Genomic DNA, 56,167 nt, shown 5'->3' with positions numbered 1-56,167 from the left:
CAGCGCAGCAGCCCGGCCATGACGCTTGCGCGCGTGACGTCACGCGCTTCTGCCGCGCCGTCATGAACAATGGTGATGGCGCCGTGCTCGCCTGCCTGAAGCAGCACCGCACCCGGCTGAGCAAAGGCTGCGACAAGGTGCTGACGGATCACGGGCAGTGATCGTCATTCCGGGGCGCGGCGTCAGGCGCGAGCCCGGAATCCATTTCTCCAAATGTATCCCGCTCGATGGATTCCGGGCTCTTGCTTCCGCCTTCGCACTCCGAGCTAAGGCGGACAAGTCGCGCGACCCGGACTGACAGTCCTTACGTACTGCTCCCCGCAGCGGTTGCGACCACCGGCAGCACCTCCGCGCTCGCGCGGTCCGGCGTGTCGTCCTTCCATCGCACCGAACCGAACGGGCGCTCCAGCATGCGCCGGATCCGGACCGGCTCGGGACCGATGTGGAAACCGATCGCCTGCTGATGCAGCGCGCGCTCGGACTGGGTGGAGCGATTGCGCTGACGCAGGTAATCGAACCAGGTCGGACAATGATAGCGCTCGGTCCACAGCTCGGGATCGGCGATGTCGCGGGCGATCGACCAGCCATAGGCGCCGTTGCGCTGGCGCGACAGCTGCACGTCCTGCATCACGTTGTGGAAGGCACGCGCGTTCTCCTGCGCCACGCGATATTCGATCTCGACCACAAGGGGCCCGCTGCGCCCCGTCAGCGACAGCTTCACTTCCGGATCGGCCAGCATGTCCGCATCCTCGTTGCGGGCGCCGACGCGCGGCATCGTGAGCCAGATGCCGAGCAACGGCGAGATCAGCATCAGGCCGGCCGCGGTCAGCAACGCGATCTCGACGCCGGCATAGTCGGTGAGATGACCCCAGCCCCAGGCGCCGATCGCGATGCCGCCGGCGATCGCGGCCTGGAACGCCGCGAGCGAGCGGCCCGCGACCCAGCGCGGCGCCGAGAGCTGCACGCCGATGTTGAACAGCGCGATCGCGGCCATCCAGACCGCGCCGCCCAGCACCAGCGCTGCCGCCGTCAGCGCCGGCTCCGTGCTCAGGGCGAGGGCCGCCATCGCGAAAGCCATCGAGATGGTGCAGGCGCGGATCGCGGCCTCGCCGCTCATGCGCTTGCGCAATTCGTGAATGTTGAGCGCCCCGATCACCGCGCCCATGCCGAAGGCGCCCAGCATGATGCCATACATTTGCGCGCCGCCGCGCAGAAGGTCGCGCGCGACCAGCGGCATCAGCGCCATCACCGCACCGCCGATCAGGCCCATCACCAGCGTGCGCAACAGCACGATCTTGATCGGTGGCGAATTGGTGATGTAGCGGAAGCCCGAGACCATGGCGCGGTTGAGCTTCTCCCGCGGCAGGCGCGAGGGCTCGGTGCTGCGCCGCCAGAGCAGCAGCACCACCAGCAGTGGCAGATATAGGATTGCGTTGCAGGCGAACGCGGCCACCGCTCCGAGCGCAGCGACGATGACGCCGCCCACCGCGGGTCCGAAGCTGCGGGCAATGTTGTAGCTGATGCCGTTCAGCGCTACCGCGGATGCCAATGCCTCGGGCGGAACCTGTTCGCTGACCGAGGACTGCCAGGCCGGTCCGAACAGCGCATTGCCGCTTCCGACCACGAAGCAGAAGGCGAGCAGGGCTTCCGGAGTGATGAGCTCGAGCCAGGCCAAAATCGTCAGCGCCGTTGCGCCGATCAGCGCGATCGATAGCGAGATTATGCTGACGATGCGGCGGTCATACATGTCGGCGATGGCGCCGGCCGGCATCGAAATCAGCATGATCGGGAGCATCAATGCGGTCTGCACCAGCGCAACCTGGTCGGCCGACGCGGCCATCTGCGTCATCGCCCAGGCCGCGCCCACGCCCTGGATCAGGAGGCCGAGATTGGAGAGCAGGCTGGCGAGCCAGATGCGCCGGAACACCGTGTACCGCAGGGGCGCAGTGATGCCGTCTGCGGCGATTTTCTGGCGGTTCGTCTGCTCGGTCATATCCCCTTCCAAACGGTATGGCAGAAAAGGTCCCGGGCGATTCCGGCAAGTTCAGTGATGCCCGTGAAAGTCCTTCGCTGTCCAGTGGTTAGGCCGCTATAAGCGGTGCAAAGAGCGGGTTGCCGGGGAGGAACAGATGAAGCTGTCGCGACGGACGATCCTGCAGGGCGTTGGCAGCTTGCCTTTTGCGGTTGCGAGCTGGCGGACTGGTGTGCTGGCCCAGACCGCACCCGCGGCGACGCCGGACGCGGAGGTGCCGCCGATCCTGTTCGTCCATGGCAACGGCGATTACGACGCGCTCTGGATGACGACGCTTTGGCGGATGGAATCGAACGGTATCGCGCGCGAGCGCATGATGGTAATCAATTTCAGCGATCCGCTTGCGCGTAGTGACGACAAGGTCGAGCAGGCGAACCGCTCCTCGACCGAGGACCAGCGCCGCGAGCTTGCCGCTGCCATCACTGAACTGAAGCGCAGGACGAGCGCGTCTCGCGTGGCGCTGGTCGGCAGCTCGCGCGGCGGCTATGCCATCCGTAACGTCGTCAAGAATGGCGGTGCCGGCGAGGTCAGCCACGCCGTGCTGTGCGGCACGCCCAATCACGGCGTGTTCGCGACCGACGACCAGCCCAACAACGAATTCAACGGCCGCGGCACGTTCCTGCGAAGCCTGAACGAGGGCGCGAGCGAGGTGACGCCCGGCGTTGCCTTCCTCACCTTGCGCAGCGACGGCCTGGACAAATATGCGCAGCCTGACGGCCGCTTCATTGGCAAGCCCGGCACCCCGACCAATGTCACCGCCGAGGGACCGGAGCTGAATGGCGCCACCAATCTCGTGCTCGGCGCGCTCGACCATCGCGAGGTGGCTTTTCACCCGCGCGCGTTCCGGGAAATCTACAAGTTCATCGCCGGCCGCGAACCCACGCGCATCGCGATTGTGCCGGAGGCCAGCGTGAAGCTGAGTGGCCTCGTCTCTGGCACGCCCGGCGGCGTGCCGACCAACCGTCCCCTTGCGGGCGCGACCGTCGACATCTTCCGTGTCGATGCTGATACCGGGGAGCGCAAGGGTGGGGCGGTGCACAGCTCAAAAACAGGTGCCGACGGGCGCTGGGGACCGGCGCAGGTCGATCCAACCTGGTCGCTCGAATTCGTCCTGATGTCGCCTGGCGCGACGACGACGCACATCTACCGCTCGCCGTTTCCGCGCTCGTCCGAAGTCGTGCATCTGCGGCCTGCGCGCCCGCTCGGCGCGGCGGACAAGGACGCAGGGGCGGTGGTCATCATGTCGCGGCCGCGCGGCTATTTCGGCCTGCCGCGAGACGTGGTGCTGTTCGACGGCAAGGAGCCGGCCGACGTCAAGCCGGGCGTACCCACCGATGCGACAGCAACCCTGCGGCTTCCGGCCGGCGAGATCGGGCGTAACATCGTGGCCCAATTCGGCGAAGAACGGGTCGTGGCCCGCGCCTGGCCTGCCGCCGAGAACAGGATTGCGATTGCCGAAATGACCTATTAGCTGTTGGGGTGCGTCAGATCCGCGGGAGAGAGCCATGAATATCGCAAGCATGCGTCGGCCCATCATCCCTCCGGCCCCGCCGCGGGCACCCGACGACATGTCGTTCTTCGCGCGTCTCGCCGTCGTCAGGCAGAACATGATCGCGACCTGGGGACAGCGAGCCTATGAGGAGGACGTCATCCCGGGCCGCTTCTTCTTCCGGAACAGCTTCATCCTGAACCAGCCGGATGCGATCCGTCATGTCCTGCTCAGCAACTACGAGAACTACACGCGCACGCCGGCCGGCATTCGCATGCTGCGTCCCGTGCTCGGCGATGGCCTCCTGATCGCGGAAGGTCATTCCTGGACCTTTCAGCGCCGCACCCTCGCGCCGGCTTTCACGCCGCGCGCCACCGCGAATCTCGTTCCGCACATGACGGCGGTGCTCGACGAGACCATCGCAAAACTGGATGCCCGAACGGGTGAAGACATCGATTTGCGGGAGGTCATGCAGCGCATGACGCTCGAGATCGCCGGGCGCACGATGTTCTCGTTCGGCATGGACCGGCATGGCGCGACGCTGCGCAACTTCATCATGGAATATGCCGCGCGGTTGGGACGGCCGTATTTTCTCGACATGCTGCTGCCGGTCTCCTGGCCGAGCCCGATGGATTTTGCCCGCGCCCGTTTCCGCAAGCGCTGGACGGAATTCGTCGCGATGCTGATTGCGGAGCGGCGTGCAACCGGCAAGAAGGAAGGCGCGCCGCCGCGCGACCTGTTCGATCTCATGGACGAGGCGCGCGATCCCGAAACCGGCAAGGGCTTCTCGGACGAGCAGCTCGTGGACGAGGTCGCGACCATGATCCTCGCCGGTCACGAGACCACGGCGACGGCACTGTTCTGGGCTCTCTATCTGCTCGCACTGGATCCTGACACGCAGGAGGAGGTGGCGTCCGAGACCCGCGATGAACACCTCGACAGCATGGCCGACATCGATCGGCAGAAATTCACCCGGGCCGTGATCGACGAGACGATGCGGCTCTATCCCCCGGCTTTCCTTGTCGCGCGTGCTGCGCGCGACAAGGACAATGCGGCCGGCGTCGAGATCGGCAAGGGCGACATCATCATGATCGCGCCCTGGCTGCTGCACCGGCACGAGAAGCTGTGGGACCAGCCCAACGCGTTCATTCCGAAACGCTTCATGTCGAAGGAGGCCCCCGACCGTTTCGCTTATCTCCCGTTCGGCGCGGGTCCGCGCGTCTGCATCGGTGCGCCGTTTGCCCAGGCCGAATCCGTGCTGGCGCTGGCGCGGCTGATCGGCGCATTCCGTGTCGAGCTTGCGGACACGGCCAGTCCGGTGATGCCGCTGGGCGTCGTGACGACCCAGCCAGATCATTCACCCATGTTCCGCATCACGCGGCGGTGACAGGCGCTCGTCTGGCCGTTGGCGTGATCCACCCGAGATAGAGCCTCGCCATGAGCGACATCCAGGCCCAATTTTCCGTTCTGAAGCAGACCGCCGACGCGAAGGTCGCCGATGCGATCGCGCATCTCATCGAGGATGGGGAGGATCACGAGCTCAACCGCGTCAACGTCCTCGATTTTTCCAGACAGCACGGCCTTGACGAGGAACGCGTGATCTCGGCGTTCCTGCACTCGGCGCGGCTCGGCCTCTTCGACCTCGGCTGGAACGTGCTGTGCCCGGGCTGCGGCGGCGTGCTGGGCGCGCACTCGACGCTGAAGGCGCTCAAGCCGGACGATTATCACTGCGCGCTCTGCGCCTGCGGCTACAAGGCCTCCGTCGACGACCAGGTCGAGGTCTCCTTCACCGTGAACCCGCGCGTCCGGCGTATCGCGGCGCATGACCCTGACACGCTTCCGGTCTGGGAATATTTCAAGCAGGTGTTCTGGAGTTCCGGCGTCGACTTCAACAAGGACTCCTTTGCGACGCTGGCGAACGAGGTGACGCTCGACACGATGGAACTGCCGGCGGGCGAGAAGGCGACCATGTCGCTGCAGCTTCCGAACGACTTCGTCATCATCTTCGAGCCGGTGACGCACGCCGCTCATTTCATCGACGTTCAGGGCGAGCCGACCAGGGATCGCCAGCAGCTCGCTATCATGTACAACAAGGTCCAGGCCCCGACGGGCACGACGACCATGCGGCCGGGCCCGTTGCGTCTGTCGCTGGAGAACCAGGCGGGCGTGCGCGTGCTGCCGTCGGTGTTCATCGCAGCCGAGGCGCTTCATCATCTGATCGGCAAGCGCAAGCCGTTCCTCACCGCCAAGCGCATGCTGTCGAACCAGACTTTTCGGGATGTCTTCAAGGCCGACAATCTCAGTCTCGACCAGAGGCTCCAGATCACCTCCCTGACCTTCCTGTTCACCGATCTCAAGGGCTCGACCGCGCTCTACGAGCGCGTCGGCGATCTCGCCGCCTTCGATCTCGTGCGTGCGCATTTCCATGCGCTGCTCGAGATCATCTCCTCCGAGAAGGGTGCGGTGGTGAAGACGATCGGCGATGCCGTGATGGCGACCTTCGTCCGTCCCGAGCATGCGATCGTCGCGGGCCTTCGGATGCGCGCGGCCATGGACGAGCTCAACAGGAAGCGCGGCACCACTGACCTCATCGTGAAGATTGGTATCCATGAAGGTCCTTGCCTTGCGGTGATGCTCAACGAGCGGCAGGACTATTTCGGTCAGACCGTCAACATCGCGGCCCGTGTGCAGAGCCTGTCGACCGCGCAGGAGATTCACATCACCGGTCCGGTGCTCGATGCGCCGGCGGTTGCCGAGGTGCTCGAGCAGCGCGAGATCAAGCCGATCCAAAAGCAGGCTGCGCTGCGCGGCATCGCCGACAAGATGGTGGTCTATGAGATCCCGTGAGGATCGAATCGCCATTCGGGGTTCGGGCTTTGGCGCCCCGGAACGACAGTGCCCAGATTGCCGAAACGTAATGCAGCGCGCGGAACTGACGCACGTTGCGCCGGTTGAGTTTCCCGCTCATATAATGCTGGTCACACGCCGCGCTCCTCGCGGCGGCATCCATCTCGGTAGGGTCTCATGCTCGACGGCTTGCGCCAATTCATCGCCGATATCGTCGGTCCCCAGGACCATGCCCGCGCATTCGGCGACAGCGATTATCGGCTGGCAGCCACCGCACTGCTGATTCACGTGGTCTCGCTGGACGGCCGGCCAACAGCAGCCGAGCAGCGCAAGCTGCACGGCCTGATCGAAAACCATTTCGGGCTGGACCGCGGCACGGCTGATCGGCTGATCGCGGATGCGACGGAGGTCGAGGGCGATGCGGTGGACCTCTATCGCTTCACCAGCGTCATCATGCGCTCGCTCGACGAAGAGGGTCGCAAGCGCATCGTGCAGATGATGTGGGAGCTGGTCTATGCCGACGGTCAGGTTTCCGAGTTCGAGGACAATGTGGTCTGGCGTGCTTCCGACCTGCTCGGGATTTCCCAGCGGGACCGGATCGAGCTGAAGCACGCGGTCGCGGAGCGTGCCGGCGGCCAGGTCAAGAATGGCGCCGTCGGCGGTTGACGGCTTTGGGCGCGACCAATCGCGGCCTGCGCGGATACATGACGAAACTTTAATCTGTTCGCCGCCCACGCCGCATTTTCCTGCAAATCAACGGTTTTCGGCGCTGCCTTTCGTTCTGCTCAGCCAGCCATGTTGACAGTGCCGCTTGCCTGTTGCGCACGGCCTATGCTCTCGTTCCGGCATTGCGGGGCCAGGAACTTGAATTCAAGAGACTTCGATCGTGGTTGAGCGGGTGACGCTGATTACTGGTGCCTCGGCGGGCATCGGGACGGAGTTGGCGCGTGTGTTTGCCGCCAATGGACATCGCCTCGCCTTGACCGCCAGACGCGCGGATCGGCTCGAGGCCCTGGCGGGCGAGATCGCTGCCAAGGGCGGCAAGAAGCCGATCGTGATCGCCTGCGATCTCGAGGAACGAAATGCCGGCGAGACGATCGCGTCAGCGCTTGCTGCCGAAGGCGTAGAGCTCGACCATCTCGTCAACAATGCCGGGTTCGGTGTCTTCGGCGATGCCATCGAGCAGGATCGCGCGGAACAGCTCGGCATCGTCGATGTCAATGTCCGGGCGCTCACGGATCTGTCGCTGCGCTTTGCCGACCAGCTCATCAGGAACAAGGGCGGCCTTCTCAATGTCGGCTCGGTCGCCGGCTTCCTGCCCGGCCCCGGCATGGCCGTCTACTATGCATCCAAAGCTTACGTGATCTCCTTCACCGAGGCGCTGCGGGCGGAGCTCGCCCCCCACGGCGTCCGCGTCACCGTGCTTTGCCCGGGCCCGGTCCCCACCGAATTCCAGGCCCGCGCCGGCGTCGGCTCCCAACACGATACCGCCCTCCTCAAGGTTTCGGCCGCCGATGTCGCGCAGGAGGCGTATCGTGGCCTCATGACCAACAAGCGGGCAGTGCTGCCGGGCCTCGGCATCAAGATTGTGCCGCTCGCACTGCGTTTCTTCCCGCGCGGCTTCATCCTGGCTGCCACCAGCCGGTTCCAGAGGCGCAGGCGATAGAGGATGGCAAAGCTCCCGTGTTGGCCCGGGGTTTGCTTATCGGATCTGTGTGCGCGAACTCACACGATCTTAACCATCGCTTAGCTATGCTGATGGTCTGAACCGATAGCACTCGCAAAGGCCATGTCGTTCCGGACGGACAGGTTTGTTGGCGCAGAGGTGGTCGCTTTCCCACGGAGAGCGCCGAGCGCCGCCGCCTCTGAAAGCCGGCTTCCGGTCCTGATCGTCCTGCATCAGGAATGCTCGACACCGGGCCGAGTCGGCAACGCGCTGCGCGCGCTCGGCCATGGCCTCGACATCCGCCGCCCCCGCTTCGGCGATGTCCTGCCCGAAACGCTGGAGCAGCATGCCGGCGCAGTGATCTTCGGCGGTCCTATGAGCGCCAATGATTCCGACGACTACATTCGTCGTGAGATCGACTGGATCGAAATTCCGCTCCGCGAGCAGCGGCCGTTCCTGGGCATCTGCCTGGGTGCGCAGATGCTGGCGATGCAGCTCGGGGCGCGCGTCGCGCCGCATGCGGATGCGCTGAGCCAGATCGGCTATTACCCGATCAGGCCGACCGCCGCGGGCCATGCGCTCTGCCCGCATTGGCCGGATCAGGTCTATCACTGGCATCGGGAGGGATTTGAGCTGCCGGTCGGCGCTGAGCTGCTCGCGGAAGGCGATGATTTCCCGGTGCAGGCGTTCCGCGCCGGCCATGCTTTCGGCGTGCAGTTTCACCCCGACGTGACTTACGCGATGATGTGTCGCTGGACCACGCGCGGCTATGACGGCTTCAGCGCGCCAGGTGCGCGGCAGCGCCACCACCACTTCGCGGATCGCGCCGTCTACGATGCCGCTGAACGCGCCTGGCTCGATCACTTCATCGACGGCTGGCTGGCGCGCCGGCCGGTGCTGGCGCAAGCCGCCGAGTGATCGCGCCTTCACGCAAGTCCTTGCCTCTGCCCTGGATATGCTAGGCTCGCTGCAAACGAGCGCGCACCAATGCGTGCCGGCAAGCAAGGGAGAGCGCCGTGGCCTACGAACACATTCTCTATGAAGTGAGCGACAAGATCGCGACCATCACGCTCAACCGCCCGGACCGCATGAATGCGTGGACGCCGGTCATGGAGCGGGACGTGCGTCACGCGATGGAAGCGTCAAATGCGGATGACAACGTCCGCGTCATCGTGATCACCGGCGCGGGCCGCGCCTTCTGCGCCGGTGCCGACATGGACGCGCTGAAAGGTCTCGACCCCGACGACGTCAGGCGCGCCTCTAGTCTGCCGCCCTTCGACATGAACCGCCGGCCGGATTGGCAGACCCGCTACGGCTATTACCCTTCGATCAGGAAGCCTGTGATCGCCATGCTCAACGGCGCGACGGCCGGCATCGGACTGGTGCATGCACTCTATTGCGACCTGCGCTTTGCTGCCGACAACACCGTGTTCACGACGGCCTTCGCGCGGCGCGGCCTGATTGCCGAGCACGGCATTAGCTGGATGCTGCCGCGTATCGTCGGCCATGCCAATGCGCTGGACCTGCTGCTCTCGGCGAGGCGCGTGTCGAGCGCGGAGGCGTTGCGGATCGGGTTGGTCAACCGGCTCTGTCCGCCCGAGAAGCTGCGTGAGGAGACTTACGCCTATGCGCGCGATCTCGCCGATATGGTCTCGCCGAGCGCCATGGCCGTGATCAAGCGGCAGCTCTACGAGGTGCCGTTCCAGACGCTGGCGGAGGCGACGATCGAGGCCAACAGGGAGATGATGGTGGCGCTGGGCGGCAGTGATTTCCGGGAGGGCGTAGCAAGCTTCATGGAGAAGCGCCCGCCGCGGTTTACGGGGAAGTAGAGGTGGAAATCTAAGTCCGTCTTCGCCGCCCCATGGGCTTCGCCGGACACCGCGCTTCACCGTTCGGGCTCTTGCGCGGCTGCGCCACGCGCAGCCCGAAGGGCGAAGCGTGGTGGAGCCAGGCGGGATCGAACCGCCGACCTCGTCATTGCGAACGACGCGCTCTCCCAGCTGAGCTATGGCCCCTTTGCTGGCCGCTCTGGTGAACGCGGCCGACAACCGGGCGCCATTTAAGTCGCCGCCAAGGTCAAGTCAAGGACGGGCGTAACCCGGTTTTAGCCATCCCGGTGCCCGAACTTCCCTTGTTTGGGCCGGGGGGAACCGATATCTAGCAACAGGCGTCAATCCCGACCGCAGCCAGAGTGTTCAAAGCCAGAGTCTTCAAAAGCCATGCGTGCCGTTCTCGACATCGTCATCATCGTGCTCGATCTCTACGTCTGGCTGCTGATCGCCTCGGCGATCCTGTCCTGGCTGATCGCTTTCAACGTCGTCAACACCCGCAACCAGTTCGTCTCGGCGGTGGCGGAGTTCCTCTACCGCATTACCGAGCCGCTGCTCGCGCCGATTCGCAATTTCCTGCCGAGCCTCGGCGGCCTCGACATCTCGCCGATCATCCTGATCCTGATCATCATGTTTATCGAGCGGGTGATCCTGTACTACGTCTATCCCAACGTGATCTGAGCAGGCTGGAGCGCCTTGGTTGCGAGAGAAGCCCCTAGGGAACCCTGGCGCTACTCCGCCGCTGGAATCAGCATCGCGCTCCGGGTGACACCGCGTGGCGGCCGCGACGACATCGACGGGATCGAGCAGCTCGCGGACGGCCGCAGTGTGCTCAAGGCGCGGGTACGCGCCATCGCCGACGGCGGCGAGGCCAACAAGGCCGTTCTGGTGCTGCTGGCGAAATCGCTTGGCGTGCCCAAGGCCAGTGTGAAGCTGCTGTCAGGGGCCACCTCGCGGCTGAAGCAGATCGCGGTCGACGGCGATCCGGTGCGGCTCGGAGAAGCCCTGCGTCAGCTCGCCTCGGCCAAATCGAACGACTGAGGAAACTGACATGACCGCCAAGATCATCGATGGAAAAATCATTGCCGCGGAATTGCGTGCACGGGTCGCTGACGAGGTCGCCCGCGTCAGGCGCGAGCACAATCTGATTCCCGGCCTTGCGGTGGTCCTGGTCGGCAACGACCCGGCCAGTGAGGTCTATGTCCGCTCGAAACACACCCAGACGCAGGCAGCGGGCATGGCCTCGTTCGAGCACAAGCTGCCGGCCGATGTCTCGCAAGCAGATCTGCTGGCGCTGGTCGAAAAGCTCAATCGCGATCCGTCCGTGCACGGGATTCTGGTGCAATTGCCGCTGCCGAAGGGGCTGAATACCGAAGCCGTCATCAATGCCATCGATCCCGCCAAGGATGTCGACGGGCTGCATCCGAACAATGCCGGCCGACTCGCCGGGGGCTTCGAGGCGCTGTCACCCTGCACGCCGCTCGGCTGCATCATCCTGACCAGAAGCGTGCACGCTTCGCTTGAGGGCATGAATGCCATCGTCATCGGCCGCTCCAACCTGGTCGGCCGACCGCTGGTGCAATTGCTGTTGAACGAGAACGCCACGGTGACGATCGCGCATTCGCGCTCGCGCGACCTGCCGGGGCTCGTGAGGAAGGCCGACCTCGTCTATGCCGCGGTCGGTCGGCCCGAGATGGTGCGCGGCGACTGGCTGAAGCCCGGTGCGACCGTGATCGACGTCGGCATCAACCGCATCCCCAGGGACGACGGCAAGACACGTCTTGTCGGCGACGTCGCCTATCAGGAAGCGCTTGGCGTTGCCGGTGCCATCACGCCGGTGCCGGGCGGCGTCGGCCAGATGACGGTGGCGTGCTTGCTGGTGAATACGCTGCGCGCGGCCTGCGCGATCGCAGGGCTGCCGAAGCCGGCGGTGTAATTGAGCGTCATTCCGGGCGGCTCGAAGAGCCGAACCCGGTATCTCGGGACCCGGGTACGCGTTGACGCGTGCCCGGCATGGCGGCAGGGCTGACGGTAGGGCTTCAGCCCTTCTTCTTCTTCTCGCGATCCATGCCTTCGAGAATCAGCTTGTGCGCATCTTCCGGGCCGCCCCAGCGCAGGATCTTCACCCACTTGCCCTTTTCGAGATCCTTGTAGTGCTCGAAGAAGTGCTGGATCTGCTGCAGCGTGATGTCCGGCAGGTCGGAATAGCTCTTCACCTTGTCGTAGCGCTGCGTCAGCTTCGACGACGGCACCGCCAGAATCTTCTCGTCGCCACCGGCCTCGTCTTCCATGAACAGCACGCCGACCGGGCGCACGCTCATGACGGCGCCGGGGATGATGGCGCGGGTGTTGATGATCAGCACGTCGCAGGGGTCGCCGTCGTCTGACAGCGTGTGCGGGATGAAGCCGTAGTTACCGGGGTAACGCATCGGCGTGTAGAGGAAGCGATCGACCACCAGCGTGCCGGCCTCCTTGTCCATCTCGTACTTGATCGGTTCGCCGCCCACGGGGACTTCGATGATGACATTGACGTCATGGGGGACGTTTTTCCCGATCGAGACCGCATCGATACGCATTCAAGGCTCCGTTGTTGCCGAGGTGAAATCGCGCCCGGCAGCGATTTTGGCGCTGTCATACGCGGGCTTGGCCCGCTGATCCATCGCGTTCTGGTGAAATAATGAATCCGGCGATCACCGGCGCGAAAGGCAACGGTATCGACGGACGGGAAACGCTGCCGGGAAGAACTTCAGCAGCTCAATTGGTCCAAGCGAAGGCAACCTTGTCGAGCGCCTTGGGCCCGAACCGCTCCGACGAGCGCGCCACCATACGGCCGCCCAGTGCCCGGTAGAACTCTGTCGCCGGATCGTTGTCCGAGAGTGCCCACACCACCATGCTCTTCAGCCCGCTCTGCATGAGGTCGCGGCGAGCGGCGGCGAACAGCCGGCGGCCGAAGCCGAGGCCCTGGAATTCGGGACGCAGATACAGCTCGTAGATCTCGCCGTCGAAATGCAGGCTGCGGGCACGGTTGCGGCCGTAATTGGCATAACCCGCGATCTTGTCGCCGAACACGAGCACGCTGACGCGGCTGCCCTTGCGGATTGCGCTGTCCCACCACTGCGGACCGCGGCGGTTGATCAGCTTCTCCAGTTCGGCACCGGGGATGATGCCCTGATAGGCCGAACGCCAGGCTTCGTCATGGGTCGATGCCACCGCAGTTGCATCTGCAGCTTTCGCGGGCCGGACCTCGATCAGGGTTGTGCTCATGGACGCGATCAAACCAAGTCGCCGCGCCGGCGGCAAGACCTATCGTTAATTATCGGTTAACCTGTGGACTTTCTGCATCAGTATTGTGGCCATGTTGTACCGAAAGAGGACAAGCCGCCATTTCAAACGGCAACCGCCGGGCGTGGACCGGTGCAAAACTACTTTACGGCAGCGAATGATTGGCAATGGCAACGCAGAAAGTCCGCCGATAATGATTCGTTCCTATTGGTCCGGCAGCCGCTGTTCGCGTGCGTTCCCAACAAGTCATGCGACTCCATAACACCATCGCGCTCCTGCCTCTGCTGGCTTTGCTGACTGCGGCACCCCTGTGCGCCCAGGCCACGTTCGGTCCATCGGGCGAGGAGGACGGACCGTTTCGCCGGCAACATTGGCTTGTGCCCTCGCCGGATCCGGGCCTTGCCGCGAAAGCCCTCCTGTTTCGTCCGCCGGGGGCGGGCCCGTTCCGGCTCGCGGTGATCGCACACGCCTCGACGCAGAACGCACTGCGTCGAGCGCAAATGCCGCCGCCGGAATACCGCGCGCTCGCCGCCTATCTCGTCGCGCGCGGCTTTGCCGTGCTGGTGCCGGAGCGGCCCGGCCATGGTGCCACCGGAGGTCGCTATGTCGAGGATCAGGGCGGCTGTGACGAGGCCGACTATGCGCGCTCGGGCCGCGCAACGGCCGAGGCAATTTCGCTCGCTGCGGACTATTTGCGAACGCAGGATTTCATCGGCAAGGACGCCGCGATCGTAATCGGCCATTCCGCCGGCGGCTGGGGTGCGCTGGCGCTCGCCAAGGCCGATCCGAAGGTGATATCCGCGATTGCGGTGTTTGCACCGGGGCGTGGCGGCCATGCCAATGATGAGCCGAACCGGGTCTGCGCGCCGGATACGCTCCTCGGCGCCGCGGCGGAGTTCGGCACGGCGGCGCGCATTCCGGTTACATGGCTCGTCGCAAGCAATGACAGCTATTTCGCGCCACCATTCTCGCAGAAGCTCGCCGATGCGTTTCGCGCACGTGGCGGCAAGGCCGACCTGCGCGTCCTGCCGGCCGTCGGCAGCGAGGGCCACTGGATGATCGAAACCGAAGCCGGGGTCAAAGCCGCAAGCAGCGAACTCGCACGGGCACTGAACCCACCCAAGCCTGCGGCGACCAAGAAGCGATGACGCCGTATTTCCTGCTCAAGTTTTTCCATGTGCTGGGCGCCATCGTCATCCTCGGCACAGGAACCGGCATCGCCTTCTTCATGCTGATGGCACATCGCACGGCCGACGTGGCGTTCATCGCCCGCACCGCCTCGGTGGTCGTGATCGCGGATGCGATCTTTACGCTGTCGGCCGTGATCCTGCAGCCGCTGACGGGGGGCCTGTTGATGATGCTCTCGGCAACGTCGGTGACCGAACGCTGGCTGCTCGCATCGCTCGCGCTCTATGCCTTTGCGGGTCTGTTCTGGATCCCGGTTGTCTTCATGCAGATCGAGATGCGCGATCTCGCCGGCAGGGCCGCCGCTCAGCGCAGTGCACTCCCGGAGCGCTATTTCGTCCTGTTCCGCCGGTGGTTTGCGTTCGGCTTCCCTGGCTTTGGGGCAACAATGTTGATCCTCTGGCTGATGATCGCAAAACCGTTCTGAGAGAATTGATGAGTGGGCGAACCATCCTGGTGCTCGGCGCCTCCGGCCTGATCGGCCGCTTCGTCACCGACGATCTGCGCTCACGTGGTTTTCGCGTTGTCGGCGTGGCACGCCGCCTGTCCTCGGCGCAGAGGATGAGCGCGCTGGACGTCGAGCTTCCGATACTCTCGCTGGATACTGCCTCGCTGACGCGTCTCCTCAACGAGCATGCGGTGAGCGTCGTCGTGAACTGCCTCGGCGTGCTACAGGATGGCCCTGGCAGCAACACGAGCACGGTGCATCGCGACTTCGTCGCGCAGCTGCTGAAGGCGGTCGGCAATAGTGGCCGTCTAATCCGGCTGGTGCACATATCCATCCCCGGCTCTGCGGAGGCGGATCGCACCGCCTTCGCCACGACCAAGCGCGAGGCCGAGCACCTGATCGCAAGCAGCGGCATTCCCCATGCCATCCTGCGACCCGGCTTCGTGGTTGCGCCCTCAGCCTACGGCGGCAGCGCCATGCTCCGCGCGCTTGCTGCCTTCCCGATCGATTTGCCGGCGAGGGAAATGGCAACGACATTCCAACCGGTCGCGATCGAGGATATTTCCGCGACCATCGCCTGGCTCGCAGCACGCGACATCGACAATGCGTCACTGAAGGCGGTGAGCTGGGACCTGATGCAGGCCGAACCGGTTTCCATGTCCGGTGTCATCAAGCCCTTCCGTGTCGCTTTTGGCACCGAAGGATGGCCTCGCATCGCGATGCCGACTTTCATCCTCGACCTGGGCGCCAAACTCGGCGATCTCGCCAATTATCTCGGCTGGATGCCGCCGATGCACTCGACGGCCATCGCCGAACTCCGTCGCGGGGTGACGGGCGACCCCTCCGCATGGATCGCTGCGACGGGCATCGCGCCGAAGAGGCTGGCCGATGCAGTCGGGCGCCACCCCGCCACCATCCAGGACAAATGGTTTGCGCGCCTGTTTCTGATCAAGGCACTAATCTTTGCCAGCTTGGTCGCCTTCTGGCTCGTCTCCGGCTTCATCGCACTGTTCGTGTCCTATCCGGCCGCCGCCGGCATTCTGAGCGCGCACAACTTCCCGCCCGCGCTGGTCGATCCCATCACGATCGGCACCAGCCTGATGGACATGAGCATCGGCATCCTGATCGCATTTCGTCGCACTGCTGCTGTTGGGTTGGTTGCGGGCATCGTCGCCTCGTTCGGCTATATGGTGGGGGCGGCGATCCTGACGCCGGACCTCTGGATCGAGCCGCTCGGCGCGCTGGTGAAGACGGGACCGGCCATCGTGCTGATGTTCGTCGCGCTCATGATGCTGGACAACCGCTGATGCCAAGTTGGCCCGACGATGACGTGATCCTGTTCGACGGCGTCTGCATCTTCTGCTCGCGCTGGGTCCGGTTTGTTGCGAACCGCGACATAGCCAAGAGGTTCCGGTTCACGCCGATCCAGTCGGATTATGGAGCCCGGCTGGCGCGCACGTTCGGCATCGACCCCCATGATCCCGATACCAACGCGGTGGTCCATGGCGGTGAGGTCTTGTTGAAGTCCGACGCGGCGCTGACCGTGCTGTCGCTCTTGCCCGGATGGGATTGGGTGCGCGCGCTGTTCGCGATACCGAAGCCGTTGCGGGACGCCGTCTACGGCCTCGTCGCGCGCAACCGCTATCGCATCTTCGGCAGGTACGAGGCCTGCTTTGTGCCAGACTCGGATTTGCGGGCAAGGGTGATTGAGTAGCCCGTCATTGCGAGCGTAGCTCACCCAAAGCCGCCAGCACCTCCTTCGCCGCCCGCTCGCCGCTGTCCCTCGCGCCATGGGCTGTCGAGAAGAAGTTCGGTGATGTGGCCTCGCCGGCAAAGAACAACCGGCCATCGACCGGCGCGGCCAGCACGGCGCGGTCACCGGCATGTCCGGGCAGCGCGTGCGAATAGGAACCGCGGGCGAACGGATCGTGCGCCCAGCGCGACTCGCGCAGCGGCCTCAGCTTGCGCCTGATGTCGTTGCCGAGGAAGGCGGCGATTTCGTCGATGCTCTGGGCGGCGAAGGCGCCGTCGCCTGCATCTTCCAGCTCGCGCGCGAACCGGCCGCCGAAAAAGCCGTCGATGCAGGGCTGGCCGAAGGGACGGATATGGTACGTGCCCATCGCGGTGCGCATGGTGGCGCCACGCAGGTTTCCCTCGATTGGAAAGGCTTCGGCGCCATCGAGCGCCAGCGTCACCTTGTCGTCGACGCCGAGTGGCAGGCCGCGCGCGGCATCGAGCTTGACGGGCAGGGCCGGGGAAAAGCGGATGGCCTCGTCCGCGATCAGATTGGTCGGAACGGTGATGATCACAGCTCCGGCCTCGAGCGTGCCGCGCGACGTCTCCAGCCGAATGCGCTTTCCGGAATGGTCGACCAGCGTGACGTTGCAGTTCAGTGCGACCGGGCAAGGCGCGCCATAGGCGGCGATCAGCGTCCCGTAACCGGCGCGCACGCGCCAATTGAAGTAGGTGTCCTCGTAGGCCTCCATGTCGAGGAGCGAGACCTGGTCGAGCTCGCACCCGTTCACGTAGGTCGAGATCGCGTCGATCATCGGATTCCAGCGATTGCCCGGCTCGAGATAGCCGGCGGCGGGCGCATCCTCGCCTTGCTCCGCCGCTTCCCATATCCGCTCGTAGAATTCGTCGATCGCACGCACGAATTCCTTGCGTTCGGATTCCGGAAACGCATCGCCAAAGGCGCGGTCGCCCCAGGGCGGAAGGTCAGTGTTGATCTCGAAATTGAGCTGCTTGGCGATCGTAACGAAGGAGTTCTTGTCGGCCGAATGCAGCCAGCCGCAGCCGACATCGAACGTCACCTCGGGCGAGGCCTGTACCGTCCATGCACGGCCGCCGAGCCGGTCGCGCGCTTCGAGCACGATGGCGGAAAGTCCTGAGTCCTTCAGCGCATGCGCCGCACCAAGCCCGGCCGCGCCGGCTCCGATGACCGCGATGTCGACGAAGGAGGGAAGGGAGCTCATGGTCCGGCTCTAACACGTTCCCCGCGGGTGCTAAAGCCGTCCACGCAATCGTGTTCCTATCCGGTCCAGGACGCAGTGCGCAGGGCGGGAAAAGCGGAGCGTGCGCCTCTCCCGTCCACGAAAGTGGTTGGCAAGAGCGCCTTTGCCCACCACCGCAGTCCCGCGGAGAGCGGCGGCTTACGCCACCGCTTCCTTGGCCTTTTCCGCGCGCTTGCGCTCGTTCGGGTCGAGGTGCTTCTTGCGCAGGCGGATCGACTTCGGCGTGACTTCGACGAGCTCGTCGTCCTCGATATAGGCCAGCGCCTTTTCCAGCGTCATGCGGATCGGCGGGGTCAGGCGGACGGCTTCGTCCTTCGAGGTCGTGCGGATGTTGGTGAGCTGCTTGCCCTTGAGCACGTTGATCTCGAGATCGTTGTCGCGGGTATGCTCGCCGACGATCATGCCGCGATAGACCTTCCAGCCCGGCTCGATCATCATCGGGCCGCGGTCCTCCAGCTTGAACATGGCGTAGGCCACCGCTTCGCCCTGGTCATTGGAGATCAGCACGCCGTTGCGGCGGCCCTGGATTTCGCCCTTGTACGGCGCATAGCCGTGGAACAGGCGGTTCATGATCGCGGTGCCGCGGGTGTCGGTGAGCAGTTCGCCCTGGTAGCCGATCAGGCCGCGGGTGGGCGCGTAGAACACGAGGCGCTGGCGGTTGCCGCCGGAGGGGCGCATCTCGATCAACTCGGCCTTGCGCTCGCTCATCTTCTGCACGACGACGCCGGAATGCTCCTCGTCGACGTCGATCACGACTTCCTCGATCGGCTCCATGGTGGCGCCGGTCGCCTCGTCCTTCTGGAACACGACGCGCGGGCGCGACACCGAGAGCTCGAAGCCTTCGCGCCGCATGGTCTCGATCAGGATCGCGAGCTGCAATTCGCCGCGGCCCGACACTTCCATCGCATCCTTGTCGGCGGATTCGACCACGCGCAGCGCGACATTGCCCTCGGCCTCGCGGAGCAGGCGGTCGCGGATCATGCGGCTCGTCACCTTGTCGCCTTCGGTGCCGGCGAGCGGCGAGTTGTTGACGATGAACGACATCGAGACGGTCGGCGGATCGATCGGCTGCGCCGGCAGCGGCACCTCGACGGTCGGATCGCAGAAGGTGTCGGCGACGGTGCCCTTGGTGAGACCCGCGATCGCGACAATGTCGCCGGCCTCAGCCTCATCGAGCGGCGTGCGCTCGAGGCCGCGGAAGGCCAGGATCTTGGTGATACGGCCCTGTTCGACCAGCTTGCCGTCGGCGTTGAGCACCTTGACCTGCTGGTTCGGCTTGAGCACGCCGGACGAGATCCGGCCGGTGATGATGCGGCCGAGATAGGGGTTGGCTTCGAGGATGGTCCCGATCATCCGGAACGGCCCCTCTTCGACCTTCGGAGGCGCGACGTGGCGCAGGATCAGGTCGAACAGCGGCTCCATGCCCTTGTCTTTCGGGCCCTCGGGGCTCTCGGCCATCCAGCCCTGCTTGGCCGACCCGTAGAGGATCGGGAAGTCGAGCTGCTCCTCGCTGGCGTCGAGCGCCGCGAACAGGTCGAACACCTCGTTGATGACTTCGGTCGGCCGCGCGTCGGGGCGGTCGACCTTGTTGATGACGACGATCGGCTTGAGGCCGACCTTGAGCGCCTTGGAGACCACGAATTTGGTCTGCGGCAGCGGGCCTTCGGCAGCGTCGACCAGCACCAGGGCGCCGTCCACCATGTTGAGGATGCGCTCGACCTCACCGCCGAAATCGGCGTGGCCGGGGGTATCGACGATATTGACCCGGGTATCCTTCCACTGCACCGAGGCTGCCTTGGCCAGGATGGTGATGCCCCGCTCGCGCTCCAGATCATTGGAGTCCATGGCGCGCTCGGTCACCTTCTGGTTCTCGCGGAACGTGCCGGATTGCTGCAGGAGACGGTCGACCAGGGTCGTCTTGCCGTGGTCGACGTGGGCGATGATGGCGACGTTACGAAGATTCATGAGTGAGCTTCTTTGCGGTCGAACAATGGGTTAAGCGCGATCTCGCCGGTCGGACCGGGACCTCTTCTCGAACAACGCTGGAAGACTGGAAACGGGGCGCTTTGCGCCCAAAAAGGAAGCCCGGCCATCAGACCGGGCGCCCTGCGCGTTGCGGCGCAATATAGGCAAAAACGGCCAAAAAACAATGTGTTCTTTGCCCGTTGGTTGATTGAATTTTGTCCGGGGATCTCCGGGACTTACGGCCCGGTCGTGGGATGGGCGGGGGCCTTTCGCCCCTTGATGGCCGCCCAGACCAGCGCGACTCCGCCGATACCGATGACCAGCCCCAGGAAGACGAGCGGAGCGATGTCGGCGGCGATCCGGCCGTCCTCGACCACGGACATTCCGCCGAACAGCAGCGCGCAGAGACCCGGCAGCAGCATGAAGATCCCGAAGATCGCCATCAGCGCGGTCAGGCAGCCGCTGCGCCTATGCGGTTGGACAGGAGGCGGCGGTGGCGGTGGTGCCGATGGAATCGTGTCGCTGCTGCTCATGCCTGCAAGACTCCCTCGCTCGCCTGCGCAGCCAGCGCGGCGCGGATGCCCTCGATCTTTCCATCACGGTAGAACAGATTGTAGGTGTCGAACGGAATGATCGCCCCCTGCTCCGTCACGAAATGGATGCAGCTCCGTTTGACGTTGCCGACGCAGAAATTGAAGCGATCGAGAAACTGCACGATGGTGACTCGGAAGACGTTTTCGTAAGAGAGCCCTTCCGGCACCTCGAAGCTTGGCAGGCAGCACAAGAGTTCGCAGACCCGCTCGCTCGTGTTGAGCGGGCCCGACGACAGCGAGAACAGGTCGACGAACTTCTCGCGCAGCGCCGGATATTTCTCCGGGCTGATGGTGTTGGGCATCACGGCGACCAGTTGCTCCTGCGGAATCAGCGAGGTCAGCGGCATGACCTTCTCGCCGTTGCGCAGCCCGTAGCCGATCGAGATGCTTTCGGGGTTGCAGGGCAGCGGGATCATGTCCTTGTCGCCGAACACGCCGGTCTGGATCACGCCCTTGCGGATATCCGACAGCATGATGCGGTCCGAATGCTGATCGAAACTCTCGTTGCGGCCGGCGTCCTGCACCGGCTGCAGGGTGACGCCGCGCACGCATCTCCAGGTGAGGGCATGGCGAATGATGTCGCCGACCTCGTCATCATTGACGCCGCGCTTGATGGTGGCGACGAGCGTGGTCGACACACCAAAATGCTCGAGGTTCTCCAGCGCCTGCTGTCGGATCCTTCGCAAATCCGCGCCGCGCAGATGGATCAGGGCATCGCGCCGAAGCGAATCGAACTGGAGATAGATCTCCAGCCCGCGCCTGTTCTCGGCGAGCCGCGCCACGAAATCCTTTTCGCGAGCGATGCGCAGGCCGTTGGTGTTGATCATGACGTGGCGGATCGGGCGGGCGCGCACGGCGTCCAGGATCTCGAAGAAATCGGGGTGCAGCGTCGGCTCGCCGCCGGAAATCTGCACCAGATCAGGCTCGCCTTCGCTCGCGACCAGCGCGTCCAGCATCTTCTCGACCGTCGCAAGCGGGGTGAATTTCGTTCGCGCTGGAGCAGAATCGGCGAAGCAGACCGGGCAGGTGAGATTGCAGTGCTCGGTGATCTCGATCAGCGCCAGGCAGGAATGCTGCTCGTGATCAGGGCAGAGGCCGCAATCATGGGGGCAGCCGAACTCCGTGCGCTGCTGGAATTGCAGCGGCCGGTCGCCCGGCTTGATGAAATCCTTGCACAGGCGCCAATAAGCCGCATCCGTCGACACCAGAGTCGACTGCACGCCATGCGCCCTGCAGCGCTTTTCGTACCAGACCTCGTTGCCGAGGATCTGGATCTTGGTCGGCACCAGCTTCAGGCAGGTCTCGCAGAGGGATTGGGTCTGGCCCCAGAAGATGTAGGGACGCGATTTACGCAGCGGCGCGTTCATGCACGGGTCTCGCTTTGGGCGCCGTCGCCAGCATGAAGGCGGCGTAGAGCAGGATGAACAGCGACAGCAGATGAAACAGGGTGAGGGGGCCGATCAGCGTGCCGTAGGGCTTGAGAAATTCCCACAGGAAGCGTTGCGCTCCGTAATAGGCGAGCACCAGGTAGAAACCATTTGTGACCGTGAACGTGTCCCGCTTCAAGATCGCCAGCACATAGGCAAGCGCGAATGCGGCCATGGCCGCGCTCTCGTAGAGCTGCACGGGATGGCGGAGAACGCCGTCGCCGAAATCATGGCCGAATGGCAACGTCGTCGGCGTGCCGTAGGTGAAGTCCTCGAGGCCTGCGAAGTAGCAGCCTAGACGACCGATCGCGATACCGAGTGCCAGGGGCAGCGCAAATCGGGCTCCGGTTCGGACCGCGATCCCTGCGAACCATTTGTAGAGCTCGATGGCCACGATGCCGCCGGCCAGCGCGCCCTCGACCGAGCGCGCAATGCCGCTCTGACCGGACAACCAGAGATTGGCGGAGCCGAACAGATAGGCGCCGAGGCCGGCGCCGAACACCAGCGCGGCGATGTAGGGCAGCTCGAAGGATTGCGCCGGAAACCGTAAGCCTTGTCGCGTCAGCCAGTAGACAGCCGCCGCGGCCGCCAGCCACGCGGCAATGTCGAAGAGAATGTGAAGCAAAGCCCCGCCCATGCGGGTGCTTCATAGCACAGTTGCGCTGAGAGAGCGCGCCGCGCAGACCGGCCGTTACCCGGCCTCCCGCTCCTCGGTCGGGTAGACGCCGCGCAGCACCTCTTCGAAGTGCATTTTTACGGCCTCGTTGCAGAGGCAGGCGCGAAGCTTCAGGCCGTCGCGGTTGCGAACCAGGATCGAGCCGCGCCTGGTGTCGAGGATTCGTTCAGCCTTGAACGACTGAAGCACGCGGCTGGCGTAGCTGCGGCCGACGCCGAGCAGCGTAGCGAGCTGTTCGTGGGTCAGCGGCACGCTGGTTTCGTCGCCGGTCCGCTCCATCGCGGCCAGAATCCATTTGGCGGTCCGCTGCTCTATCGAATGGATCGCGTTGCAGGCGGTCGACTGGAAGATCTGGGCCAGCATGCAATCGGCATAGCGGGCGAAGATGTTGCGCAGCGAGGACGAGCGAACCTTGGCCGCTTCCAGCTTGCCAACGTGAATGCGGGCAAACGGCCCGCCGAACTTCACGCAGATCCGGGTATAGGCCGGCAGGAATCCCTCGCTGACGATCCCGCCTACCGCGCCTTCGCGGCCGACCAGAATGGTTTCGACGTCGCGGCCGTCCTCGTTGGGCACGAGGAACGTCGCGAGCGACGGCCCGCAGGGAAAGTGGACGACCTGGACGTCATCGCCCGGATTGTAGATCAACTGGCCCGCTGCGGCGTCCTCCACTATCACGTGCGGCGCCAGCAGGGCGTAGTCCGCCGGGCTCAAGCGCCGCAGCAGATTGTTGGCCGGCCGGCTCTCGACCTCGGTGACCTTGCCGGTACGCGCATCCATCGTGAACTCCCCTGCTTCCCTCCCAACATACCGAGTTCCATCCGCCCACTGTGTGCACAAGTGGACAGACGGTAGAACGATCATGTGGTGAGTTTCGTTCCGGGAACCCTCCGCGCTGTAAGCAGGCATCGCGTCGCGGCAGTCCTGATCCTAGAACCCAACACAAGAAGCGATCATGGCAACCGCACCTTCCAATGGCTCAGGCAGGCCGGCCGATGTTCTGATCGTGGAGGACGATCCGATCATCGCCATCGATTTCGAGGACCGTCTTCTCGGCTTCGGGGTCAGCGGCGTGCGGACCGTCGGTTCGGTGACGCAGGCGCTGGACGCCATCGCGAAGCGTACGCCGGATTTCGCGCTCCTTGACGTGGAGCTGATCCGCGAGACGAGCTTTGCGGTCGCCCAGCGGCTGATGACGTTGAAGGTTCCGTTCATTTTCGTCACCGGCTACGGTGCCGAGGCGCGAATTCCGCCCGATCTGGCGGGCCGGCCGCGGTTGCAGAAGCCGTGTTCGAGCGAGGCGCTGGAAGCGGCGATTCAGGCAGGCGCCGCCGACTAACGATCAGCTCTGCTTCGGATCGAGCGTGGTTGACCAAAGCGCAACGTCAGCGCGGTCGCGCAGGGTCACCGTCATCTGGCCCGAGGCGCCGTCGATCTTGACGTGTCCGAAGAACTGCATGCCGGCCGACGGCGGCAGGTTCTGGCTGTCTTTGCCCGGCGCCTTGACGAAGCGCACCTCCGGGCCAAAGGTGTTGTCGAGTGTGTTCGGACCGAACGTGCCGGCATGTAGCGGGCCTGAGACGAATTCCCAGAACGGGTCGAAATCCTGGAACTGCGCCCGGTTGGGGTCGTAAAAATGCGCGGCCGCATAATGCACGTCCGCGGTCAGCCACACCGTGTTGCTGATCGGTGCAAGTTTGATGAAACGCAGGATCTCGGCGATCTCGAACTCGCGGCCCCGCACCGGGCCGTCGCCCTGCGCGATGGCCTCCGAGCCGCCCTTCGGCGTGTCCCTAACGATCAGGCCGATCGGCATGTCGGAGGCGATCACCTTCCATGTCGCGCGCGAATTGAGGAGGGCGCGCTTGAGCCAGGCGATCTGGTCCGGTCCGAGGAAATGGCTGGCGGGACCGTAAGCGGTTTCGAGATTGGCGCCGTTAGGGCCGCGATAGCTGCGCTCGTCCAGCATGAACACGTCGAGATGCGGACCGTAGGAGATCTGGCGATAGACCCGGCCGGGCTCAGTGATGCTCTCGCGCATCGGGTACATCTCGTGGAAGGCGCGCGCGCCGCGCGCGGCGAGCAGCGAGATGTCGCGCAGCTTGTAGGCGGCCGGCAGCTCCTTCGAGAGCGACCAGTTATTGGTGACCTCGTGGTCGTCCCACTGGACGAAGATCGGCACCTCGGCATTGAAGGCGCGGAGGTTGTCGTCGGCGAGATTGTATTTGTGCGCGGCGCGAAACTCGTCGAGCGTCTCGGCGACCTTGGCCTTCTCGGGGATCGTCAGGTTCTTCCAGATCTTGCCGTCGGCAAGCTTCACCTCGGACTGGATCGGACCGTCGGCATAGATGGTATCGCCGGAATGCAGGAAGAAGTCAGGCCGGTGCTGGCGCATCGTCGAGAAGGTGACCATGCCGCCGTCATCCGGGTTGATGCCCCAACCCTGGCCGGCGACGTCGCCGCCCCAGACGAAGCTGACGTCGCGGCGGTCGGCCGGCGCGGTGCGGAAGCGGCCGGTTACCGGCGCGCCCTCGACAGCGCTGTGCGAGAGATCCCGGAAGCGGACGCGGTAGAAGATGTCCTGGCCGGCGGGGAGATTTTTAACCAGCATCTTTGCGGTGAAGTCGCTCTCGGGCAGCGCCGCGATCGGCGGCAGCGCACGGGCATCCCTGAACGTATCCGTCGTCGCCACCTCGACCAGCATCTGCGCGGGTCGATCGGTGCGCGCCCACACCATGCCGCCGTCGGCCGTGACGTCACCAGACTGTACGCCGTGAGTGACCGCTGGCCGATCGGCTGCGCGCGAAAGATATGGCATTGCAATCGTGCCGAGCGCACCGGCGCTGGTGGCGAGAAAGCGGCGGCGCGAGAATTTGATGTTCATGGACGGGTTCGCTGCTTGCTGCCGGCGCGCATCTTGCGCCGTCAGTCCGGGATGATCCGAAGGGCTGGACCTTGGGTGCGCAATTGCGCACCGGGGAGTATCGAGATTCCGGGTTCGATGCTGATGCATCGCCCCGGATGGTAACGAACGCTATATTGAGACAATGTGACGCGGCAATTGCGCGCGCAAGCGCTCACGCGTTGCCGGCGGCCCGGAATTGCGCGCCTGCGCGTTGCAGGTTCTGAGGCAGGCTCATCAGCACCGTCTTGCGGTCCGCGACGGCGGCGTGAAACTGGTCGAGCGCGATGTTGAAGGCGGTGAGCGCTGCTTCCTCGATCGCGCCGTGGTCGAAGCAGCGCAGCGTATCGCGCAGGATGTCGTCCGCTTCGGTCTGCATCTGGTCGAGCTCTTCGGTCGTGTCGCATTTGCGTGCCGCAGCGATCATGTCGAGCAGACGTTCGCGCTGGTGGTTGCTGTTGTCGCGCTCGTCCTTCTTGAGATAGCCGGCGAACCAGGCGCCGATCGAGCCCATGGCGGACAGCGCCATCAGGCTCCACCAGATGTAATCGCTGTACTTGTCGAGGAAGGTCTTCTCCTCGCCATCGACGAAGGCCGCAGCGCCGGGATGCACGGGGATCACCGCATCCTTGTCGGTGTCGGGCGTCTCGATCTTTGCCGCCAGCGGGAACTCGGTCACAAGTTGCTGGCGCACGGCGAAGAGCTGGCGCGTGAATGCCGCAATGGTGCTTTCGGGCACGCCTCTGCGCGCCACGATGTGATGTGAAAAGCTGATGGTCTTGACCTCGTCGTCCGGGCGAGCGGGAGAGCCGCCATAGGCGCCTGCGGGAATCTCGGACGCTTCGTAGACCGGATGGTTTTGCGCGATCGCGTCTGCCGAATCGATGGCGAGGAAGGTAGGGGCGCCGAAATCCCTGGTGGAGGCGGCGATCGCATCCGCCGTAATCTTGCTGTTGACGGGGCCGGCGGCGAGATAGACGTCGGCCTTTTGTGCCTTGATCGCCTCGGCCGCTTCGTTCGCCGGGAATTGAACGATCTCGACCTTGGCGGGATCGACGCCGTATTGCTGGAGGATCACCCTGAGCAAATTGACGTTGGCCTGGGTGCGACCCACCACGCCGACGCGATGACCGGCGAGCTGGGCGATCTTGGTGATCTTCGGACCCCGCTTCTTGCCTTTGCCGGGCACGGACCACAGCACCACGACGTTCTTGCGCAGGGTCGCGACCGCTTGCGCGTTCTTGGGAACGTCGACGTCGCCGCGCACGATAGCGAGATCGACCTTGCCTTCCTTGAGCGCGTCCGCGCTGGCGGTCGCGCCGTCGGTCTGGAAAGGTCGCAGCCGCACCTGGCCCTTGCTCTGCGTAAAGGCCTGCGTCAGCGTCTGAACCACCTTGACGTCGTCGCTGTTGGCGGGCCCCACCGCGATCTTCAGCGTCACCGGGCGCATTGCGAAGTAATAGGCGCCGGCAAGGGCGCCGATGATCGCAAGCACGAGCGCCAGAGACACGAGCGCAGTCTTCCGCACCGCGGATCGCGGCGAAGGCGGAGGGGGCGCTTCGGCCAGGTTCAGTCCCCCGGTCATCGATCTCCCAAACAGGCGCTTCAGGCTCAGTTTCATCTTGGCCGGCGGTCTACGACCGCAATTGTAGCAAATTTCTTGTCCGGCGGGGTTACATCTCCGTCATGGTTAGCGGATGGGGCCAATTCCGTATGAACCCGGGCGTCGGGACGGTGTTAGGGTAAAGTTCCCCTGAACGATGGAGGCGATCATGGCAGAGCGGTTGACGGCTGACGCGCGCAAGCAGGCGCTGGGCGGAATCCCGGGCTGGACCGACGTCCAAGGCCGCGACGCCATTGGGAAGACCTTTGTCTTCAAGGATTTCAACCAGGCTTTCGGCTTCATGACCCGCGCGGCGCTGGTCGCCGAGAAGATGGATCACCATCCCGAATGGCGCAACGTCTACAAGACCGTCGAGGTGGTGCTGTCGACCCATGATGCCGGCGGCGTCACGACGCTCGACATTGAGCTGGCCAAGGCGATGAACGCCATCGCGACCTGACATGGGCTGACGTCTTGCGGCGTCCGGCCTCATCCCCATCTTGTGATCATGGATGTGATGCGGCGGTCCGCCGCCGCGGGCTGAACGGGGAGTTTCGAGATGGCTGCCGAGCACAGCGTCGGCTTCGAGCCGGCCGATCGGCTCGCGGAAGATCGCGAAAGCGTGCGCCGCCGCTTCTGGCGCAAGCTGAAGCGCGTCGCCGCGCAACTGCCGTTCGCGGAAGATCTGCTTGCCGCCTATTACTGCGCGTTCGACCGGCAGACGCCGCGGCACGTCCAGGCCTCCCTGCTCGGCGCCATTGCCTACTTCGTCCTGCCGTTCGACTTCGTCGCTGACGTGATGCCGATGCTCGGCTTCGCGGATGACGCTGCCGTGCTCGCGGCCGCCATCCGCATGGTTGCCGGCCACATCACGAACGAGCACCGCGACGCTGCGCGCGCTGCGCTGAAGCGTGGGGTGGAGGAGGCGGCCGGCACAGCAGAAGTCGCGTAGCCTGCGCGACTTCAACCGCCTGCATCAGTTCACGGATGCAGGATCACTTTGCCCATCGCCTGGCGCCCCGCCAGCACCTTCAGCGCGTCGGCCGTCTGCGCCAGCGGGAAGGTGCGGTCGACATGCGATGAGATCTTTCCTTCCGCGGTCCACTTCACGAGCTTTTCCAGGTTGGCGCGGTTCTTCTCCGGATTCTGCCGGGTCCAGGCGCCCCAGAACACGCCGCGGATGTCGCAGCCTTTCAGCAGCGCGAGGTTCAGCGGCATCTTCGGAATGTCGCCCGCGGCGAAGCCGATCACGAGAAAGCGGCCCTCCCAGGCGATCGAGCGCAGCGCCTGCTCGGCATAGGCACCACCAACCGGATCGAAGATGATGTCGACGCCCTTGCCGCCGGTGAGCTTGCGCAGGCCCTCCTTCAGATCTTCCTTGGCGTAGTTCAGCGTCAGCTCGGCGCCGTGCGCCTTCGCGAATTCGAGCTTCTCGTCCGAGGAGGCGCAAGCGATCACCTTCAGGCCCATCAGCTTGCCGAGCTCGCAGGCGGCAAGGCCCGTGCCACCGGCGGCGCCCAGCACCGCGAGCGTCTCGCCGGGCTTGGGGCTGGCGCGATCTTCCAGCGCATGCAGCGCGGTGCCGTAGATGATGATGATGCCGGCCGCGCGGTCGTAATCGAGATTGTCCGGAATCTTCACGATCGATGCCGCCGGCAATGCGATCTTCTCGCGCGCGCCGTTGTGGCCGCAAGATGCGACCACGCGATCACCGACTTTCAGATCGGTCACGCCCGCGCCGATGCTCTCGATCACGCCCGCGACTTCCGCAGCCGGCGAGAACGGGAACGGCGGCTTGATCTGGTATTTGCCCTGGATCATCAGGAGGTCGAAGAAGTTCAATGCCGCGGCCTTGATCGCGATCACGGCTTCGCCCGGACCTGCCACCGGATCCGGCACCTCCGTCAGCACGAGATCGTCAGGCTGGCAGTATTGCGAGCAGAGGATGGCTTTCATGGCGGCACCTTCTTGAGAAGTAAGTCCTGGGCGTTTCGAGTGAATTATAGTTGGTCCGTTTCTGCCGGATTTGGCGCGCCCCGACAATCCGGTTTCTTTGCCAAAGCGATGCGCCGGCCTATCCTCGCGTCGTTGCGAGCGCAGCGAAGCATCCAGGCTATTTCCGCGGCGCGGACTCCGGACTGCTTGGCTGCAACAGCAATGACGAAATCCGCGGAGAAGGGATTCAAACGATGTTTGAAACGGGCCTGCTGAAGAACAAGCGCATCCTCGTCACCGGCGGCGGTTCGGGCCTTGGTGCCGCGATGGGTCGTCGCTTCCTCGCGCTGGGCGCCGAACTCGTGATCTGCGGCCGCAAGCTCGACCGGCTCGAGGCGACTGCGAGCGAGATGCGCGCGCAGATCGGCGGCAAGGTGAAGACGATCGCCTGCGATATCCGCGATGGTGCCGCGGTCGACGACATGATGGATCAGATCTGGCGCGAGGCGCCGCTCGACATCCTCGTCAACAATGCTGCCGCGACCTTCATTGCGCAGACCGAGCACCTCTCCTTCCGTGCCGCGGACGCCGTCCTGGCGCCGACGCTGCATGGCGCGATGTATTGCACCCTCGCTGCGGGGAGGCGCTGGATCGAGGCCAGGCGTGGCGGTGTCGTGCTGTCGATCCTCTCGACGTCGACCATCACCGGCCGTGCGTTCACCGTGCCGTCGGCCATGGCGAAGTCGGCAGTGCTGGCGATGACCAAGAGCCTTGCGGTGGAGTGGGGGCCGAAGGGCATCCGCACCGTTGCGATCGCGCCGGGTCCGTTTCCGACCGCGGGGGCTACCGGGCAGCTCCGTCCCGAAGGCCGCGACGACAGCTGGACGGCGCGCAACCCGCTGGGCCGCACTGGGGAGCACAGCGAGCTTGGCGATCTCGCCAGCTTCCTGGTCTCCGACCGCGCCGCCTACATCAACGGCGAGATGGTCGTGATCGACGGTGGCGCGCATTTGCGCAGTTCCGGCGCCGAGGATTTGCTCGGCTGGACCGAGGTGCAGTGGACCGAGCAACGCGCCGCGCGATCCAAGGCCTAGCTGCTGCTGGTACCGCTAACTGCCTTCCCAAATTGAGCTTTCCCGGTTATCCCTGCCCGGGGACAAAGCGCTGCCGGGCCATCTTCCAGTCACAATATTGAGGGAACCACTCCAGCATGTGGCGGGTGCTGATTTTAGCTTTGATGACTGTCGTCATGGCCGGGGGAATCGCCGATTCCGCGCGGGCGCAGACGGCGCCCAAGTCTGCTCCAAGAGAGACGGCACCGAAGTCGGCTGCGCCGTCCAATACGACCGCCAAGGCGGCCGCAAAGCCCGAGAGCAAACCGGGCGGGCCACCCGCGGGCGTTGCGGGTGGTGCTGAGCCGACCTTGATCGGGCAGTTCGGCACCTGGGGCGCCTATTCGGCGACGCCCAACGGCAAGAAGGTCTGCTTCGCGCTGGCCAAGCCCTCGTCGTCGAAGACCAATCCGCCGAATCGGCCGCGCGATCCGGCCTACGCCTTCGTCTCGACCCGGCCGGCGGAGAAGGTGAACAACGAAGTCTCGGTCATGATCGGCTACGCGCTGAAGCCGGGCTCCGAATCGACGGTCGAGGTCGGCGGCGCATCCTATGCCATGTACACGCAGGGCGACGGTCTCTGGATCAAGAACGCGGCCGAGGAGGAGCGGATGGTCGAAGCCATGCGCAAATCCGCCGATCTCGTGGTCAAAGGCGTCTCGGCCAAGGGCACGGAGACGACCGACACTTTCTCGCTGAAGGGCCTTTCCCAGGCGCTCGACAAGATCGCGCAGGACTGTCGGCGTTAAGGCTGCGGGCGATAGCACGGTCGCAATCGGCGGGTTCGGTTGCTATATAAGGCCGGTTCCAGATTTTCGCCGTCATGGCCTGGCTTGACCGGGCCGTCCACGCGTTACCGCAATAGAGGAAAGACGTGGATGCCCGGGTCAACCCCGGGCATGACGAGTTCAGACAGCAGTGATCCTAGGCGCTTTGATGCAAACCTCGACCGAGCCGCGCAACGCTATCCTGGTGGAGAAGACTCCGCTCGAAACCTATGTGCCGCCGGCCAAGCCGTCGCTGATCGGCCTGTCGCGCACCGAGCTTGCCGATCGTCTCGGCGAGATCGGCGTCGCACCGGCGCAGCGCAAGATGCGCGTGCAGCAGCTCTGGCACTGGATCTATTTCCGCGGCGCCCAGAGTTTTGAGGAGATGACCTCGATTTCGAAGGGGATCCGCGCCGATCTCGCCCAGCATTTCACCGTCGATCGGCCCGAGGTCGTGGCCGAGCAGATCTCCAACGACGGCACCCGCAAATGGCTGCTGCGCTTGCCGAGCGGCGATTCCGTTCAGAAGGCGCATGAGGTCGAGTGCGTCTACATCCCCGAGACCGACCGCGGCACGCTCTGCGTCTCCTCGCAGGTCGGCTGCACGCTGAACTGTTCCTTCTGCCACACCGGCACGCAGCGCCTGGTGCGCAATCTCACCGCCGGCGAGATCGTCGGACAGGTGATGGTGGCGCGCGATCGCCTCAACGATTGGGCCGATCGCGAGGACGGCACGCGCCGCGTCACCAACATCGTGATGATGGGCATGGGCGAGCCGCTCTACAATTTCGACGCGGTGCGCGATGCGCTGCTCATCGTCGGGGACAACGAGGGCATCGGCATCTCCCGCCGCCGAATCACGCTCTCGACCTCGGGCGTGGTGCCGAACATCGTGCGTGCCGGCGAGGAGATCGGCGTGATGCTGGCGATCTCGCTGCATGCCGTGCGCGACGAGCTGCGCAACGAGCTGGTGCCGCTCAACCGCAAATATCCGATCAAGGAATTGCTGCAGGCCTGCCGCGACTATCCCGGCGCCTCGAACGCCCGCCGCATCACCTTCGAATATGTGATGCTCAAGGGCGTCAACGATTCGCTCGACGATGCCAAGCTGCTGGTGAGGATGCTCAAGGGCATTCCGGCCAAGATCAACCTGATCCCGTTCAATCCCTGGCCCGGCACCGCCTATGAATGCTCCGACTGGGACCAGATCGAGAAGTTCTCCGAATACATCTTCAACGCCGGCTATTCCTCGCCGGTGCGCACCCCGCGCGGCCGCGACATCCTCGCCGCCTGCGGCCAGCTCAAGTCGGAGACCGAGAAGCTCAGCGCGCGCGAGCGCCAGGCGCTGCGAGCCATGGCGATGACGGATTGATGATGGCAATGCCATCAACGTTCGTCATGGCCGGGCTTGACCCGGCCATCCACGTCGGGCCGCGATTGGAAAAGTCGTGGATGCCCGGGTCAAGCCCGGGCATGACGACCGGGGGCCTGGTGACACTGCCGGTCACCAATTCGCTTGCGCCATGTCCCTGATCGGCCGTCTCGTCGTCATCTTCATCGGCTTCCTCGCCGCCTGCTTCGTCGGCGGCATGATCATCGTCGTCGCGCTGCTGTTTCCGGAATTCGCCGATCTGGGCGCAGGTCCCGTCGACCAGGGCACGATCGATGTCCTGCTCGGTTTCGGTTTCATCTTCGTCTCCGGCTTTGCGCTGGTGCCGGCGGCGGTGATCGTCGCGATCACCGAAGCGCTCTACATCCGCAGCGCGCTCGCCTATGCCCTCGGTGGCGGCCTCGTCGGGCTCGCCTGCTATCTCGGTCTCGTCCCCTTCCATGCCGACACGTTCCAGTTCGAGGGCATCGTGCGGCGGCATCTGGAGATCATGACCGGAGCCGGCATCGTCGCCGGCGTGGTCTACTGGTTGATCGCCGGCCGCAACGCCGGCGCCTGGCGCAACCCGCCGCCCCCGCGGAAGCCGCCGCCGCCCTTGCCGTCGAACTCGAGGCCGGATGCGCGATAAGTCGCGCCGCGTCCGGGGTTTTCATCGCCTCCCCACTCCGCTAAACCGCGCGCCATGAACCGGACCGGACTCTTCATCGCCCTGGCGCTGTGGCTCGTGATCGGCGTCGTTTTCGGCCTCTATCCCGAACTCGATCTCAAGCTCGCGGCGCTTTTCTTCGACCCCGCAACCAGGACGTTCCCGCTCAAGCTGAACGGCTGGGCCGGCTTCGCGCGCGATGCGGCGATGTGGATCGCCTGGGCATTCGCCTTGCCCTCGATCGTCGCGCTCGTGGTCAAGATGATCCGGCCCGACCGGCCGATGATGGTGCGGGGCCGAACGGTCGTCTTCCTGCTGGTGACGATGACCATGTCGGCCGGCATCCTGACCAACCTGACGTTCAAGACTTACTGGGGCCGTCCGCGTCCGGTGGTGGTGACCGAGTTTGCCGGCACCCAGCAATTCGTGCCGTGGTGGGATCCCCGCGGCGGCTGCGGACGCAACTGCTCGTTCTTCTCCGGCGAGGGGGCGACGGCATTTTGGACGCTCGCGCCGGCTGCGCTGGCGCCGCCGCCGTGGCGCCCGATCGCCTATGCCGCCGCAGTGGTGTTCGGGGCCTTGACGAGCGGGCTTCGCATGGCCTTCGGTGGCCACTTCTTCACCGACGTTTCCATCGCCGGCCTCGTCACCTTCGTCGTGATCTGGTTCGCCTACGCGCTGATTTACCGCTGGCCGCGGACGAGGTTCTCGGACGAGGCGGTCGACGCCGCCTTGACCCGGCTGAGCTGGCCCGGCTACCGGCTCCGCCAGCGCCTGTTCGGCCGCAAGACCGGTCCCGAGCCCTCGGTTTGAGCCATTAAAGGGATGCCGAGGCGTGCGAAATTTGATATTCGCGCGGCCAAGTTTCGCACCTTCATCAGCCCTTGAGACCCGATTGGAAGCCCCATGACCACGATCCTGAAAAGCCTGCCCAAGGGCGAGAAAGTCGGCATCGCGTTTTCGGGCGGCCTCGACACTTCTGCGGCGCTGCTCTGGATGAAGCAGAAGGGCGCGCGCTGCTACGCCTACACCGCCAATCTCGGCCAGCCTGATGAGGCCGACTACAACGAGATCCCGCGCAAGGCGATGGAATTCGGCGCCGAGAAGGCGCGGCTGGTCGATTGCCGCACTCAGCTCGTCCATGAAGGCATCGCCGCGATCCAGTCCGGCGCCTTTCACATCTCGACCGGCGGCATCACCTATTTCAATACCACGCCACTCGGCCGCGCCGTCACCGGCACGATGCTGGTCGCGGCGATGAAGGAAGACGGCGTCAACATCTGGGGGGATGGCTCGACGTTCAAGGGCAACGACATCGAGCGTTTCTACCGCTATGGCCTGCTCACCAATCCCGGCCTGAAGATCTACAAGCCCTGGCTCGACCAGCAGTTCATCGACGAGCTCGGCGGCCGCGCCGAGATGTCGGCGTTCATGACGGCGCAAGGTTTCGCCTACAAGATGAGCGCCGAGAAGGCGTATTCGACCGACAGCAACCTGCTCGGCGCCACGCACGAGGCCAAGGATCTCGAAAGCCTCGACAGCGGCATCAAGATCGTCAATCCGATCATGGGCGTGCCGTTCTGGCGCGACGACTGCAACGTCAAGGCGGAGAAGGTCGTGGTGCGCTTCGAGGAAGGCCAGCCGACCGCGCTGAACGGCCAGACCTTCACCGATCCCGTGGCGCTGTTTCTCGAAGCCAACGCCATCGGCGGCCGCCACGGCCTCGGCATGAGCGACCAGATCGAGAACCGCATCATCGAAGCCAAGAGCCGCGGCATCTACGAGGCGCCCGGCATGGCGCTGCTCCACGTCGCCTATGAGCGCCTCGTCACCGGCATCCACAACGAGGATACCATCGAGCAGTACCGCATCAGCGGCATGCGCTTGGGCCGCCTGCTCTATCAGGGCCGCTGGTTCGACTCGCAGGCTCTCATGCTGCGCGAGACTGCGCAGCGCTGGGTCGCGCGCGCCGTCACCGGCGAGGTCACGCTGGAGCTGCGCCGCGGCAACGATTATTCGATCCTCAACACCGAGAGCCCGAACCTGACCTACGCGCCGGAGCGGCTCAGCATGGAGAAGGTGGAGGACGCCGCCTTCACGCCGGCCGACCGCATCGGCCAGCTCACCATGCGCAACCTCGACATCGCCGACACCCGCACCAAGCTGAAGCTCTACAGCGAGACCGGCCTGCTCTCGGGCAGCGAAGGCTCGCAGATCTTCCGGCTGGAGAGCGATAGAGGCTGAGACGTCCGGGCCACGCGATGACAGCTTAATGACGGTGTCATTCTCGATCGCTACGCTCCTGTTTCTGTCGGAATGGGTTTCGGAGCATCGCGCATGATCAAGACATCGGCACTCGCCTCCCTCATCGTCCTCGGCTGGACCTCGTCGCTGTCGGCGCAGACCGTCTACCCGATCGATCGTGCCGAGATCCTGGCCGGAGCCAAATTCGACTTCAAGGTCGAGCTTCCCGGCCCGGTCGATGCGACCAAGTTGAAGGTGACGGTGAACGGCGCGGATTTTGCGACGGCCTTCGGCCGTGCCGGGACTTTCATCGAGCGCGAGGATGGCAAGGACCAGTCGGCCCTGATCCTGCGCGACGTCACGCTGGCCAGGTCCGGCAACGTTGTCGTCGACGTCAGCGACGGCACGCGCCAGCGCAGCGTCACATGGACGGTCTACGACACCGGCCCGCGCAAGGCGAAGAATGTCATCCTGTTCATCGGTGACGGCATGTCGCCCGCGCACCGGGTCGCAGCGCGAATCCTCTCCAAGGGAATCTCGGAGGGCAAGAGCCGGGGCAAGCTTGCCATCGACGACATGCCCCATATGGCCCTGGTGGCAACCGCAGGCTCGGATTCGATCATCACCGATTCCGCGAACTCGGCCAGCGCCTATGCGACCGGGCACAAGAGCGCCGTCAACGCCCTCAGCGTCTATGCGGACCGCACTGCAAGCCCGCTCGACGATCCCCGTGTCGAAACCATCGCCAGCCTCGCCAAGAGGCGGCTCGGCATGGCGATCGGCATCGTTACCAATACCGAAATCGAAGACGCAACGCCGGCGGCTATGGTAGCGCACACCCGCCGGCGCGCCGCCTATGACGACATTGTCGAGCAGTTCTTCGACGCGAAGCCGGATGTGCTGATGGGCGGCGGCAGCGCGAACTTTCTGCCGAAGTCGGTCGCCGGCTCGAAACGCAAGGACGAGACCGACTACATCGCGAAGTTTCGCGATGCCGGCTATCAGGTGGCGACCACCGCGAGCGAACTCGGCGCGTCCGCCGCAAGACAGGAGACCAGCAAGCTGCTCGGCCTGTTCGCGACCGGCAACATGGACGGTGTGCTCGACCGCAAATTCCTGAAGGGCGGCGGCGTCAGGAAATTCCCCGAGCAGCCTGATCTCACCGAGCAAGTCCAGGCGGCACTCAACATCCTTTCGAAGAACGAGAACGGTTTCTTCCTGATGGTGGAATCCGGAATGATCGACAAATATGCGCATCTGCTCGACATGGAGCGCGCCGTCTACGACACGATCATGCTCGACAACGCGGTGCGCCAGACGCGCGAATGGGCGCGCGCACGCGGCGACGACACTCTCATCATGGTGGTCGCCGACCACAATCATCCCAACAGCCTTGTCGGGACGGTGAATGACGACATGGGCACCGTGCCCAATGTTCCCTTGCGCGAGCGCGTTGCGGTCTACGACAAGGCCGGATTTCCCAACTATCCGGCGCCGGATGCGGAAGGTTATCCGGCGCGCATCGACGTGAGTCGGCGGCTCGCGATCTTCTCGGCCAGCCTGCCGGATCACTACGAGACGTTCCGTCCGAAACTGGACGGCCCCAACCAGCCGACCATCAAGGCGGGCGACGACGGAACCTTCAAGGCCAACGACAAATACAAGGACGTCCCGGGCGCGGTGCTGCGCCCCGGCAATCTTTCCGCGCTGATCGGCGCCAGCGTGCATTCGGGCGAGGATGTCATCCTGACCGCGACTGGACCGGGCAGCGAGCGCGTGCACGGGTCGATGGACAATACGGAAGTGTTCCGGGTCATGGCCGACGCGTTGGGATTGGCAGCGGGGCAATGAAGCGGAGGATCGACTGCGAATCGCAAGGTCGCACGCCTTCGCAAACGGGCTCAGCAGGGCAGCCCTGGCTCGCTCACGTCACATGCGTTTCACGATGAGAGAGGCGGCGCGAAGATCAGCTTCACACAGCTGCGGAAGAGCAGGATCTGCCGCTCCAGCCGCTTCGGGTCGTTGAGCGTCTTCGACATGATGATCGCGCCGTCGACCACGCACGAGATCATCTCGGCGAGATCGTCGAGGTCGATCGGCTCGCGGGGCCGATGGACGGCAGCGATGCCGTCGAGAATCTCGCGGAAATGCGCATTCCAGCTCCGGACTGATTGTGCGGTCAGATCGCGAACCTCGCGGTCGAACAAGCGCTCCTGATAGCAGATGCTGGCGATCAGGCAGCCGGGGTGGCCGTTCGGCAGATCGGCCATGATTTCGGCGAGCAGTTTCAGCGAGATCAGGAACGATTGCAGCGGGTCGTCGGAGAGCTCGCGTCCCCGCCTGAAGATCTCGTCGAACAGGCGATCATTCGTCTCCACGTAGCGGCGCAGCATCTCCCGTGCGAGCGCGTTCTTGTCCCTGAAGTGATAGAAGAAGCCGCTCTTGGTCAGGCCGGCCTCTGCAATGACCTCGTCGATCGAGGTCGCGCCGAAGCCCTTTGCGAGCACCGCCGCTTCCGCGATCTCGAGAATGCGCTCGCGCGTCGCTTCGCCCTTTCCCATCGATGTCTCCAAAACTGTACCGACGGTGCGGAATCTGGCGCTCGGGGCCAAGCACTGCTCCGAGCGTCTCATGCAAGTATTTGATTTGTCTCCGCTTGCGGGGGGAAGTTCAGCCGCACCGCGAGGCTTCTAGAGCGACGCGACATTATGCGGCACCACATGCCGAGACCAAAGACGGACATGGCGCGACCGAATGAAGAGAGCGAGTCCGTCCAAATGATGGAGCGATCAATGGCCAGATACAGACATGGTCTGCCGCAGCACGGCGGCGGCATTTTCCTGACCGACGGCGGCATGGAGACAACCCTCATCTTCCACCACGGGCTGGAACTGCCCCACTTCGCGGCATTCGTGCTGCTCGACAGCGCGGATGGCCGCGCCCATTTGAGGCAGTACTACGAAGCATATCTGCGGATCGCCAGGCAGCACGGGCTCGGCTTCGTCCTCGACAGTCCGACCTGGCGCGCCAACCCTGATTGGGGCGTCAGGCTCGGCTATGATGCGGCCGGGCTCGAGGCCATCAACATGCGCGCCATCCGCTTCCTCGACGAGTTGCGCGGCGCCTGGGAGTCCCCCCGCATGCCTTGCGTCATCAACGGCGCGATCGGTCCGCGAGGCGACGGCTACAAGGCCGGCAACATGGACGCGGCGGAGGCGGAAGCCTACCACTCGGGCCAGATCGCGGCCTTCAGCGAGGCGGGCGCCGATATGGTGACTGCGTTCACGCTGAACAGCATCAACGAAGCCGTCGGTGTGGTCCGCGCAGCCAAGAGGCAGGATATTCCGGTCGCGATTTCTTTCACGGTCGAGACCGATGGTCGCCTCGTCAGGGGAGAGACACTGCGCGAGGCGATCGAAGCGGTCGACGACGCAACGGAGCGTGCCTGCGAATACTTCCTGATCAATTGTGCGCATCCAACTCACTTCGAGAGTGCAATCGCGACCGGCGAGACGTGGGTCCAGCGCATCCACGGCATCAGAGCCAATGCATCGGTCAAGAGCCATGCCGAGCTCGACGAATCGGAGACCCTCGACAGTGGCGATCCCGCAGATCTCGGCCGCCGTTACCTTTCGCTCAGGCGCGCATTCCCGGGCATGCGGATTCTCGGCGGCTGTTGCGGCACTGATCACCGGCATGTCGCCGCCGTTTGCGAGGCCTGCCTGCCGTCAGACGCGTTGACGGTATGATGCAAGAGAAATGGCCGGGATCGCTCCCGGCCATTTGCGTTTGTGGTCTCCCTCAGCGCGGCGGCGCCGTGCCGGGCGGGGGCGGCGGCAGCGAGGCCGTGCCGCCGTTGAGCAGCGGCGTGATGCGGCGGACCGTGACGCGCCGGTTGATCAGGCTCGGCCCTTGCGTCTGTTCCTTCAGATACTGCTCGCCATAGCCCTGCGACGTCAGGTTCTCGGCAGGCACGCCGAACTGCTGCGTCAGCAATTCGGCTGCGGACTGCGCGCGGCGGTCCGACAATGACAGGTTGTCGACCTCGTTGCCGACCGCATCGGTGTGACCCTCGATCAGGAACACCTCGCGCGGATTGCGCTGGATCGCCTGGTTGAGGCCGTCCGCGATCACCTGCAGCCGGGCCGCCTGGTCCGGCGGGATCGTCCACGATCCAGTCTCGAAGTTGATCGTGTTGACGTCGATGCTGGGCATCTGCATGCGAACATTGGGGCTGTAGCGGATCTCGTCGAGCGAGTAGCGCCGATCGATCCGCTGCACCGGCGGTGCCTGCATGGTCGCGTAGATCACGTCTGGCGATGCGTCCTCAGCGCTGACGATGTAGCGATCATAGGGCATGTTCACGACCGGCGGCGGCAGGTCCACATAGAAGCCGCCGACGGCACGCGGATCGCGGTAGCTGTTGTCGATGATGACGATCTCGCGCCCGCGGGGGTCCCTGCGGATACGCCGCAGCAGCCGGCCATCGGCGCCGACTACGGTGATGATCTCGCTGCCGTCAGGACGAATCACGACCGTGCGGGTCTCGCCGCCCACGGTGTCGGTGCGGATGTCGCGGGCACCATAGCGGAAGCGATAGAGATCGTTGCCGCGGACATAGGCCTGCCCGCCCGGGTCGCGGATGATGATGCGGTCCGGCTCTGTGTAGATCGTGCGGCCGCCTTCGACGGTCTCGCGTCGCTGGTTGTGGAGGTCGGCGATGGTCGCGCCGATGACGGCGCCGGCTACCACGCCTGCACCGACCGCGAGCGGGGTCAGGTCACGCTGCGGCGGGCGCGGCGGCGGCGGCAACGGGGCCGAGATCGTCGGCGCGGCGCGGAAGGCTGGCTTCACCGTGGGTGGCGCGTATTGCGCTCTGTCGGGCGGCGGCGCTGCGGCTGGCGTGCCGGGCACCACGGTCGGCGCTGCAGCGCCGGCGGGAGGTGCCGGCGGCCTGGTCGGGGTTGCGGCTGCGGGCGCGCCGGCAGGCGGCGTGCCGCCCTGCTGCCCAGGGGTTGGCGTCGCCGTTGGGCTCGGGGTCGCCGTCGGGGCTGGAGTTGCGGTCGGAGCTGGGGTCGCGCCAGGCGCCGGTGTCGCCGAACCCGGGCGTCCGGGCGGCGGCGTCGGAGTGCCAGTCGGAGCTGGCGTCGCGGTTGGGGTCGGCGTGGCACCCGCTGCCGGTGATCCTGCCGGCGGAGGCGCGCCGGGGCGCCCGGGCGGCGGTGTGCCGGGGCGGCCGGCTGGCGGCACGCCAGGCGTGCTGCCCGGAGCAGGCGTCGCTGTCGGTGCAGGTGTGGCGGTCGGAGCGGGTGTGGCGGTCGGAGCAGGGGTACCTGGCCGGGCCGGCGGCGCTGCGGGCGCTGGCGTTGGTGTCGCGCTGGGTGCCGGCGCCGGGCGGCCCTGAGGACCTGCTGCGGGAGGCGGGGCCGGTGGCGTCGGAGCCGGGCGAGCGCCGGACGGTGCCGGAGGCGGCGTTGCCGGCGCGCGCTGCTGCGGAGCCGCTGCAGGAGGCGGTGCTGACGGCGAGGGCGCCGCGCGCGGGGCAGGCGGTGCGGGAGGCGGCGGTGTCGGGGCGCGCTGCTGCGGGGCCGCGGCCGGCGGCGGCGAAGGCTGTTTGGGAGCGGCCGGGGGTGGCGGTGGCGGCGGTGGAGCCGGACGGGCCGCGGGTGGAGGCGGAGGTGGCGGTGGCGCCGCAGGGCGCGCCGGTGCCGCTGCCGGCGGAGGTGCGGCGGGCGGTGCAGCCGCCGGCGGCGGTGCGGCCGGGCGCGCGGGTGCTGCGGGCGGCGCGGCCGCCGGCGGTCCCTTCGGCGGCTGCTTCGGCCTCCCGTCAGGCCCGGCCTCCGGCTGGGCCTGTGCGAGCACGAGCGGCGGCGCACTTTGCGCATGCGATGCGGAGCTTGCCAATTGCATCGCGGTCAGCGCCGTCGTTGCAAGCAGCACGAAACGAAGGTTGGTCATGGTGGTGAACTTCCCCGGAAGGTTCTTTGACGAAGTGTTGGGATGAACAGCTAGGCGTTAGGCCGCATTGTGGCGGGTGGTGTCGTCGCGGCCGAATTTATTTCTGCACCGAAATCATCCCACTACGGCAACGTTCATTGCGCATTCAGACCCTGCTTGCAATCGCCTCACATGCGATGAGCCAGCCTCAAGCGTAACCGCGCGACGAACTCGCGTCCGTCGCAGGGTTCGGCGTCAGCGGTCCATTCGGACCGCGCGATGGAATCTCTTCGGGCACGCGGCCCGGCAATTCGTCGGGGCTCGGTGATTCGCCCGGCTCGCGGACCGGCGGTGTGATTTCGGGCTGCGGATTGCCGGGCGGGACTCCGAGCGGCGGCTCGGTCGGCGTGCCTGGTGTCGAGGGTGGAATCTCGGGCGGTTCAATCGGCATCACATCGAGACCTTGCGGTTCTCGCCGAGATCGGGGCGCGTATTCGTGACTGCCGCGGCCGCCATCTTCACATAGGAGATCACCGTCCCCGGCGAGTCCCAGAATTCGGCGTCATCAGGCGTGATCTTGAGCACGCGGATGTTGGGATCTTCCGCGGAGTCCCACCATGCCTTGGCGGGTGTCGAGAACAGCTCCTTGATCTTGGCACGGTCGTTGGAGATGACGGCGGTGCCCGTCAGGGAAACGTACTTCTGGCTGCCGGCATCGGCGAACGACAGGTTGATCGACGGATCGCGCGCGATTTCCTCGTCCTTGTGATTGCGCGCATCGGTCAGGAAGAAGATCGTGTTCGCGGCGCGATCGAGATAGGCGCTCATGGGCCGGGCACGGAGCTTGCCGCCGTCGCGTGTGACAAGCATTGCGAATCCGATTGTCTTCATCAGGTCCCAGACGCGATCGACGTCGCCGGCATTGTCGTTGGCCATGTCGTGCTCCTTGCTGGAAGGAACAATAACGACCTGCCGGGAACGATGTTCCCCTGGGAATCCTCGCTATTCCGGCGCGTGGCAGACGGCCTCGATGTTGTGGCCATCAGGGTCGAGCACGAATGCGCCATAATAGTCCGCATGGTAATGTGGGCGGATGCCGGGCGGACCATTGTCGCGGCCGCCGGCCGCGATGGCCGCGTTGTAGAACGCATCCACTGTAGCGCGGTCCTTGGCGCGAAGCGCGATATGCACCGGCTTGTTCATGGCGCCGTCTCCGCCGAACCAGAAGTCCGGCTTGCCGTCCGCTCCGAAACCTGCGGCTGCGGCGTGACCGGTCTGCTCCGCCGTCACTTCCATGATTAGCCCATAGCCGAGTGGGGCCAGCGCCTTCGCATAGAACGCTTTTGCGCGTTCATAGTCGGAGACCGAGATGCCCAAATGGTCGATCATCGCAACCTCTTTTGTTTGCCCTCGTCAGCGCGACAGGAACGTATTGCTTCGTGTCTTGCGCGCGATCGTAAAGCCGCGCGCGACCATGTCGGCAATACAATCCTGCTGCCATTCGTTTTGTGACAGATGCTCGATCACGACAGCGCGTGGCCACAGCGATGGCGGCGCGTCGCGGAAGAATCCGATCAGCACGCGGTCCTCGAATCCCTCGACGTCGATCTTGAGCGAATCGACCTGCGTAACGCCGGCCTCGCCGAGGATGCGCGTCAGCCGCAGCGACGGGACTTTGATCGCGTCGGTGCTCGCGGTGCCGGTAACGACATGCGTGGCGCCGAGATTGCCGCCGCCGCTCTCGATCATCAGCTCGCCATCTTTGTCGCCCGCGGCCGCCTGCACCAGGCGCACCTGCGCCGCTTTCGATGCGGACTGGTTGAACGAGAGCCGTGCGAACGTCAGCGGGTGCGGCTCGATCGCGACCACCTTACCCGTGGGCCCGACCTGCCGCGCCATCACCAGCGCAAAGGTGCCGACATTGGCGCCGACATCGACGAACACGCCGCCGCCGGACGTGTGCTGGCGCAGGAAATCCAGCTCGTCGAGATTGTACTCGGGATTGAATAGCGCGCCGCGCTCGGTCGCGCTGCCCTGATGATAGAACCGGAAAGAGGCGCCCTGATATTGCACGTCCACAGGGCCGCTGCGCACGAGGTTCACCAGCCGCGACATCCAGGGCCGGAAGGCGCCGCGCTTCAGTCGCGATCGTTGAGCGAGGCGGATGATCGCCGCCTGCGCCGCATTCGGCGCAAACGTGCCGAACGGCGCGGACGAAGAATTGTTGTCGGTCGTCAAACAGGCGGTCCTCATTGCAAGCGGCGCATGCATAGCCGGTTTTGCGAGGGGCCACAATTTCAGTGTCGGTCGGGACGCGAACCGAGCCCCGGGACGAGGGCGAGAAAGGCCCCCGGCATGGTGCGATGCGCGACGCCGACGATGGGTGCCTTCGGCAGCGCATCGGTGGCCCAGGAGCGCGTCCTCGGATAGTCCTTGCGCGCCTGCGGTCCGTTTGTGCATGAGCGGGCAACGCGAAGGGAACTCAGTCGGTCCGCCCGCGAGTTCCCCAGGGCACACCTATTCGGCGGCGCCGTCGCGCACGCGCCCCAGCCGCGCCGCGTGGTGCAGAACGCGCGACAATTCCTCGATCGAATAGGGCTTTTGCACGAGGTCGCAGCCGGCAGTGCCCTCTTGTGAAAGGGCCTGACTGTAGCCGGTGGTCAGCACGACGGGGACGCCGATGCCGCGGTCGCGAACTGCCTTCGCCAGGTCGAGTCCGGTCATCCCGGGCAGCGCCACGTCCGAGAACACGACGTCAAAGCGGTCCGCGTCCATGACGAGCTCGGCGAGTGCGTCGTTTGCATTGTCGACCAGCGTAATGCTGTAGCCGAGTTCGGTAAGGCCATCGGCGGCGAAATTGGCGAGCTCGATATTGTCCTCCACCACCAGTACGGACATGCCGCTGCCGGCTACCGCCGGCGCTGTGTGGGGCGCCTGCTGTTGCGGCAGCAGGTCAGGCGACACGCGCGGCAGATACAGCGAGAAGGCGCTGCCGCGCCCCACCTCGCTCGCCACGGTCACTTCGCCGCCGGACTGCCGGGCGAAGCCGAACACCTGGGACAGGCCGAGACCGGTGCCGTGGCCGACCTGCTTGGTGGTGAAGAACGGCTCGAAGATGCGCCCGAGCCTGGCTGCGGGAATGCCGACGCCGGTGTCGCTCACGGTCACGCAGACGAAGCCATGGTCCGCCAAGGCCTGGTTCGCCGAAAGCTGCGGCAGCGTCTGCGGAACGGTTGTCGTTGGCTCGACCCTGAAGACGATTCTGCCCTTGCCCTGCATGGCATCGCGCGCATTGGTCGCCATGTTGATCAGCGCGGTCTCGAATTGGCCGGCATCGGCATTGACGAGGCAAGGCTCCGCCGGCAGCCGCATCACGATTTCGATCGCAGAACCTAGCAGCGTGGCGAGCATGTCGTGCAGCGAGTGCACGCGCGCCCCGACGTCGAACACCTCCGGTTTGAGGGTCTGGCGCCGCGCAAAGGCGAGCAGCTGCGAGGTCAGCTTGGCCGCGCGCGCGACCGAGTCCGCAATGGCCGTGATGTAGCGCTGTCGCCGCTCCTCCGTCAGTTGCGGCCGGTTCAAGAGATCGACCGAAGCGCGGATCACCGTCAGGAGATTGTTGAAGTCGTGCGCGACACCGCCGGTGAGCTGCCCGAGCGCCTCCAGGCGCTGGCTGTGCTTGAGCGCCTCCTCGGCCTCGCGGCGCGCGGCGGCTTCGGCATGAAGATGCTGGGTGCGGCGGAAGGCGAAGGCGAGCAGCAGGAACAGCAGCGCGGTGGCGGGAATGCCGAACACCAGATGCTGGCCGATGGTGGCGAGCCAGCGCGCGCGGATCGCCGAGGTCTCGAGCCCGGCACTGACATAGATCGGATAATCGGTGATGCGTCGGTAGCCGATGCGGCGTTCGATCCCGTCCGGCGGCCAAACGATCGTCATCAGCCCATGCTCGGGGCTCGACGCAATCTTTTGGCCGACCGGGCCGCCCGGATCAAGCCGCAGGTCGCGGTCGAGCCGCGGGAAATGCGCAAGCACGGCGCCGTCGGCGCGTCCCATTGCGAAGAAGCTGCCGGGGTCGGAGCCGATCCTGGCGTAGAAGCTCTCGAAGTATTCCGGCAGGACAGAGGCCTGGATCACGCCGATGAAATTGCCGTCGTCGGAATCGCGGCGGCGGCTCACCCCGAAGAAGCGCGCGCCCTGATAGGGTGGACGCGGCGCCAGGGCCGTGCCGATGAACGTGCCGATGCTCTGGTCGACATGGGCATAGAAATAGTCACGGTCGGCAAAGCCCAGGTCCGGCGGCGGCGAGGCGAGGCTGTTGACCAGCGCCTTTCCATCCGCGTCGAAAATCCATGCCGATTTGAGCTGCGGCAGCGAATCGGCCAGGCGCTTCAGGCGAAGATGCAGCGTCGGCTCGCGCGCGCGGATGACGTCGTCGGAAAGGCCGCGCACGACCTCGTTGAGTTCGGCGAGGCTGCGGTCGATCGTCTCGAACACCTTGAGTGCGTGCTCATGCGCGACGTCGAGCGTGCGCTCGATCTCGCGGTCGGCGATGTCTGTGGTCGAGGTGTAGGAAATCGCGGAAGTGATCGCGAACAGCGCAACCGGAAGCGCCAGGGATGCAGCCATCATCCACTGCAGCAGTCTGAGCGATTTGCGTTGCGCGCCCTGCACGGCTCCTGTCCCTGACCGCGAGCTTAGCTGAATTTCGCGCAAAGAAGGAAGCCGATTATCGCTGGAACCCGTGGTTGTATCGTGATGAGATCACGCGCGCGGGCGTCCTGCAGCGCCATGTCGCGCTGCCCGGCAGGCCCCTCGATTCTTGGTTCGAGGGGCCAATGACACGAGCCAGCACTTTGGCTGTCGCTCTCGAGGGCGGCGGTTCAGATGCCGTGCTCGCTGCGCATCGCACGGGCAGCCTTCTCGCCAATGATGACGCAAGGCGCCATCGTGTTCCCGGTGGTGATCCGCGGCATCACGGAGCCGTCGGCGATGCGCAAGCGGTCGATGCCGTAGACCTTCAGCCTGCTGTCGACCACGGACATGGCATCGCGTCCCATCTTTGCCGTGCATGTCTGGTGCCAGTAGGTTACGGCGGAGTCGCGCACGAAACGCTCCATCCCGGCAGCGCCGAGAGGGCCGGGCAGACTTTCGCGCGCGACCAGCGGCTCGAAGGCGCGGGTATTGCCGAGCGTACGGCAAAGATCGACGCAGGCGACTGCCGTCGTCACATCGTCAGGATGCGACAGCATGTTGGCTTCGATCTGCGGCAGTGCAAGCGGCTCGGCGCTTCGAAGCCTCACCCTGCCTCGGCTCTTCGGCAAGGCAAGGCCGGCGAACATCGTCCAGCCATGGGCCGGCGCCCGCCCTGCCGTCTCACGGCTCGGCACCGGAAACTCGACTTGGCAGAACAGCAGGTCGGGAGTCTTGAGCGTGGAACGGGATTTCCAGTACAGGGTCGCCGCATTGCCGGTGTTGCGCGGCGCGATCGGCTCTCGATACTCCCAAATGCATCCGAACGACACGTGATCCTGCAGGTTCTGTCCGACACCGGGCAGATGCTGGACCAAAGATATGTCAAGTCTTCCAAGCTCCTTCTCATCGCCGATGCCGGAGCGCATCAGCACTGACGGCGTCTGGATCGCCCCGAGCGCGAGCACGACTTCCCGGCTCGCATTGATCCGCAAGGGACGGCCGTGACGTATCGCCTCGACGCCGACGGCCCTCCCGCGCTCGAGCAGGATGCGTGAGACGTGCGTGCCGGTGAGCAGAGTGAGATTGGGCCGATCGAGAAATGGATAAGTATAGGCGCGGAAGATGGAGTTGCGCCTGCCGTTACGGACAAGGATGTCCGTGACTGCGCAGCCGCCTTCGCCCTCCATCATCTCGCCGTTGGGGCTTTCGAAAGTCGGAATACCGATCTCCCTCGCCGCGGCGAGCATGGCCAACGCGGCCGGCCCGGGATCCGGTGACGGCTGCACGAAGACGGGCCCGCCGGTGCCGCGGTGGCGCGGATCAGGCGGTCCTTGCCAGTTCTCGATGTCCCGGAAGGTTGTCGAGACCGCATCGTAGCCCCAGGATTGATCGCCGGTTTCGTCGGCGAAGAAATCCCAGTCGCTGCGATGGCCGCGCGCCCACAGCATCACGTTGATACTCGATCCGCCGCCGAGAACCTTGCCCATCGACATCGCTAGCGCTCGCCCGTTCAAGTGCGGGTTGGGCTCTGCGACAAAGCCCCAGTCCGTCGCGCTGCCGAGATTGCCGGGCCACGCCGCCGGGTCCATGACGGTCGGCACGTCGTCGCTGCCCCCCGCTTCGATCAGCAGGACCGTGACCGCCGGATTTTCGGCAAGGCGGCGTGCGACGACCGAGCCGGAGCTGCCGGCGCCACAGACGATGAAATCGTAGCTGCCGCGAGAATCTTCGTTGAGCCGGCGCTGGTTGGCGGCAACGCGGTCCGCGAATTCCGGCAGGTCGGAGGGCAGGAAGTCGTTCATGGTCATACTCCGGTGAAGCTGGCGATCCGGCCCGTGCGACGTTCCGGGCGGATGCCGTTGAGTGAAGGAAAGGGGGCTAGCGCCGGCGAGACGGCCGGCAAGGGCGCCAGGGATCGGACCGTTGCTGCAGTTTGGATCGCGTGGGATGCCTGACCGAGCCAGGGTTCGGATCGGCTGCTGGAGGCTCGTGGGCTTGGCTGGAAGGGGGCGGTCCAGAACATGATCTCCTCCATTCAAGCGGGCGCCTCCGGGCAGCTCGCATATGCCAAGCGGCCCGAAGACAGTTTATCAGATCTATCAAATCTATCAGAATCATCGAATTTATCAAAATAGCACTGAAGTCCCCTTGTCAACACAGGCGGGAGCACGACATTGTGAGGTCTGGGGCAAGGCCGGCCGGCACGCGGCCGGGGGCAAGATGGACAGCATGGCCAAGGAAATTCTGACAACGGCGGACGCTGCCAAGATCCTGGGCGTCTCGATCCGCACGGCGCAGCTTCTGATCGAAGGCGGATCGATCCCGTCCTGGAAAACGCCGGGAGGCCATCGCCGGGTCTACCGCCGCGACGTTCTGGGGCTGATCTCCGGTCCCGGCGCGTTACCGCCCCTTGCCTCCGCGCGGGTGGTCGTCATTGCGCGCCCGGAACGCATCGTTGATTACGAAGCAGCGCTGGCCAACGTGAAGGCCTGTGTCGTCGAAAGCTACTCGGATCCCTACGCGGCGCTGCTCGCGATAGGCACCCGGTTGCCGGCCGCAGTCGTGGTCGAAGCCGAGGCATCGGGCGCGAGCAGACGGGCCATGCTGGAGAGCCTGCGCGGCGATCCTGCGCTGGGACGCACCAAAATCCTGGTTGTCGGGGCTTCGGCGGCAGATCGGACGGTCGACGGGATCGGACCTGACATCAGAACGACAGTGTTCGTCGACGGATTGCCGGCGTTGCCCGAAGCGATCGACACCATTTTCAGAGCCGCCATCGAGCACCCGGCTCCGTTCGAGACGCCGCCCTCGTTTCCCTTTCCGGACAATGAGGGCGAGCGGCTTCTCGCGCTCGAACGCTCCGGTCTGATCGACACGCCGCCGGAGGATTCGTTCGACCGCCTGACCTGGCTGGCGGCGCGCAGCCTCGACGCTCCCGTCGCGCTCTTGACGCTGCTGACTCCAAACCGGCAATGGTTCAAGTCGCGCTATGGACTCGACATGTCCGATACGCCGCGCGACTGGGCGTTCTGCAACTACACCATCTTGCAGAAGGGCGTCATGGTCGCCGAGAACCTCGCGACTGACCCGCGCTTCTCGGAAAATCCCGCCGTGTTGGGCGAACTGGGATTTCGGTTCTACGCTGGCTGCCCGGTGAGCGATCCCGACGGCTTCACACTGGGCTCACTCTGCGTGATCGACACCCGGCCACGCACGCTGGACGATACCCAGAAGCAGACACTTGCCAATCTCGCCGCGCTCGCCTCGGACGAGATCAAGCTGCGCGCAACGGACCGCCAATTGCGCTGGGCAATCGATCAAGGAGTTTCAAAAGCGGGCGTGGCAGTAGCGCAGCCCCCGCTTGGTACCAAGCGTCTCGCGGAGCATCACTAGACCAGGGCCGCCGCGAGACGAGGTGCGTCCCAGACGCAATCAGATCTGCCGCTCGACCATCTTGAGCTTGAGCTCGGCGATGGCTTCGGCCGGGTTCAGCCCCTTCGGGCAGGCCTTGGCGCAGTTCATGATGGTGTGGCAGCGGTAGAGGCGGAACGGGTCCTCCAGATTATCGAGCCGCTCGCCGGTGGCCTCATCGCGCGAATCCGACACCCAGCGGTTGGCCTGCAGCAGCGCGGCAGGGCCGAGATAGCGCTCGCTGTTCCACCAATAGCTCGGGCAGGAAGTCGAGCAGCAGGCGCAGAGGATGCACTCGTAGAGCCCGTCGAGCTTCTCGCGATCCTCGTGGCTCTGGCGCCATTCCTTCTGCGGCGTCGGCGAGGTCGTCTTCAGCCAGGGCTCGACCGAGGCGTACTGGGCGTAGAAGTTGGTGAGGTCGGGGACGAGGTCCTTCACCACCGGCTGGTGCGGCAGCGGGTTGACCTTCACCGCGCCGTCCTTCACCTCGTGCATCGACTTGGTGCAGGCCAGCGTGTTCTGGCCGTCGATGTTCATGGCGCAGGAGCCGCAGACGCCTTCACGGCAGGAGCGGCGGAAGGTCAGCGACGGATCGATATGGTTCTTGATCCAGATGAGGCCGTCCAGCACCATCGGGCCGCAATCGTTGGTGTCGACGTAATAGGTGTCGACGCTCGGATTCTTGCCGTCATCGGGATTCCACCGATAGACCTTGAACTCGCGAAGCTCGGCCGCGCCCGCGGGCTTCGGCCAGGTCTTGCCGCCTGAAATCTTGGAATTCTTTGGAAGTGCGAATTCAACCATAAGTCCTGCCTCTGGTTTTCCGCGTCATTGCCGGGCTTCACCCGGCGATCCATCCCTTTTCGAAAGATGGATGCGCGGGTCATCAGGTTTGAAGACGTCGCTTCGCGCCCTTTGCCCGCGCATGACGAGCCCTGATCAATACACGCGCGCCTTCGGCGGGATGTACTGCACGTCGTTGGTCATGGTGTAGTTGTGAACCGGGCGGTACTCGATCCTGACCTTGCCGGCATCGTCCAGCCAGGCCAGCGTGTGCTTCATCCAGTTCTTGTCGTCGCGTTCGGAAAAGTCCTCGCGGGCATGGGCGCCGCGGCTCTCGGTGCGGTTGGCGGCCGAGTTCATCGTCACCACCGCCTGCGAGATCAGATTGTCGAATTCGAGCGTCTCGACGAGGTCCGAATTCCACACCAGCGAGCGGTCCGACACGCCGATGTCGGTGATGCCGCTGTGGACCTTCGCGATCAGATTCTGGCCCTCGCTCAGGACATCGCCGGTGCGGAACACCGCGCAATTGTTCTGCATGACGTGCTGCATGCCCTCGCGCAGCTTCGCGGTCGGCGTGCCGCCGGAGGCGTAGCGGAAATGGTCGAGGCGGCCGAGCGCCATCTCGGCCGAGTTCGCCGGCAGCTCCGGCTGCTTGCCGTTCGGCGTGAGCTTCTCGGCGAGGCGAAGCGCGGCGGCGCGGCCGAACACGACGAGGTCGATCAGCGAGTTGGAGCCGAGGCGGTTGGCGCCGTGCACGGAGACGCAGGCGGCTTCGCCGATCGCCATCAGGCCCGGGATCACCGCGTTATCGTCGCCGTCCTTCTTGGTCAGGACTTCGCCGTGATAGTTCGTTGGAATGCCGCCCATGTTGTAGTGCACGGTCGGCACGATCGGGATCGGCTCGCGCGTCACGTCGACATTGGCGAAGATCTTTGCCGATTCCGAGATGCCCGGCAGGCGCTCGGCCAGCACGGCGGGATCGAGATGGTCGAGATGCAGGAAGATGTGGTCCTTCTTCTTGCCGACGCCGCGGCCCTCGCGGATCTCGATGGTCATCGCGCGCGAGACGACGTCGCGGGAGGCGAGGTCCTTCGCCGACGGCGCGTAGCGCTCCATGAAGCGCTCGCCCTCGGAGTTGACGAGATAGCCGCCTTCGCCGCGCGCGCCTTCGGTGACGAGACAGCCCGAACCGTAGATGCCGGTCGGGTGGAACTGCACGAACTCCATGTCCTGCAAAGGCAGGCCCGCGCGCAGCACCATGCCGCCGCCGTCGCCGGTGCAGGTGTGCGCCGAGGTGCAGGACGCATAGGCGCGGCCATAGCCGCCGGTCGCGAGAATGACGGTCTGGGCGCGGAAGCGGTGCAGCGTCCCGTCGTCGAGCTTGAGCGCGATGACGCCGCGGCAGGTGCCCTGGTCGTCCATGATCAGGTCGATCGCGAAGAACTCGATGAAGAACTCGGCCGCATGGCGCAGCGACTGGCCGTACATCGTATGCAGCATGGCGTGGCCGGTGCGGTCGGCGGCGGCGCAGGTGCGCTGTGCCTGGGCCTTGCCGAACTCGGTGGTCATGCCGCCGAACGGACGCTGGTAGATCTTGCCGTCCTCGGTGCGCGAGAACGGCACGCCCCAATGCTCAAGCTCGTAGACCGCCTCGGGCGCGTTGCGCACCATGTATTCGATCGCGTCCTGGTCGCCGAGCCAGTCCGACCCCTTCACGGTGTCGTACATGTGCCAGCGCCAGTCGTCCTTGTGCATGTTGCCGAGCGAGGCGGAGATGCCGCCCTGCGCCGCAACGGTGTGTGAGCGGGTCGGAAACACCTTGGTGATGCAGGCGGTGCGCAGGCCGGCCTCGCTGCAGCCGACCACGGCGCGCAGGCCCGCACCGCCGGCGCCCACAACGACGACGTCGTAGGTGTGGTCTTCGATCGGGTAGGCTTTGCCGTTGGTGGCGGGAGCGCCGTTGCCCTTGCCATTGATCTCAGCGGCCATGGGTTACACTCCGGAGGAAAGTTTCAGGATCGCGTAGGTCGAGGCGAGCGCCACGGCGACCGAGAAGAAATTGTTGAGCATGATCGCGGTGAGCTTCAGCTTCTCGTTATGGACATAGTCCTCGATCACCACCTGCATGCCGATCTTCATGTGCCAGGCGCTGGCGAAGATGAAGAGGAGCAGGATCACCGCAACGGGAATGGAGCTCAGGGTCTGCGCAGCGTAGACTTGGTTGCGGCCGAGCAGCATGACGATGATCACCAGCGCCGGGATGATCAGCAGCGTCATCGCAACGCCGGTGATGCGCTGGCGCCAGAAATCGGACGTGCCGGAATGCGCGGCGCCGAGATTGCGGACGCGGCCGAGCGGAGTGCGCATCGAGGGGCGCTTCGGAGAGCCGTGGGATTCGTCGAAACTCATCGACCGCCTCCGTTCGCATAGGCGATGATCCAGATCAGCACCGTCAGCGCGATGCCGCCGATCAGGGCGCCCCAGGTCAGTGCTTCGCGCTCGTTGGGTTTGAAGCCGTAGCCGAGGTCCCAGACGAAATGCCGGATGCCGCTGAGCATGTGGTGCATCAGGGCCCAGGTGTAGCCGAACACGATCAGCCGGCCGATGATGCTGCCGGCAAAGGCCTGCACGTGGGCGTAGGCGGTCGGGCCGGAGGCCGCGGCAACCAGCCACCAGACCAGCAGCAGCGTGCCGACATAGAGGGCGATGCCGGTGGCACGGTGAACGATGGAGAGCGCCATCGTCAGGGTCCACCGATAGGTTTGGATGTGCGGCGAAAGCGGTCGTTCGATCCGTGCGGTCATGGGCGGCTTTTGATGTTTGTTGCGGCCCAGCAGGGCACGCGGGGATCGCGAAAGGGTCGGCTCTATTTACGGAGTCGATGGGGCCTGCGCAATCACCAAATCGCCATAAATCGAACGCGCGTTCAGCTCTATGGCCTTGATGAAACAGGGTCAATCCCCGTTCTGGTATACCAGAAGGCAGGTCCGCCAACGAACAAATGATCTCAAGATCACTTCTTGTGCCGTGCGAGACACATTGAAATTACTATTGGAATGCCTCTAATGCACGGGGTCGCCGCCCTGGGCCGCCGCTGACGCAGCCCTGCCCCTGATTCCCCGGCTCGAGTCTCGCACGCGCCCGGCGGCAATGCGCAACGGCGACCGATATGCGCGACCCGCAATCCACCCCCGCCAGCAACCTGGCCTGTCGACCGGATCAAGCAGATCCGCCTACTGCTCCGCACAGCAAGTTCCGAGCTGACGTCACGGACGAGCTGCGACCAGTGGGGGGAGGGGGTTGATTCCTGCTCTTGATCTCAAGGAAATCGTCGAGCTGACCCTGCTGCTGATCGCAACGGGCGCGGCCTCGGGCTTTCTGGCAGGCGTGTTCGGGATCGGCGGCGGCGCCATTCTGGTTCCGGTGTTCTACGAATGCTTTCGCATCGCCGGCGTGCCGCTGGAGGTGCGGATGCCGCTCTGCGTCGGCACCTCGCTCGCCGTGATCATCCCGACCTCGATCCGTTCGTTGCGAGCTCACTACAAGCGGGGCGCGGTCGACATGACGATCCTGCGCGTCTGGTGGCTGCCGATCCTGATCGGTGTCGTCATCGGTAGCGTGGTCGCACGCTATGCGCCGGAGCGGCTGTTCAAGATCGTGTTCGTCGCGGTCGCCTGGTCGGCCGCGGTCCGGCTGATCTTCGCGCGCGAGACCTGGAAACTCGGCGACGATCTGCCGAAGGGTCCATTGATGCGCGTCTACGGCCTCTGCGTCGGTCTGCTCTCGACCTTGATGGGCATCGGCGGCGGCCTGTTCTCGAACCTGCTGATGACGTTCTACAGCCGTCCCATTCATCAGGCCGTCGCAACCTCCTCCGCGCTCGCGGTGCTGATCTCGATTCCCGGCGCGCTCGGCTACATCTATGCGGGCTGGCCGGCGGCGGCGACCTATCCCGGTGTCGCAGCGCTGCAAGTGCCGTTCGCGCTCGGTTATGTCTCGCTGATCGGTGCCGTGCTGGTGATGCCGATGAGCCTCGTCACCGCGCCGCTCGGCGTGAAAGCGGCGCATGCGATGTCGAAGCGCACGCTGGAAGTGGCGTTCGGGTGTTATCTGTTGATCGTCGGCGGCCGGTTTGTGCTGAGCCTGCTGGGCGGGCTGTAGCCGCCACATCCACCGTCATTGCGCGCGAAGCGAAGCAATCCAGGCTGTCTCCGGGGAACGATTCTGGATTGCTTCGCCGCAGGTGCTCCTCGCAATGACGGGGGAGAGAGAAGAGCCCAGAAATCGCAAGGCGGCCTGATCCTTCAGTCGCACTTCGCTACCCAACCAATCCCGGAGATTGCCGATGCCTTCGATGCGATCGGAGCCGGAAAGCACCTTCAGGCCGCGATGCTCACTCGGGCCCGGTCTAGGGCGCTATAAGCATCGAGGAGATGATCGTTGATCCGGGCAGCCTGCTCGCGCTTCATGCATTTCCCCAGCCCTGGAGCTTTTGCCCCTACTTCTTCGCGTAAATGTCCTTGTACGTCTCGCGCAGAATGTTCTTCTGCACCTTGCCCATGGTGTTGCGCGGCAGCTCGTCCACAACGAAGACCCGCTTGGGCATCTTGAATTTCGCGAGGCGCCCGTCCAGTCCCTTCAGGACAGTCGCTTCATCGATGCTCGCGCCGGGCTGGCGCACCAGCACCGCGGTGACGCCCTCGCCGAAATCGGCATGGGGCACGCCGATCACCGCGGATTCGACAACGCCGGGCATGGCGTCGATCTCGCTCTCGATCTCCTTGGGGTAGACATTGAAGCCGCCGGAAATGACGAGATCCTTGCCGCGGCCGAGGATGTGGACGTAGCCCTTTGCATCGATCTTGCCGAGGTCGCCGGTGATGAAGAAGCCGTCGGGCCGGAATTCGGCCTTGGTCTTCTCCGGCATGCGCCAATAGCCCTTGAAGACGTTCGGGCCCTTCACCTCGATCATGCCGATCTCGTCGCGCGGCAGCTCTTTCCCCGTTTCGGGATCGGTCACGCGCACGGAGACGCCCGGCAGCGGGAAGCCGACTGCGCCCGGCACGCGCTCGCCGTCGTAGGGGTTTGACGTGTTCATGTTCGTTTCGGTCATACCGTAGCGCTCGAGCACGGCATGTCCCGTGCGCGCCGACCATTCGCGATGGGTATCTGCGAGCAGCGGCGCCGAGCCCGAGATGAACAGGCGCATGTGCTTGGTCGTCTCGTGCGACAGGGCCGGGTTCTGCAGAAGACGCGTGTAGAAGGTCGGTACGCCCATCAGCACCGTCGCGCGTGCCATCAGCTTGATGATCAGGTCCGGATCGAGCTTCGGCAGGAAGATCATCGAGGCCCGCGCGAACAGCGTCACATTCGTCGCCACGAACAATCCGTGCGTGTGATAAATCGGCAGCGCGTGGATCAGCACGTCCTTGTCGGTGAAGCGCCAGTAATCGACGAGCGAGAGCGAGTTCGAGGCGAGATTGTCGTGGCTGAGCATCGCGCCTTTGGAGCGGCCGGTGGTGCCGGAGGTGTAGAGAATGGCAGCGAGGTCGTCGCTCGCGCGCGGCACGGTCGTGAACTCGCTGCCCGCCTTGTCTGCGGCCTCCGTCAGCGAACCCTTGCCGTCAGCCCCGAGCGTCTCGACCTTGGCCTTCACCTTGCCTGCGATCGGCGCGAGCCCTTCCGCCTTCGATGGATCGCAGACCACGAGCGACGGCTCGGCATCGCCGATGAAATAGTCGAGTTCGTTGAGCGTATAGGCCGTGTTCAGCGGTAGATAGACCGCGCCGGCGCGCACTGTGCCGAGATACAGCACGATGTTGGCGACGGACTTCTCCACCTGCACCGCAACGCGGTCCCCGGGTTTCACGCCGCGGGCGGCCAGCACGTTCGCCATCTGCCCGGCGCGTGCGATCAGATCGCCATAGCTGATATGGGCGCCGTCATACGTCTCGATCGCGAGCCGTTTCGGATCGTCCAGGCCGTCGAACAGGCGGGAAAACAGGTTGGCGTTGGCAGCTTGGTTCATGCAACATTCCTCGCCGGCAGAAGCCGGTCAAAACCGAGGGCTGGATTAGCAAAAACCGCCCCGTAGAAGCAACGGAGACAGTTTGCATGTCAAAAAGCGGGAAACGCGTGGCCTGGGTCACGGGTGGCGGCAGCGGGATCGGGGAGGCGGGCGCAGAGGCGCTCGCCGCCGATGGCTGGACGGTGGTGGTGTCCGGCCGTCGCAAGGATGCGCTGGATGCAGTGGTTGCGAAGATCACGAAAGCGGGCGGCGCGGCCGAGG

The 56,167-nt window shown here is 65.0% G+C and carries 54 protein-coding genes and 1 tRNA gene (2 of these 55 only partly in view); 29 read left to right on the top strand and 26 right to left on the bottom strand.

The features are described 5' to 3' along the window. A protein-coding gene (locus tag K408_RS0110895; RefSeq protein WP_024338759.1) for a cysteine rich repeat-containing protein crosses the window boundary here: on the top strand, positions 1 to 161 show its 3' portion. 52 nt of this gene lie to the left of the window's left edge; 161 of the gene's 213 nt are visible here — the last part of the coding sequence; its start codon lies beyond the left edge, outside the window; its stop codon occupies positions 159 to 161. Positions 162 to 304: 143 nt separating this feature from the next. Here the strand turns inward: K408_RS0110895 and K408_RS0110890 are convergent, their stop codons facing one another. Beyond that, the gene (locus tag K408_RS0110890) at positions 305 to 1,993 is read right to left on the bottom strand and encodes an MFS transporter (RefSeq protein WP_024338760.1); all 1,689 of its coding nucleotides are present in this window, start codon (positions 1,991 to 1,993) and stop codon (positions 305 to 307) included. 136 nt (positions 1,994 to 2,129) lie between these two features. Here K408_RS0110890 and K408_RS0110885 point away from each other — a divergent pair, with 136 nt between their 5' ends. From K408_RS0110885 to K408_RS0110855, 7 genes are all read left to right on the top strand, one after another. Next, positions 2,130 to 3,503: a hypothetical protein gene (locus K408_RS0110885; RefSeq protein ID WP_024338761.1), complete on the top strand. Its 1,374-nt coding sequence runs from the start codon at positions 2,130 to 2,132 to the stop codon at positions 3,501 to 3,503. Between the two features lie 34 nt (positions 3,504 to 3,537). Then, the gene (locus K408_RS0110880) at positions 3,538 to 4,908 is read left to right on the top strand and encodes a cytochrome P450 (RefSeq protein ID WP_024338762.1); all 1,371 of its coding nucleotides are present in this window, start codon (positions 3,538 to 3,540) and stop codon (positions 4,906 to 4,908) included. Positions 4,909 to 4,958: 50 nt separating this feature from the next. Then, on the top strand, positions 4,959 to 6,368 hold the full coding sequence (locus K408_RS0110875; RefSeq protein ID WP_024338763.1) for an adenylate/guanylate cyclase domain-containing protein: 1,410 nt from the start codon (positions 4,959 to 4,961) through the stop codon (positions 6,366 to 6,368). A gap of 177 nt (positions 6,369 to 6,545) precedes the next feature. Beyond that, positions 6,546 to 7,034, top strand: coding sequence for a tellurite resistance TerB family protein (locus K408_RS0110870; RefSeq protein WP_024338764.1), 489 nt, complete (start codon positions 6,546 to 6,548; stop codon positions 7,032 to 7,034). Between the two features lie 220 nt (positions 7,035 to 7,254). Next, positions 7,255 to 8,034 (top strand): SDR family NAD(P)-dependent oxidoreductase, encoded by a 780-nt coding sequence (locus K408_RS0110865; protein WP_024338765.1) that lies wholly within the window; start codon positions 7,255 to 7,257, stop codon positions 8,032 to 8,034. A 123-nt stretch (positions 8,035 to 8,157) separates the two neighbouring features. Continuing rightward, complete coding sequence (locus K408_RS0110860; RefSeq protein WP_024338766.1) at positions 8,158 to 8,952, top strand: glutamine amidotransferase; 795 nt, start codon at positions 8,158 to 8,160, stop codon at positions 8,950 to 8,952. Positions 8,953 to 9,050: 98 nt separating this feature from the next. Next, positions 9,051 to 9,863, top strand: coding sequence for an enoyl-CoA hydratase (locus K408_RS0110855; protein WP_024338767.1), 813 nt, complete (start codon positions 9,051 to 9,053; stop codon positions 9,861 to 9,863). 110 nt (positions 9,864 to 9,973) lie between these two features. Here the strand turns inward: K408_RS0110855 and K408_RS0110850 are convergent. Continuing rightward, positions 9,974 to 10,049, bottom strand: a tRNA-Ala gene (locus K408_RS0110850). A 204-nt stretch (positions 10,050 to 10,253) separates the two neighbouring features. Between K408_RS0110850 and K408_RS0110845 the strand changes: the two genes are divergently transcribed. From K408_RS0110845 to folD, 3 genes are read left to right on the top strand one after another with little or no spacing between them, the layout of a single operon-like run. Continuing rightward, complete coding sequence (locus K408_RS0110845) at positions 10,254 to 10,544, top strand: YggT family protein (protein WP_024338768.1); 291 nt, start codon at positions 10,254 to 10,256, stop codon at positions 10,542 to 10,544. 15 nt (positions 10,545 to 10,559) lie between these two features. After that, positions 10,560 to 10,904, top strand: a complete 345-nt coding sequence (locus K408_RS0110840; protein WP_024338769.1) for a DUF167 domain-containing protein — start codon at positions 10,560 to 10,562, stop codon at positions 10,902 to 10,904. Between the two features lie 10 nt (positions 10,905 to 10,914). Beyond that, positions 10,915 to 11,799, top strand: coding sequence for a bifunctional methylenetetrahydrofolate dehydrogenase/methenyltetrahydrofolate cyclohydrolase FolD (gene folD, locus K408_RS0110835; RefSeq protein ID WP_024338770.1), 885 nt, complete (start codon positions 10,915 to 10,917; stop codon positions 11,797 to 11,799). Between the two features lie 103 nt (positions 11,800 to 11,902). On the opposite strand, the gene ppa is transcribed toward folD, so the two are convergent. Beyond that, the gene (gene ppa, locus K408_RS0110830) at positions 11,903 to 12,439 is read right to left on the bottom strand and encodes an inorganic diphosphatase (RefSeq protein ID WP_024338771.1); all 537 of its coding nucleotides are present in this window, start codon (positions 12,437 to 12,439) and stop codon (positions 11,903 to 11,905) included. A 178-nt stretch (positions 12,440 to 12,617) separates the two neighbouring features. Next, entirely contained in the window at positions 12,618 to 13,127 is a 510-nt protein-coding gene (locus K408_RS0110820; RefSeq protein WP_024338772.1) for a GNAT family N-acetyltransferase, read from the bottom strand. Between the two features lie 266 nt (positions 13,128 to 13,393). Between K408_RS0110820 and K408_RS0110815 the strand changes: the two genes are divergently transcribed. From K408_RS0110815 to K408_RS0110800, 4 genes are read left to right on the top strand one after another with little or no spacing between them, the layout of a single operon-like run. Beyond that, complete coding sequence (locus K408_RS0110815; protein WP_024338773.1) at positions 13,394 to 14,293, top strand: alpha/beta hydrolase family protein; 900 nt, start codon at positions 13,394 to 13,396, stop codon at positions 14,291 to 14,293. Next, complete coding sequence (locus K408_RS0110810; RefSeq protein WP_024338774.1) at positions 14,290 to 14,757, top strand: DUF2269 family protein; 468 nt, start codon at positions 14,290 to 14,292, stop codon at positions 14,755 to 14,757. The genes K408_RS0110815 and K408_RS0110810 overlap by 4 nt, the downstream gene beginning before the upstream one ends. An 8-nt stretch (positions 14,758 to 14,765) precedes the next feature. Further along, positions 14,766 to 16,085: an SDR family oxidoreductase gene (locus K408_RS0110805; RefSeq protein WP_028145862.1), complete on the top strand. Its 1,320-nt coding sequence runs from the start codon at positions 14,766 to 14,768 to the stop codon at positions 16,083 to 16,085. Beyond that, complete coding sequence (locus tag K408_RS0110800) at positions 16,085 to 16,492, top strand: thiol-disulfide oxidoreductase DCC family protein (RefSeq protein WP_024338776.1); 408 nt, start codon at positions 16,085 to 16,087, stop codon at positions 16,490 to 16,492. The genes K408_RS0110805 and K408_RS0110800 overlap by 1 nt, the downstream gene beginning before the upstream one ends. A 4-nt stretch (positions 16,493 to 16,496) precedes the next feature. On the opposite strand, the gene K408_RS0110795 is transcribed toward K408_RS0110800, so the two are convergent. The 6 genes from K408_RS0110795 to K408_RS0110770 form a co-directional block, all read right to left on the bottom strand. After that, positions 16,497 to 17,753, bottom strand: a complete 1,257-nt coding sequence (locus tag K408_RS0110795; RefSeq protein ID WP_024338777.1) for a flavin monoamine oxidase family protein — start codon at positions 17,751 to 17,753, stop codon at positions 16,497 to 16,499. A gap of 177 nt (positions 17,754 to 17,930) precedes the next feature. After that, a complete protein-coding gene (gene typA, locus K408_RS0110790; protein ID WP_024338778.1) occupies positions 17,931 to 19,757 on the bottom strand; it encodes a translational GTPase TypA in 1,827 nt (608 codons plus the stop codon). Positions 19,758 to 19,993: 236 nt separating this feature from the next. Next, positions 19,994 to 20,290, bottom strand: a complete 297-nt coding sequence (locus K408_RS0110785; RefSeq protein ID WP_024338779.1) for a hypothetical protein — start codon at positions 20,288 to 20,290, stop codon at positions 19,994 to 19,996. Next, positions 20,287 to 21,717 (bottom strand): radical SAM protein, encoded by a 1,431-nt coding sequence (locus tag K408_RS0110780; protein WP_024338780.1) that lies wholly within the window; start codon positions 21,715 to 21,717, stop codon positions 20,287 to 20,289. The genes K408_RS0110785 and K408_RS0110780 overlap by 4 nt, the downstream gene beginning before the upstream one ends. Then, positions 21,698 to 22,414, bottom strand: a complete 717-nt coding sequence (locus K408_RS0110775) for a prolipoprotein diacylglyceryl transferase family protein (RefSeq protein ID WP_024338781.1) — start codon at positions 22,412 to 22,414, stop codon at positions 21,698 to 21,700. Before K408_RS0110775 ends, K408_RS0110780 begins: the two co-directional genes overlap by 20 nt. Positions 22,415 to 22,468: 54 nt before the next feature. Further along, complete coding sequence (locus K408_RS0110770) at positions 22,469 to 23,233, bottom strand: Crp/Fnr family transcriptional regulator (RefSeq protein WP_024338782.1); 765 nt, start codon at positions 23,231 to 23,233, stop codon at positions 22,469 to 22,471. 175 nt (positions 23,234 to 23,408) lie between these two features. Between K408_RS0110770 and K408_RS0110765 the strand changes: the two genes are divergently transcribed. Beyond that, positions 23,409 to 23,792 carry a response regulator gene (locus tag K408_RS0110765; protein ID WP_024338783.1) on the top strand — a complete coding sequence of 128 codons (384 nt, stop codon included), beginning with the start codon at positions 23,409 to 23,411 and terminating at the stop codon, positions 23,790 to 23,792. A gap of 3 nt (positions 23,793 to 23,795) precedes the next feature. On the opposite strand, the gene K408_RS0110760 is transcribed toward K408_RS0110765, so the two are convergent. Both K408_RS0110760 and K408_RS0110755 read right to left on the bottom strand, forming a co-directional pair. Beyond that, positions 23,796 to 25,337, bottom strand: a complete 1,542-nt coding sequence (locus K408_RS0110760) for an alkaline phosphatase D family protein (protein ID WP_024338784.1) — start codon at positions 25,335 to 25,337, stop codon at positions 23,796 to 23,798. A gap of 193 nt (positions 25,338 to 25,530) precedes the next feature. Beyond that, positions 25,531 to 26,976, bottom strand: a complete 1,446-nt coding sequence (locus tag K408_RS0110755; RefSeq protein ID WP_024338785.1) for a TAXI family TRAP transporter solute-binding subunit — start codon at positions 26,974 to 26,976, stop codon at positions 25,531 to 25,533. A 151-nt stretch (positions 26,977 to 27,127) separates the two neighbouring features. Between K408_RS0110755 and K408_RS0110750 the strand changes: the two genes are divergently transcribed. Continuing rightward, the gene (locus K408_RS0110750) at positions 27,128 to 27,418 is read left to right on the top strand and encodes a 4a-hydroxytetrahydrobiopterin dehydratase (RefSeq protein WP_024338786.1); all 291 of its coding nucleotides are present in this window, start codon (positions 27,128 to 27,130) and stop codon (positions 27,416 to 27,418) included. 99 nt (positions 27,419 to 27,517) lie between these two features. Further along, entirely contained in the window at positions 27,518 to 27,910 is a 393-nt protein-coding gene (locus tag K408_RS0110745) for a YkvA family protein (RefSeq protein WP_024338787.1), read from the top strand. A 29-nt stretch (positions 27,911 to 27,939) separates the two neighbouring features. Here K408_RS0110745 and K408_RS0110740 read toward each other — a convergent pair whose 3' ends face one another. Beyond that, entirely contained in the window at positions 27,940 to 28,914 is a 975-nt protein-coding gene (locus K408_RS0110740; RefSeq protein WP_024338788.1) for an NADPH:quinone oxidoreductase family protein, read from the bottom strand. Between the two features lie 233 nt (positions 28,915 to 29,147). Between K408_RS0110740 and K408_RS0110735 the strand changes: the two genes are divergently transcribed. The 7 genes from K408_RS0110735 (at position 29,148) to K408_RS0110705 (ending at position 36,903) form a co-directional block, all read left to right on the top strand. Further along, positions 29,148 to 29,987: an SDR family oxidoreductase gene (locus K408_RS0110735; RefSeq protein WP_024338789.1), complete on the top strand. Its 840-nt coding sequence runs from the start codon at positions 29,148 to 29,150 to the stop codon at positions 29,985 to 29,987. A gap of 116 nt (positions 29,988 to 30,103) precedes the next feature. After that, a complete protein-coding gene (locus tag K408_RS0110730) occupies positions 30,104 to 30,754 on the top strand; it encodes an invasion associated locus B family protein (protein WP_024338790.1) in 651 nt (216 codons plus the stop codon). A 187-nt stretch (positions 30,755 to 30,941) separates the two neighbouring features. Then, a complete protein-coding gene (gene rlmN / locus K408_RS0110725; RefSeq protein WP_024338791.1) occupies positions 30,942 to 32,144 on the top strand; it encodes a dual-specificity RNA methyltransferase RlmN in 1,203 nt (400 codons plus the stop codon). A 151-nt stretch (positions 32,145 to 32,295) separates the two neighbouring features. Beyond that, entirely contained in the window at positions 32,296 to 32,790 is a 495-nt protein-coding gene (locus tag K408_RS0110720) for a hypothetical protein (RefSeq protein WP_024338792.1), read from the top strand. A 54-nt stretch (positions 32,791 to 32,844) separates the two neighbouring features. Further along, on the top strand, positions 32,845 to 33,621 hold the full coding sequence (locus K408_RS0110715) for a phosphatase PAP2 family protein (protein ID WP_024338793.1): 777 nt from the start codon (positions 32,845 to 32,847) through the stop codon (positions 33,619 to 33,621). A 93-nt stretch (positions 33,622 to 33,714) separates the two neighbouring features. Then, positions 33,715 to 35,052 (top strand): argininosuccinate synthase, encoded by a 1,338-nt coding sequence (argG, locus tag K408_RS0110710; protein WP_024338794.1) that lies wholly within the window; start codon positions 33,715 to 33,717, stop codon positions 35,050 to 35,052. 93 nt (positions 35,053 to 35,145) lie between these two features. Then, the gene (locus K408_RS0110705; protein WP_024338795.1) at positions 35,146 to 36,903 is read left to right on the top strand and encodes an alkaline phosphatase; all 1,758 of its coding nucleotides are present in this window, start codon (positions 35,146 to 35,148) and stop codon (positions 36,901 to 36,903) included. An 89-nt stretch (positions 36,904 to 36,992) separates the two neighbouring features. Here the strand turns inward: K408_RS0110705 and K408_RS0110700 are convergent, their stop codons facing one another. Next, positions 36,993 to 37,613, bottom strand: a complete 621-nt coding sequence (locus tag K408_RS0110700; RefSeq protein WP_024338796.1) for a TetR/AcrR family transcriptional regulator — start codon at positions 37,611 to 37,613, stop codon at positions 36,993 to 36,995. 231 nt (positions 37,614 to 37,844) lie between these two features. Between K408_RS0110700 and K408_RS0110695 the strand changes: the two genes are divergently transcribed. Next, positions 37,845 to 38,801 carry a homocysteine S-methyltransferase family protein gene (locus K408_RS0110695; protein ID WP_024338797.1) on the top strand — a complete coding sequence of 319 codons (957 nt, stop codon included), beginning with the start codon at positions 37,845 to 37,847 and terminating at the stop codon, positions 38,799 to 38,801. A gap of 52 nt (positions 38,802 to 38,853) precedes the next feature. Here K408_RS0110695 and K408_RS40720 read toward each other — a convergent pair whose 3' ends face one another. From K408_RS40720 to K408_RS0110655, 7 genes are all read right to left on the bottom strand, one after another. Beyond that, positions 38,854 to 41,010, bottom strand: a complete 2,157-nt coding sequence (locus tag K408_RS40720) for an OmpA family protein (protein ID WP_024338798.1) — start codon at positions 41,008 to 41,010, stop codon at positions 38,854 to 38,856. Between the two features lie 187 nt (positions 41,011 to 41,197). Further along, complete coding sequence (locus K408_RS0110680) at positions 41,198 to 41,440, bottom strand: hypothetical protein (RefSeq protein WP_024338799.1); 243 nt, start codon at positions 41,438 to 41,440, stop codon at positions 41,198 to 41,200. Continuing rightward, positions 41,440 to 41,925, bottom strand: coding sequence for a pyridoxamine 5'-phosphate oxidase family protein (locus K408_RS0110675; protein ID WP_024338800.1), 486 nt, complete (start codon positions 41,923 to 41,925; stop codon positions 41,440 to 41,442). Before K408_RS0110675 ends, K408_RS0110680 begins: the two co-directional genes overlap by 1 nt. A gap of 66 nt (positions 41,926 to 41,991) precedes the next feature. Beyond that, positions 41,992 to 42,378: a VOC family protein gene (locus K408_RS0110670; protein ID WP_024338801.1), complete on the bottom strand. Its 387-nt coding sequence runs from the start codon at positions 42,376 to 42,378 to the stop codon at positions 41,992 to 41,994. Between the two features lie 24 nt (positions 42,379 to 42,402). After that, positions 42,403 to 43,227 carry an FkbM family methyltransferase gene (locus tag K408_RS0110665; protein WP_024338802.1) on the bottom strand — a complete coding sequence of 275 codons (825 nt, stop codon included), beginning with the start codon at positions 43,225 to 43,227 and terminating at the stop codon, positions 42,403 to 42,405. Between the two features lie 279 nt (positions 43,228 to 43,506). Next, a complete protein-coding gene (locus K408_RS0110660) occupies positions 43,507 to 45,660 on the bottom strand; it encodes a hybrid sensor histidine kinase/response regulator (protein ID WP_024338803.1) in 2,154 nt (717 codons plus the stop codon). A gap of 209 nt (positions 45,661 to 45,869) precedes the next feature. Next, positions 45,870 to 47,483, bottom strand: coding sequence for a GMC family oxidoreductase (locus K408_RS0110655; protein WP_024338804.1), 1,614 nt, complete (start codon positions 47,481 to 47,483; stop codon positions 45,870 to 45,872). A gap of 427 nt (positions 47,484 to 47,910) precedes the next feature. Between K408_RS0110655 and K408_RS0110650 the strand changes: the two genes are divergently transcribed. Next, positions 47,911 to 49,074 (top strand): GAF domain-containing protein, encoded by a 1,164-nt coding sequence (locus K408_RS0110650; RefSeq protein WP_024338805.1) that lies wholly within the window; start codon positions 47,911 to 47,913, stop codon positions 49,072 to 49,074. Positions 49,075 to 49,113: 39 nt separating this feature from the next. On the opposite strand, the gene K408_RS0110645 is transcribed toward K408_RS0110650, so the two are convergent. From K408_RS0110645 to sdhC, 4 genes are all read right to left on the bottom strand, one after another. After that, on the bottom strand, positions 49,114 to 49,896 hold the full coding sequence (locus K408_RS0110645; protein ID WP_024338806.1) for a succinate dehydrogenase iron-sulfur subunit: 783 nt from the start codon (positions 49,894 to 49,896) through the stop codon (positions 49,114 to 49,116). Between the two features lie 135 nt (positions 49,897 to 50,031). Next, positions 50,032 to 51,867: a succinate dehydrogenase flavoprotein subunit gene (gene sdhA / locus K408_RS0110640; RefSeq protein WP_024338807.1), complete on the bottom strand. Its 1,836-nt coding sequence runs from the start codon at positions 51,865 to 51,867 to the stop codon at positions 50,032 to 50,034. A 3-nt stretch (positions 51,868 to 51,870) separates the two neighbouring features. Further along, complete coding sequence (gene sdhD, locus K408_RS0110635; RefSeq protein WP_035697998.1) at positions 51,871 to 52,287, bottom strand: succinate dehydrogenase, hydrophobic membrane anchor protein; 417 nt, start codon at positions 52,285 to 52,287, stop codon at positions 51,871 to 51,873. Next, complete coding sequence (gene sdhC / locus K408_RS0110630; RefSeq protein WP_024338809.1) at positions 52,284 to 52,682, bottom strand: succinate dehydrogenase, cytochrome b556 subunit; 399 nt, start codon at positions 52,680 to 52,682, stop codon at positions 52,284 to 52,286. Before sdhC ends, sdhD begins: the two co-directional genes overlap by 4 nt. Before the next feature lie 496 nt (positions 52,683 to 53,178). On the opposite strand from sdhC, the gene K408_RS0110625 reads away from it, so the two are divergent. After that, the gene (locus tag K408_RS0110625) at positions 53,179 to 54,039 is read left to right on the top strand and encodes a sulfite exporter TauE/SafE family protein (protein ID WP_024338810.1); all 861 of its coding nucleotides are present in this window, start codon (positions 53,179 to 53,181) and stop codon (positions 54,037 to 54,039) included. A gap of 337 nt (positions 54,040 to 54,376) precedes the next feature. Here K408_RS0110625 and K408_RS0110620 read toward each other — a convergent pair whose 3' ends face one another. Then, the gene (locus K408_RS0110620) at positions 54,377 to 55,906 is read right to left on the bottom strand and encodes a malonate--CoA ligase (RefSeq protein WP_024338811.1); all 1,530 of its coding nucleotides are present in this window, start codon (positions 55,904 to 55,906) and stop codon (positions 54,377 to 54,379) included. A gap of 86 nt (positions 55,907 to 55,992) precedes the next feature. On the opposite strand from K408_RS0110620, the gene K408_RS0110615 reads away from it, so the two are divergent. Continuing rightward, positions 55,993 to 56,167, top strand: the start of a protein-coding gene (locus K408_RS0110615; RefSeq protein ID WP_024338812.1) for an SDR family oxidoreductase. The gene runs 587 nt beyond the window's last position; the window shows 175 of its 762 coding nt (coding positions 1–175); the start codon lies at positions 55,993 to 55,995; its stop codon lies off the right edge, out of view.

The sequence above is a fragment of the Bradyrhizobium sp. in8p8 genome (assembly GCF_000426845.1).
GTDB classification, from domain to species: domain Bacteria; phylum Pseudomonadota; class Alphaproteobacteria; order Rhizobiales; family Xanthobacteraceae; genus Bradyrhizobium; species Bradyrhizobium japonicum_C.
Note: the sequence above shows the minus strand (reverse complement) of the source record. Positions and strands in the feature narration are given on the sequence as shown.

Bases quoted from the DNA above. Each gene is read 5' to 3' on its own strand.
- K408_RS0110715 (WP_024338793.1), top strand. From the start codon at position 32,845: ATGAACCGGACCGGACTCTTCATCGCCCTGGCGCTGTGGCTCGTGATC.
- K408_RS0110770 (WP_024338782.1), bottom strand. From the start codon at position 23,233: ATGGATGCGCGTACCGGCAAGGTCACCGAGGTCGAGAGCCGGCCGGCC.
- K408_RS0110765 (WP_024338783.1), top strand. From the start codon at position 23,409: ATGGCAACCGCACCTTCCAATGGCTCAGGCAGGCCGGCCGATGTTCTG.
- K408_RS0110795 (WP_024338777.1), bottom strand. From the start codon at position 17,753: ATGAGCTCCCTTCCCTCCTTCGTCGACATCGCGGTCATCGGAGCCGGC.
- K408_RS0110845 (WP_024338768.1), top strand. From the start codon at position 10,254: ATGCGTGCCGTTCTCGACATCGTCATCATCGTGCTCGATCTCTACGTC.
- K408_RS0110880 (WP_024338762.1), top strand. From the start codon at position 3,538: ATGAATATCGCAAGCATGCGTCGGCCCATCATCCCTCCGGCCCCGCCG.
- K408_RS0110760 (WP_024338784.1), bottom strand. From the start codon at position 25,337: ATGAACATCAAATTCTCGCGCCGCCGCTTTCTCGCCACCAGCGCCGGT.
- folD (WP_024338770.1), top strand. From the start codon at position 10,915: ATGACCGCCAAGATCATCGATGGAAAAATCATTGCCGCGGAATTGCGT.
- sdhA (WP_024338807.1), bottom strand. From the start codon at position 51,867: ATGGCCGCTGAGATCAATGGCAAGGGCAACGGCGCTCCCGCCACCAAC.
- K408_RS0110700 (WP_024338796.1), bottom strand. From the start codon at position 37,613: ATGGGAAAGGGCGAAGCGACGCGCGAGCGCATTCTCGAGATCGCGGAA.
- K408_RS0110695 (WP_024338797.1), top strand. From the start codon at position 37,845: ATGGCCAGATACAGACATGGTCTGCCGCAGCACGGCGGCGGCATTTTC.
- K408_RS0110870 (WP_024338764.1), top strand. From the start codon at position 6,546: ATGCTCGACGGCTTGCGCCAATTCATCGCCGATATCGTCGGTCCCCAG.
- K408_RS0110735 (WP_024338789.1), top strand. From the start codon at position 29,148: ATGTTTGAAACGGGCCTGCTGAAGAACAAGCGCATCCTCGTCACCGGC.
- K408_RS0110720 (WP_024338792.1), top strand. From the start codon at position 32,296: ATGTCCCTGATCGGCCGTCTCGTCGTCATCTTCATCGGCTTCCTCGCC.
- K408_RS0110645 (WP_024338806.1), bottom strand. From the start codon at position 49,896: ATGGTTGAATTCGCACTTCCAAAGAATTCCAAGATTTCAGGCGGCAAG.
- K408_RS0110755 (WP_024338785.1), bottom strand. From the start codon at position 26,976: ATGAAACTGAGCCTGAAGCGCCTGTTTGGGAGATCGATGACCGGGGGA.
- sdhC (WP_024338809.1), bottom strand. From the start codon at position 52,682: ATGACCGCACGGATCGAACGACCGCTTTCGCCGCACATCCAAACCTAT.
- ppa (WP_024338771.1), bottom strand. From the start codon at position 12,439: ATGCGTATCGATGCGGTCTCGATCGGGAAAAACGTCCCCCATGACGTC.
- K408_RS0110745 (WP_024338787.1), top strand. From the start codon at position 27,518: ATGGCTGCCGAGCACAGCGTCGGCTTCGAGCCGGCCGATCGGCTCGCG.
- rlmN (WP_024338791.1), top strand. From the start codon at position 30,942: ATGCAAACCTCGACCGAGCCGCGCAACGCTATCCTGGTGGAGAAGACT.
- K408_RS0110890 (WP_024338760.1), bottom strand. From the start codon at position 1,993: ATGACCGAGCAGACGAACCGCCAGAAAATCGCCGCAGACGGCATCACT.
- K408_RS0110805 (WP_028145862.1), top strand. From the start codon at position 14,766: ATGAGTGGGCGAACCATCCTGGTGCTCGGCGCCTCCGGCCTGATCGGC.
- K408_RS0110810 (WP_024338774.1), top strand. From the start codon at position 14,290: ATGACGCCGTATTTCCTGCTCAAGTTTTTCCATGTGCTGGGCGCCATC.
- K408_RS0110780 (WP_024338780.1), bottom strand. From the start codon at position 21,717: ATGAACGCGCCGCTGCGTAAATCGCGTCCCTACATCTTCTGGGGCCAG.
- K408_RS0110800 (WP_024338776.1), top strand. From the start codon at position 16,085: ATGCCAAGTTGGCCCGACGATGACGTGATCCTGTTCGACGGCGTCTGC.
- K408_RS0110650 (WP_024338805.1), top strand. From the start codon at position 47,911: ATGGCCAAGGAAATTCTGACAACGGCGGACGCTGCCAAGATCCTGGGC.
- K408_RS0110675 (WP_024338800.1), bottom strand. From the start codon at position 41,925: ATGGCCAACGACAATGCCGGCGACGTCGATCGCGTCTGGGACCTGATG.
- K408_RS0110680 (WP_024338799.1), bottom strand. From the start codon at position 41,440: ATGCCGATTGAACCGCCCGAGATTCCACCCTCGACACCAGGCACGCCG.
- sdhD (WP_035697998.1), bottom strand. From the start codon at position 52,287: ATGAGTTTCGACGAATCCCACGGCTCTCCGAAGCGCCCCTCGATGCGC.
- K408_RS0110875 (WP_024338763.1), top strand. From the start codon at position 4,959: ATGAGCGACATCCAGGCCCAATTTTCCGTTCTGAAGCAGACCGCCGAC.
- K408_RS0110775 (WP_024338781.1), bottom strand. From the start codon at position 22,414: ATGGGCGGGGCTTTGCTTCACATTCTCTTCGACATTGCCGCGTGGCTG.
- K408_RS0110785 (WP_024338779.1), bottom strand. From the start codon at position 20,290: ATGAGCAGCAGCGACACGATTCCATCGGCACCACCGCCACCGCCGCCT.
- K408_RS0110820 (WP_024338772.1), bottom strand. From the start codon at position 13,127: ATGAGCACAACCCTGATCGAGGTCCGGCCCGCGAAAGCTGCAGATGCA.
- K408_RS0110705 (WP_024338795.1), top strand. From the start codon at position 35,146: ATGATCAAGACATCGGCACTCGCCTCCCTCATCGTCCTCGGCTGGACC.
- K408_RS0110860 (WP_024338766.1), top strand. From the start codon at position 8,158: ATGTCGTTCCGGACGGACAGGTTTGTTGGCGCAGAGGTGGTCGCTTTC.
- K408_RS0110655 (WP_024338804.1), bottom strand. From the start codon at position 47,483: ATGAACGACTTCCTGCCCTCCGACCTGCCGGAATTCGCGGACCGCGTT.
- K408_RS0110730 (WP_024338790.1), top strand. From the start codon at position 30,104: ATGTGGCGGGTGCTGATTTTAGCTTTGATGACTGTCGTCATGGCCGGG.
- argG (WP_024338794.1), top strand. From the start codon at position 33,715: ATGACCACGATCCTGAAAAGCCTGCCCAAGGGCGAGAAAGTCGGCATC.
- K408_RS0110670 (WP_024338801.1), bottom strand. From the start codon at position 42,378: ATGATCGACCATTTGGGCATCTCGGTCTCCGACTATGAACGCGCAAAA.
- K408_RS0110815 (WP_024338773.1), top strand. From the start codon at position 13,394: ATGCGACTCCATAACACCATCGCGCTCCTGCCTCTGCTGGCTTTGCTG.
- K408_RS40720 (WP_024338798.1), bottom strand. From the start codon at position 41,010: ATGACCAACCTTCGTTTCGTGCTGCTTGCAACGACGGCGCTGACCGCG.
- K408_RS0110740 (WP_024338788.1), bottom strand. From the start codon at position 28,914: ATGAAAGCCATCCTCTGCTCGCAATACTGCCAGCCTGACGATCTCGTG.
- K408_RS0110885 (WP_024338761.1), top strand. From the start codon at position 2,130: ATGAAGCTGTCGCGACGGACGATCCTGCAGGGCGTTGGCAGCTTGCCT.
- K408_RS0110620 (WP_024338811.1), bottom strand. From the start codon at position 55,906: ATGAACCAAGCTGCCAACGCCAACCTGTTTTCCCGCCTGTTCGACGGC.
- typA (WP_024338778.1), bottom strand. From the start codon at position 19,757: ATGAATCTTCGTAACGTCGCCATCATCGCCCACGTCGACCACGGCAAG.
- K408_RS0110750 (WP_024338786.1), top strand. From the start codon at position 27,128: ATGGCAGAGCGGTTGACGGCTGACGCGCGCAAGCAGGCGCTGGGCGGA.